At 70.5% G+C, this 56,332-nt stretch carries 52 protein-coding genes (1 of these 52 only partly in view); 21 read left to right on the forward strand and 31 right to left on the reverse strand.

What is annotated here, in order from left to right; translation table 11 throughout:
- The first annotated feature begins 109 nt into the window (after positions 1-109).
- Both ACIBQX_RS10080 and ACIBQX_RS10085 read left to right on the forward strand, forming a co-directional pair.
- Positions 110-946, forward strand: a complete 837-nt coding sequence (locus tag ACIBQX_RS10080) for a neutral zinc metallopeptidase (protein ID WP_397002660.1) — start codon at positions 110-112, stop codon at positions 944-946.
- 127 nt (positions 947-1,073) lie between these two features.
- A complete protein-coding gene (locus tag ACIBQX_RS10085) occupies positions 1,074-1,811 on the forward strand; it encodes a neutral zinc metallopeptidase (RefSeq protein WP_397002662.1) in 738 nt (245 codons plus the stop codon).
- A gap of 3 nt (positions 1,812-1,814) precedes the next feature.
- On the opposite strand, the gene ACIBQX_RS10090 is transcribed toward ACIBQX_RS10085, so the two are convergent.
- The 5 genes from ACIBQX_RS10090 to ACIBQX_RS10110 form a co-directional block, all read right to left on the reverse strand.
- Entirely contained in the window at positions 1,815-3,020 is a 1,206-nt protein-coding gene (locus tag ACIBQX_RS10090; protein ID WP_397002663.1) for an ROK family protein, read from the reverse strand.
- Positions 3,021-3,055: 35 nt separating this feature from the next.
- On the reverse strand, positions 3,056-4,318 hold the full coding sequence (locus ACIBQX_RS10095; protein ID WP_397002665.1) for a sugar ABC transporter permease: 1,263 nt from the start codon (positions 4,316-4,318) through the stop codon (positions 3,056-3,058).
- Positions 4,315-5,070: an ATP-binding cassette domain-containing protein gene (locus tag ACIBQX_RS10100; protein ID WP_327105374.1), complete on the reverse strand. Its 756-nt coding sequence runs from the start codon at positions 5,068-5,070 to the stop codon at positions 4,315-4,317. Before ACIBQX_RS10100 ends, ACIBQX_RS10095 begins: the two co-directional genes overlap by 4 nt.
- A 67-nt stretch (positions 5,071-5,137) precedes the next feature.
- The gene (locus ACIBQX_RS10105; RefSeq protein WP_397002667.1) at positions 5,138-6,259 is read right to left on the reverse strand and encodes a sugar ABC transporter substrate-binding protein; all 1,122 of its coding nucleotides are present in this window, start codon (positions 6,257-6,259) and stop codon (positions 5,138-5,140) included.
- 212 nt (positions 6,260-6,471) lie between these two features.
- Positions 6,472-7,197: a sulfite exporter TauE/SafE family protein gene (locus tag ACIBQX_RS10110; RefSeq protein ID WP_397002669.1), complete on the reverse strand. Its 726-nt coding sequence runs from the start codon at positions 7,195-7,197 to the stop codon at positions 6,472-6,474.
- Positions 7,198-7,303: 106 nt separating this feature from the next.
- On the opposite strand from ACIBQX_RS10110, the gene ACIBQX_RS10115 reads away from it, so the two are divergent.
- The 3 genes from ACIBQX_RS10115 to ACIBQX_RS10125 all read left to right on the forward strand — a co-directional run bounded on the left by ACIBQX_RS10115 (position 7,304) and on the right by ACIBQX_RS10125 (position 9,137).
- Positions 7,304-7,618: a hypothetical protein gene (locus ACIBQX_RS10115; RefSeq protein WP_397002670.1), complete on the forward strand. Its 315-nt coding sequence runs from the start codon at positions 7,304-7,306 to the stop codon at positions 7,616-7,618.
- On the forward strand, positions 7,599-7,931 hold the full coding sequence (locus ACIBQX_RS10120) for a type II toxin-antitoxin system PemK/MazF family toxin (RefSeq protein ID WP_397002672.1): 333 nt from the start codon (positions 7,599-7,601) through the stop codon (positions 7,929-7,931). The genes ACIBQX_RS10115 and ACIBQX_RS10120 overlap by 20 nt, the downstream gene beginning before the upstream one ends.
- A gap of 351 nt (positions 7,932-8,282) precedes the next feature.
- A complete protein-coding gene (locus tag ACIBQX_RS10125) occupies positions 8,283-9,137 on the forward strand; it encodes a neutral zinc metallopeptidase (protein ID WP_397003855.1) in 855 nt (284 codons plus the stop codon).
- Positions 9,138-9,387: 250 nt separating this feature from the next.
- On the opposite strand, the gene acnA is transcribed toward ACIBQX_RS10125, so the two are convergent.
- Together acnA and ACIBQX_RS10135 are read right to left on the reverse strand one after the other, a co-directional pair.
- Positions 9,388-12,159, reverse strand: a complete 2,772-nt coding sequence (acnA, locus tag ACIBQX_RS10130; RefSeq protein WP_397002674.1) for an aconitate hydratase AcnA — start codon at positions 12,157-12,159, stop codon at positions 9,388-9,390.
- Positions 12,160-12,301: 142 nt separating this feature from the next.
- Entirely contained in the window at positions 12,302-13,030 is a 729-nt protein-coding gene (locus tag ACIBQX_RS10135; protein WP_397002676.1) for a metal-dependent hydrolase, read from the reverse strand.
- Between the two features lie 244 nt (positions 13,031-13,274).
- On the opposite strand from ACIBQX_RS10135, the gene ACIBQX_RS10140 reads away from it, so the two are divergent.
- Positions 13,275-13,979, forward strand: a complete 705-nt coding sequence (locus ACIBQX_RS10140) for a PadR family transcriptional regulator (RefSeq protein WP_397002678.1) — start codon at positions 13,275-13,277, stop codon at positions 13,977-13,979.
- A gap of 56 nt (positions 13,980-14,035) precedes the next feature.
- Positions 14,036-14,554: a DUF1707 domain-containing protein gene (locus ACIBQX_RS10145; protein WP_397002680.1), complete on the forward strand. Its 519-nt coding sequence runs from the start codon at positions 14,036-14,038 to the stop codon at positions 14,552-14,554.
- A 3-nt stretch (positions 14,555-14,557) separates the two neighbouring features.
- On the opposite strand, the gene ACIBQX_RS10150 is transcribed toward ACIBQX_RS10145, so the two are convergent.
- The 5 genes from ACIBQX_RS10150 to ACIBQX_RS10170 form a co-directional block, all read right to left on the reverse strand.
- Complete coding sequence (locus tag ACIBQX_RS10150; RefSeq protein WP_397002682.1) at positions 14,558-15,958, reverse strand: sugar porter family MFS transporter; 1,401 nt, start codon at positions 15,956-15,958, stop codon at positions 14,558-14,560.
- 69 nt (positions 15,959-16,027) lie between these two features.
- Positions 16,028-16,150, reverse strand: a complete 123-nt coding sequence (locus ACIBQX_RS10155) for a hypothetical protein (protein WP_397002684.1) — start codon at positions 16,148-16,150, stop codon at positions 16,028-16,030.
- Positions 16,147-18,600 (reverse strand): polynucleotide kinase-phosphatase, encoded by a 2,454-nt coding sequence (locus ACIBQX_RS10160; RefSeq protein WP_397002686.1) that lies wholly within the window; start codon positions 18,598-18,600, stop codon positions 16,147-16,149. Before ACIBQX_RS10160 ends, ACIBQX_RS10155 begins: the two co-directional genes overlap by 4 nt.
- Positions 18,593-20,110: a 3' terminal RNA ribose 2'-O-methyltransferase Hen1 gene (locus ACIBQX_RS10165; RefSeq protein WP_397002688.1), complete on the reverse strand. Its 1,518-nt coding sequence runs from the start codon at positions 20,108-20,110 to the stop codon at positions 18,593-18,595. The genes ACIBQX_RS10160 and ACIBQX_RS10165 overlap by 8 nt, the downstream gene beginning before the upstream one ends.
- 48 nt (positions 20,111-20,158) lie before the next feature.
- Positions 20,159-21,073, reverse strand: a complete 915-nt coding sequence (locus tag ACIBQX_RS10170; RefSeq protein WP_397002690.1) for an LLM class F420-dependent oxidoreductase — start codon at positions 21,071-21,073, stop codon at positions 20,159-20,161.
- 118 nt (positions 21,074-21,191) lie between these two features.
- Between ACIBQX_RS10170 and ACIBQX_RS10175 the strand changes: the two genes are divergently transcribed.
- From ACIBQX_RS10175 to ACIBQX_RS10190, 4 genes are read left to right on the forward strand one after another with little or no spacing between them, the layout of a single operon-like run.
- Positions 21,192-22,247: a hypothetical protein gene (locus ACIBQX_RS10175; protein ID WP_397002692.1), complete on the forward strand. Its 1,056-nt coding sequence runs from the start codon at positions 21,192-21,194 to the stop codon at positions 22,245-22,247.
- Positions 22,248-22,259: 12 nt separating this feature from the next.
- Positions 22,260-23,402, forward strand: coding sequence for a sensor histidine kinase (locus ACIBQX_RS10180; protein ID WP_397002694.1), 1,143 nt, complete (start codon positions 22,260-22,262; stop codon positions 23,400-23,402).
- The gene (locus ACIBQX_RS10185; RefSeq protein WP_397002696.1) at positions 23,399-24,502 is read left to right on the forward strand and encodes a sensor histidine kinase; all 1,104 of its coding nucleotides are present in this window, start codon (positions 23,399-23,401) and stop codon (positions 24,500-24,502) included. The genes ACIBQX_RS10180 and ACIBQX_RS10185 overlap by 4 nt, the downstream gene beginning before the upstream one ends.
- Positions 24,499-25,098, forward strand: coding sequence for a DNA-binding response regulator (locus tag ACIBQX_RS10190; RefSeq protein WP_397002698.1), 600 nt, complete (start codon positions 24,499-24,501; stop codon positions 25,096-25,098). The genes ACIBQX_RS10185 and ACIBQX_RS10190 overlap by 4 nt, the downstream gene beginning before the upstream one ends.
- Positions 25,099-25,117: 19 nt before the next feature.
- Here ACIBQX_RS10190 and ACIBQX_RS10195 read toward each other — a convergent pair whose 3' ends face one another.
- Positions 25,118-26,368, reverse strand: coding sequence for a class I SAM-dependent RNA methyltransferase (locus ACIBQX_RS10195; RefSeq protein WP_397002700.1), 1,251 nt, complete (start codon positions 26,366-26,368; stop codon positions 25,118-25,120).
- A gap of 65 nt (positions 26,369-26,433) precedes the next feature.
- On the opposite strand from ACIBQX_RS10195, the gene ACIBQX_RS10200 reads away from it, so the two are divergent.
- Complete coding sequence (locus tag ACIBQX_RS10200; RefSeq protein WP_397002702.1) at positions 26,434-28,074, forward strand: alpha/beta hydrolase; 1,641 nt, start codon at positions 26,434-26,436, stop codon at positions 28,072-28,074.
- Here the strand turns inward: ACIBQX_RS10200 and ACIBQX_RS10205 are convergent.
- Entirely contained in the window at positions 28,061-30,106 is a 2,046-nt protein-coding gene (locus ACIBQX_RS10205; protein ID WP_397002704.1) for an APC family permease, read from the reverse strand. The two genes, ACIBQX_RS10200 and ACIBQX_RS10205, sit on opposite strands and share 14 nt — an antisense overlap.
- Before the next feature lie 103 nt (positions 30,107-30,209).
- On the opposite strand from ACIBQX_RS10205, the gene ACIBQX_RS10210 reads away from it, so the two are divergent.
- Both ACIBQX_RS10210 and ACIBQX_RS10215 read left to right on the forward strand, forming a co-directional pair.
- Positions 30,210-30,875 carry a potassium channel family protein gene (locus ACIBQX_RS10210; RefSeq protein ID WP_397002706.1) on the forward strand — a complete coding sequence of 222 codons (666 nt, stop codon included), beginning with the start codon at positions 30,210-30,212 and terminating at the stop codon, positions 30,873-30,875.
- The gene (locus tag ACIBQX_RS10215) at positions 30,875-31,534 is read left to right on the forward strand and encodes a potassium channel family protein (protein ID WP_397002707.1); all 660 of its coding nucleotides are present in this window, start codon (positions 30,875-30,877) and stop codon (positions 31,532-31,534) included. The genes ACIBQX_RS10210 and ACIBQX_RS10215 overlap by 1 nt, the downstream gene beginning before the upstream one ends.
- Before the next feature lie 88 nt (positions 31,535-31,622).
- On the opposite strand, the gene ACIBQX_RS10220 is transcribed toward ACIBQX_RS10215, so the two are convergent.
- The 6 genes from ACIBQX_RS10220 to valS all read right to left on the reverse strand — a co-directional run bounded on the left by ACIBQX_RS10220 (position 31,623) and on the right by valS (position 37,891).
- Entirely contained in the window at positions 31,623-32,291 is a 669-nt protein-coding gene (locus ACIBQX_RS10220) for a DUF3159 domain-containing protein (protein ID WP_397002709.1), read from the reverse strand.
- A gap of 4 nt (positions 32,292-32,295) precedes the next feature.
- Positions 32,296-32,682 (reverse strand): OB-fold nucleic acid binding domain-containing protein, encoded by a 387-nt coding sequence (locus tag ACIBQX_RS10225; protein ID WP_189140792.1) that lies wholly within the window; start codon positions 32,680-32,682, stop codon positions 32,296-32,298.
- A gap of 29 nt (positions 32,683-32,711) precedes the next feature.
- Positions 32,712-33,344 (reverse strand): DUF3710 domain-containing protein, encoded by a 633-nt coding sequence (locus ACIBQX_RS10230; protein WP_397002711.1) that lies wholly within the window; start codon positions 33,342-33,344, stop codon positions 32,712-32,714.
- A 21-nt stretch (positions 33,345-33,365) separates the two neighbouring features.
- The gene (dut, locus tag ACIBQX_RS10235; protein WP_397002713.1) at positions 33,366-33,845 is read right to left on the reverse strand and encodes a dUTP diphosphatase; all 480 of its coding nucleotides are present in this window, start codon (positions 33,843-33,845) and stop codon (positions 33,366-33,368) included.
- Between the two features lie 174 nt (positions 33,846-34,019).
- On the reverse strand, positions 34,020-35,285 hold the full coding sequence (locus tag ACIBQX_RS10240) for an AI-2E family transporter (RefSeq protein WP_397002715.1): 1,266 nt from the start codon (positions 35,283-35,285) through the stop codon (positions 34,020-34,022).
- Between the two features lie 92 nt (positions 35,286-35,377).
- Positions 35,378-37,891 carry a valine--tRNA ligase gene (gene valS, locus ACIBQX_RS10245; RefSeq protein WP_397002717.1) on the reverse strand — a complete coding sequence of 838 codons (2,514 nt, stop codon included), beginning with the start codon at positions 37,889-37,891 and terminating at the stop codon, positions 35,378-35,380.
- Positions 37,892-37,971: 80 nt separating this feature from the next.
- Between valS and ACIBQX_RS10250 the strand changes: the two genes are divergently transcribed.
- Complete coding sequence (locus ACIBQX_RS10250) at positions 37,972-38,256, forward strand: DUF4235 domain-containing protein (protein WP_397002719.1); 285 nt, start codon at positions 37,972-37,974, stop codon at positions 38,254-38,256.
- Here ACIBQX_RS10250 and ACIBQX_RS10255 read toward each other — a convergent pair.
- The 4 genes from ACIBQX_RS10255 to paaN are packed head-to-tail and all read right to left on the reverse strand — an operon-like array spanning position 38,189 to position 43,812.
- The gene (locus ACIBQX_RS10255) at positions 38,189-39,622 is read right to left on the reverse strand and encodes a trehalose-6-phosphate synthase (RefSeq protein WP_397002721.1); all 1,434 of its coding nucleotides are present in this window, start codon (positions 39,620-39,622) and stop codon (positions 38,189-38,191) included. The genes ACIBQX_RS10250 and ACIBQX_RS10255 overlap by 68 nt on opposite strands.
- A gap of 16 nt (positions 39,623-39,638) precedes the next feature.
- Positions 39,639-41,192: an FAD-dependent monooxygenase gene (locus tag ACIBQX_RS10260; protein ID WP_397002723.1), complete on the reverse strand. Its 1,554-nt coding sequence runs from the start codon at positions 41,190-41,192 to the stop codon at positions 39,639-39,641.
- Entirely contained in the window at positions 41,189-42,148 is a 960-nt protein-coding gene (locus ACIBQX_RS10265) for an MBL fold metallo-hydrolase (RefSeq protein ID WP_397002725.1), read from the reverse strand. The genes ACIBQX_RS10260 and ACIBQX_RS10265 overlap by 4 nt, the downstream gene beginning before the upstream one ends.
- Before the next feature lie 17 nt (positions 42,149-42,165).
- The gene (gene paaN, locus ACIBQX_RS10270) at positions 42,166-43,812 is read right to left on the reverse strand and encodes a phenylacetic acid degradation protein PaaN (protein ID WP_397002727.1); all 1,647 of its coding nucleotides are present in this window, start codon (positions 43,810-43,812) and stop codon (positions 42,166-42,168) included.
- Positions 43,813-43,940: 128 nt separating this feature from the next.
- On the opposite strand from paaN, the gene ACIBQX_RS10275 reads away from it, so the two are divergent.
- Positions 43,941-44,531: a TetR/AcrR family transcriptional regulator gene (locus ACIBQX_RS10275; protein WP_397002729.1), complete on the forward strand. Its 591-nt coding sequence runs from the start codon at positions 43,941-43,943 to the stop codon at positions 44,529-44,531.
- A 19-nt stretch (positions 44,532-44,550) separates the two neighbouring features.
- Here ACIBQX_RS10275 and ACIBQX_RS10280 read toward each other — a convergent pair whose 3' ends face one another.
- The 4 genes from ACIBQX_RS10280 to ACIBQX_RS10295 all read right to left on the reverse strand — a co-directional run bounded on the left by ACIBQX_RS10280 (position 44,551) and on the right by ACIBQX_RS10295 (position 47,933).
- Positions 44,551-45,354, reverse strand: a complete 804-nt coding sequence (locus tag ACIBQX_RS10280; RefSeq protein ID WP_397002731.1) for a hypothetical protein — start codon at positions 45,352-45,354, stop codon at positions 44,551-44,553.
- A gap of 15 nt (positions 45,355-45,369) precedes the next feature.
- Positions 45,370-45,669: a DUF4193 domain-containing protein gene (locus tag ACIBQX_RS10285; protein ID WP_090929286.1), complete on the reverse strand. Its 300-nt coding sequence runs from the start codon at positions 45,667-45,669 to the stop codon at positions 45,370-45,372.
- Positions 45,670-45,966: 297 nt separating this feature from the next.
- Positions 45,967-47,283, reverse strand: coding sequence for a sensor histidine kinase (locus ACIBQX_RS10290; RefSeq protein ID WP_397002733.1), 1,317 nt, complete (start codon positions 47,281-47,283; stop codon positions 45,967-45,969).
- Positions 47,280-47,933, reverse strand: a complete 654-nt coding sequence (locus ACIBQX_RS10295) for a response regulator transcription factor (protein ID WP_397002735.1) — start codon at positions 47,931-47,933, stop codon at positions 47,280-47,282. The genes ACIBQX_RS10290 and ACIBQX_RS10295 overlap by 4 nt, the downstream gene beginning before the upstream one ends.
- A 247-nt stretch (positions 47,934-48,180) precedes the next feature.
- On the opposite strand from ACIBQX_RS10295, the gene ACIBQX_RS10300 reads away from it, so the two are divergent.
- Complete coding sequence (locus ACIBQX_RS10300; protein WP_397002737.1) at positions 48,181-48,345, forward strand: hypothetical protein; 165 nt, start codon at positions 48,181-48,183, stop codon at positions 48,343-48,345.
- A gap of 59 nt (positions 48,346-48,404) precedes the next feature.
- On the opposite strand, the gene ACIBQX_RS10305 is transcribed toward ACIBQX_RS10300, so the two are convergent.
- Together ACIBQX_RS10305 and ACIBQX_RS10310 are read right to left on the reverse strand one after the other, a co-directional pair.
- Positions 48,405-49,214, reverse strand: a complete 810-nt coding sequence (locus tag ACIBQX_RS10305; RefSeq protein WP_397002739.1) for an inositol monophosphatase family protein — start codon at positions 49,212-49,214, stop codon at positions 48,405-48,407.
- A complete protein-coding gene (locus ACIBQX_RS10310) occupies positions 49,211-51,187 on the reverse strand; it encodes an alpha/beta fold hydrolase (RefSeq protein WP_397002741.1) in 1,977 nt (658 codons plus the stop codon). Before ACIBQX_RS10310 ends, ACIBQX_RS10305 begins: the two co-directional genes overlap by 4 nt.
- A gap of 55 nt (positions 51,188-51,242) precedes the next feature.
- On the opposite strand from ACIBQX_RS10310, the gene ACIBQX_RS10315 reads away from it, so the two are divergent.
- Positions 51,243-52,190 carry a ferrochelatase gene (locus ACIBQX_RS10315; RefSeq protein WP_397002743.1) on the forward strand — a complete coding sequence of 316 codons (948 nt, stop codon included), beginning with the start codon at positions 51,243-51,245 and terminating at the stop codon, positions 52,188-52,190.
- Between the two features lie 12 nt (positions 52,191-52,202).
- On the opposite strand, the gene ACIBQX_RS10320 is transcribed toward ACIBQX_RS10315, so the two are convergent.
- Positions 52,203-53,366, reverse strand: coding sequence for a lytic transglycosylase domain-containing protein (locus ACIBQX_RS10320; protein WP_397002745.1), 1,164 nt, complete (start codon positions 53,364-53,366; stop codon positions 52,203-52,205).
- Between the two features lie 91 nt (positions 53,367-53,457).
- Here ACIBQX_RS10320 and ACIBQX_RS10325 point away from each other — a divergent pair, with 91 nt between their 5' ends.
- The 3 genes in view from ACIBQX_RS10325 to ACIBQX_RS10335 are tightly spaced (at most 54 nt apart) and all read left to right on the forward strand, a layout consistent with a single transcriptional unit that may run on beyond the window.
- Positions 53,458-54,660, forward strand: coding sequence for an MFS transporter (locus tag ACIBQX_RS10325; RefSeq protein WP_397002747.1), 1,203 nt, complete (start codon positions 53,458-53,460; stop codon positions 54,658-54,660).
- A gap of 54 nt (positions 54,661-54,714) precedes the next feature.
- Positions 54,715-55,434: a polysaccharide deacetylase family protein gene (locus ACIBQX_RS10330; RefSeq protein ID WP_397002749.1), complete on the forward strand. Its 720-nt coding sequence runs from the start codon at positions 54,715-54,717 to the stop codon at positions 55,432-55,434.
- A gap of 44 nt (positions 55,435-55,478) precedes the next feature.
- Positions 55,479-56,332: the 5' portion of a D-arabinono-1,4-lactone oxidase gene (locus ACIBQX_RS10335; RefSeq protein ID WP_397002751.1), read on the forward strand. It continues 433 nt past the right edge of the window; only the first 854 of its 1,287 coding nucleotides appear in the window; it begins with the start codon at positions 55,479-55,481; its stop codon lies off the right edge, out of view.

The raw sequence follows: 56,332 nt of genomic DNA on the forward strand, positions 1-56,332 counted from the left end.
GACGGGGACGAGTCTAGTTCGCGGACGCCCCGCTGGCCCCATCAAGGTAAATCCGCCCACCTTTGTCCGCTCTTGGCCTAGTCTTTCCCTCACTATGAACACTCTCCCCATGAAGAAACTGTCGTCACTCCTGGCCGCCGGCGTGGTGCTCGCGCTGGCAGGCGCGGGGACGGCAGTGGCAGAGGCGGCGCCCGCCAAAGCCGAACAGCAGATCATCCAGCAGGCTCAGCAGCAGGTCGCGCCGCCGCGCGGCAAGGCCGCGGCGACGGCCAACCCGCTCTACCGCACCGGACGGCTGGCCGGCTCCCGGTGTTCCACAGGCAGCCTGCCCAGGGGCAGCACGGCCGCGTACAAGCGTTTCCTCTCGCGCGTGACCGACTGTCTGAACCGGTCCTGGGCCTCCCAGTTCCGCAAGGCCGGGCTGAGCTTCAGCAAGCCCAGGCTGCGGATCATCACCAAGAAGGTCCGGACCCCCTGCGGCAACTGGAGCTCGGGCGCCGACGGCATCTACTGCTCCGCCAACCGCACCATGTACATGCTGATCACCAAGCAGAACCTGCGTAACCCGTTCGCGCTGGGCATCACCCGCCTGATGGCCCATGAGTACGGCCACCACGTGCAGCAGGTCTCCGGCATCTGGAACTACTACTGGACCGCCAGGAGCCGTGCCAGCAGGTCCTCTCAGCTCCTGCTCTCGCGCCGGTCCGAGCTGCAGGCCGAGTGCTTCTCCGCGGTCTTCATGAACAGCGTCCGCAACACCCTCCCGGTGACCTCGGAGGAGTGGAACCACACCGTGAACTGGTTCCACGAGAACGGCCACAAGGGCTGGGCGCAGAACGACCACGGCAAGGGCCCGACCCAGGCCTACTGGATGACGCGCGGCTTCAACTCCGGCTCCGTCGGCTCCTGCAACACCTGGTCCGCCTCCTCCCGGCGGGTCGCCTAACGCTCACCGCGGCCGCCCCTCACCGGGGCGGCCGCGCGGTGAATGCCAAGGTTACGCAAACAAATCACCATAAAGTGGTCTAAGATCCGCGATCGTGCGAACTCCCCTTATCGCAGCGTCTATCTGCATGGTCACGGGTCTGGCGCTCTCCGGTACGGCCGGCGCCGAGACGACTTCCGCGACCACGGGGCTGCCCGCCGTACTGACCAAGAACAAGATCTACCGGTCGGGCACCCCCTCCCCCCAGTCATGCGCGATCCCGGAGATCCGCGCCGGCAGCGTCGCCTCGGTGAAGGTCTTCCACCGGGCCATGGCCAGGTGCGCCGACCGGTTCTGGGCCACCCGGTTCAGGGCGATCGGCCTCCGCTACACGCCGCCGAAGCTGGCGATCACGACCGGCAGCAACTCGGTGTGCGGCAAGATCACCTCGAACGGCGCCCAGTACTGCCCGGTGCAGCGCACCATCGCCATCCGCATCATGAAGCGGGACCTGCGCGACCCGTTCAAGATGAACATCGCGCACTCCGTCGCCCACGAGTGGGGCCACCACGTGCAGGAGCTCACCGGCATCCTGGACGCGCAGAACAAGCTCTACTGGCGCGCGGGCAGGACGGCGCGCACCACGCTGAGCCACCGCCTGGAGATGCAGGCCGAGTGCTTCGCCGGCGTCTTCTACCGGGCCACGCTCGACTCCGTCGACCCCGGCATCACCTGGAGCCAGTGGGTCAACGCGGTTCGCCAGGCCGGCGAGAGCAAGATCCACGGCAAGCCGCGCAACCTCGCCTACTGGCAGGACCGCGGCTACGACGGCGCGTCCGCCCGCTACTGCAACACCTGGACCGCTCCCGGCGCCAGGGTGGCCTAGGGCCTAGGTGCCGGCCCTGGACAGCACCTCCAGCGGATCGGCGAGGACGTGGGCGAAGGCCAGCTCGGCCGCGCCCACGAGCGTCGCGTCGTCCGCCAGCGCGGAGGTGCGCAGCCGCAGCCGCTCCCGCTGGGGGGCCATGGCGTGCATCGCCAGCCGGCTGCGCACCTGGGCCGCCGAGCCGAGATAGATCTCCCGCAGGATGCCCCCGAAGATCACCATCTCCGGGTTGAAGATGTTGATCAGGTTGGCGACGCCCAGGCCGAGCCAGTCGCCGACCCTCTTGAGCGCCTCCTGCGCCACGATGTCACCCCGGTCGGCCGCCTCCACCACGGCCCGGACCGCGTCGCGGCCGCGCTGGTCGGCGGGGAAGCGGCCGGCGGACTCCAGCAGCGCCCGCTCCCCCACCTCGGCCTCCAGGCAGCCGCGGGACCCGCAGCCGCAGGCCCGGCCACCGGGGTTGATCACCATGTGGCCCACCTCACCGCCATAGCCGTCGTGGCCGCCCAGCAGATGGTTGCCGGCGATGATGCCGCCGCCGATGCCGACGTCGCCGTGCAGATAGATGAGGTCCTTGACGGCCGCGCCGACGCCCCGGCTGTGCTCGGCGAGCGCGGCCAGGTTGGCGTCGTTGCCGACGCTCACCGGCAGGCCGAGACCGAGCCTGCGGCTCAGCTCCTCGCCGAACGGCACATCCTCCGTCAGCAGGTTGGGGCCGAACCTGATCACGCCGTCGCCCTTGCGCACCCCGCCGGAGACGGCCGCCGCGACGCCCACGCAGACGGTGTCGTCCCTGGTCTTGCGCCGCATCTGCCGGGCGAACCCGGCCAGCATGCCGGCCAGCTCGCCCAGCACGAACGGGCCGCGCCGGCGCACCGTCTCCTTGCGGTCCAGGATCACGCCGCCCAGCCCGACCCGCGCCACCGCGAGCCGGTCCGGGCCCACGTCGAACGCGAAGACGTACACGCGCGAGGACTCCGGCCGCACCACGAGCGACGGCCGCCCGGCGCGGCCGGTCTCCCGCGGCAGCTCCTCCCGCACCAGACCGGCCGCCGTGAGGTCGGAGGTGAGCGCCATGATGGTGCTGCGGTTCAGGCCCATCTTGGAGGTGAGCTCGGCACGCGAGATCGGCCCGCCCAGGTGGACATGGCGCAGCAGCGCGCCGAGGTTGTGGCGCCTGATGTCCTCCTGGGAAGGCCCGGCACGCATGGTCTGAGGTTCCTTGAACGGTTGGAAGTCGCTGATCACCTTAGACCAGCGGCGGCCGCCCGCTTGCGCGCCAGCGCGTCCACGCCCGCTGCCAGCAGCAGCACGCTGCCGGTGACCAGGTACTTCACGCTCGCGCCGTACCCCATCAGGGCCATGCCGTTCTCGATCACCGCGACGACCGCACCGCCGAGGATCGCGTCCAGCACCCGCCCCTTGCCGCCGAACAGGCTCGTGCCGCCGATCACGGCCGCGCCCACCGCGTACAGCAGCACCGAACTGCCGCCCGTGTTCGGGTCGACGGAGGCGGCTCTGGAAGCCGCGACGATGCCGCCGACCGCCGCCATCGAGGAGCAGATGACGAAGGCGCTGACCTTGATCCTGTCGACCGCGATGCCGGCCCGGCGGGCCGCCTCCGCGTTCCCGCCGACCGCGTAGAGGTGCCGTCCGAAAGCGGTACGGCGCAGCACGAACGTCCAGATGATCAGCAGCACCAGGATCACCGGGACCACGATCGGCACGCCGGTCAGCGAGGTGATCAGCGCGTTACGGCTGCGCTCCAGGTTCAGCACGTACACCGCGGCGCCCGCGATGACCGCCAGTGAGCCCACCCGGGCGAGAATCAGCGACATCGGATCGGCGGCCAGGCCGCGCTGCGCGCGCTTCCTGGCCCGCAAGAACTGCACGGCCGCGTAGATGCCCACGCCCGCCGCGTACGTCGCCCAGCCGAGCCACGGCGGCAGGTTCCGGGTCGCGATCGCGACGATCACGTCGTCCCTGATCGAGATGTTCGTGCCCTCGTCCACCAACACCAGGACGAGCCCCTGGAAGGCGAGGAAGGCGGCCAGCGTCACCACGAACGACGGAATGCCCACCTTGGCCACCAGGCCGCCGAGCATCAGGCCGATGAGCACACCGGTGATGATCGCCGCCACCACGCCGACGTACCACGGCAGGCCCATGTTGGTGAGCGTCACCGCCAGCACCGCCGCGCACACACCGCTGGCGAACCCGGCCGACAGGTCGATCTCGCCGAGCAGCAGCACGAACACCAGGCCCATCGCGATCAGCGTGACCGCGGCGCCCTGCGTGAACAGGTTGGCGAAGTTGATCGCCGTGAGGAACGAGGGCCGCGCGATGGCGAAGACCGTACAGAGCACGACCAGGCCCAGCACGGAGGGCAGCGCGCCCATGTCGCCGCCGCGCACCCGCTCCACGTACGCGCGCACGCTGTGCCCGATCGACGGCGAGTTGGCGGCGGTGGCGACCACCTCGCCGGGCAGTTCTTTGACCTTGTTCATGGCATGATCCCCAGGTCTCCGCTACGGCCGGACGTGATCAGTTCGACGACCTGCGCGTGGGTCACATCGGCGGTCTTGACCTGGGCGGCCATTCTGCCGAGATAGAGCGCCGCGATCCGGTCGGAGACGGCGAAAACATCGTTCATGTTGTGTGAGATGAGCACGACGGCCAGGCCCTTGTCGGCCAGCCTGCGCACCAGTTCGAGGACCTGGGCGGTCTGGGCGACGCCGAGCGCGGCGGTCGGCTCGTCGAGGATGACGACCTTGCTGTTCCACAGCACGGCCTTGGCGATGGCGACGGTCTGCCGCTGCCCACCGGACAGGCTCGAGACCTGCTGCCTGATGGACTTCACGGTGCGCACGGACAGGCCGCTGAGCGTCTCCTGGGCCATCTCCTCCATCGAGGCCTCGTCGAGAACCAGGCCCCTGCGGCGCTCTCTGCCGAGGAACATGTTCTGGACGATGTCCAGGTTGTCGCAGAGCGCGAGGTCCTGGTAGACGATCTCGATGCCGAGCGTGCCCGCGTCGCGGGGGCCGTGCACCTGGACGGGTTTCCCGTCGAAGAGGATGTCGCCGGAGTCGATCGGATAGATACCGCCGACGCACTTGACCAGCGTCGACTTGCCGGCGCCGTTGTCGCCGACCAGCGCTGTCACCTCGCCCGCGTGGGCGGAGAAGGCGACGTCGTGCAGGACCTGCACGGGGCCGAAGCTCTTGTCGATCCCGCGCACTTCGAGCAGGGGGGTCGTCATGGGTCTCCCTCGGGAGGGGTACGGCCCGCGCCCGAGCGCGGACCGTACCCTGTGCCGGTTGATCTACTTACTGGATTCCTGCTTCTGTGCACTTCTCGGCGAAGTCTTCGGTGCACAGCTCTTCCTTGGTGACGAAACCGTCAGCCACTACGTCCTTGACGTTCTCGAAGTAGATGGCCTGCGGGTCCAGCAGTTCCGCCGGGACGTCCTGACCGGTCTCCGTGTCCTTGACGCTTCCGCCGGCCGTCGGCTTCTCGCCCTTGGCCAGGGCGACCGCCAGCGCGGCGGCCGCGTCCGCCTCCTTCTTGACCGCCTTGTACACGGTCATGCACTGGTCGCCCGCGAGGATGTTCTGCAGGCCCTGCACGGTGGCGTCCTGGCCGGTCACCGGCACCTTGCCGTTGAGCTTGTTCTTCTTCAGCACGGTGATGGCGGCGTTGCCGAGACCGTCGTTGGCCGCCAGCACGCCGGCGATCTTCGACTCCTTGGTCAGCATCTGCTCGAAGAGCGTGCCTGCCTGGGCGTTGTCCCAGTCGGGCACGGACTGCTCCGGACCCTTGACGTACTCGCCCGAGTCGAACTTGGGCTTGAGCACGCCGTCATAGCCGGCCTTGAACAGGGTCGCGTTGTTGTCGGTCGGCGAGCCGTTCAGGTAGGCCACGATGGGCTTGTCGGCCTTCTTGTCCGTCAGGCACTTGCTCAGGCCCTCACCCTGCAGGGTGCCGACCTTGGTGTTGTCGAAGCTGACGTAGTAGGCGGCGCCGCCGCCCAGGGTCAGCCGGTCGTAGTCGATCGTGGCCACGCCCTGCGACTTGGCCTTCTCGATGACCGTCTTGCCGGTGCCGCTGTCCAGGTTGACGATCATCAGCACGGTTGCGCCGTTGGTGATCATCTGGTCGGCGATGGTCTGGAACGCCGTCTTGTCGTTCTGCGCGTTCTGGATGTCGTATTCCACACCCGCGGCCTTGAACGCCTCTCCCAGGTACTTGCGGTCCGCCGTCTCCCACCGAGCGGAGGACTTGCTGTCGGGCAGGATGACGCCGATCTTGCCCGCTTTCTGGGAGGCCTCGGCCGCAGGGGCCGAGCTTGAGGTCGAGGTGGTGGTCGAGCCGCCGTCGCCCCCGCAGGCGGTAAGACCGAGTGCGAGCGCGGCCGCCGAAGCGGTCAGGCTGAGGATCCCCTTGCGCATATGCAGGGTCCTTTCTTCCGGAGGGGCCCGGATGAATGTTGTTTGCGGCAACGTATTCCGGCGACCGCCTGCTTTGGAAGACCTTCGGAGGGGGGAGTTTGTTGTTCCCGGTAACAATCCTGAAACGCCGCCTCCATCTCCCCGACACCGGGACGACTCCGTTTCGCCCCCTGGCCTTGGCGGTATGCGCTTTCCGGCTTCGCGTTTCCACGTCAGACCGTGAGGCTCTGGACGATCAGGATGACGGCCGAGAGGGAGGCCACCGCGAGAACGGCCACCCGCACCTTGCCGCCGTCCAGATAGCGGCGCAGCGGCCCGGAGACCAGGAAGCCGGCGATCATCGGCACGATGAGGGTCGCGCCGACGGTGAGCGCCCGAGCCGGCAGATGGTCGACCAGGGCCAGGATGACGAGCGACTGGGCGGCGCTCAGGCAGAAGTACATCGCCAGCGTCGCCCGGATCTCCGGCCCCTTGGCCGTCTGGTAGATCAACGCGATGGGCGGCCCGCCGATGCCGGTCGCGGTGCCGGTGATCCCCGAGACGAACCCGGCCGTGGTGATCGTGAACCCGTTACGCGGCAGGCTCACCGCACGGGCCGTGAGCCCTACCGCCACGAGCACCATGACACCGGCGAGTACGCCTAACGTGTAGACGGAAATGTAGACAACGATGAGTCCGCCGATGACACTTCCGGGAAGCCTGCCTAGGATCGCGAAACCCACCCCGCGCCAGCCCACCCGCCGCCACTCCACAGCCAGGGTGAACAACGGCAACGTCAGGTTCACCACCTGGATCGCACCCGGCATCACGGCCGGATCCAGCAGGACGAGCACGGGAACCGCGACCAGCCCGAGCCCGAACCCCACGCCTCCCTGCACGACCGCCCCGACGAAGACCGCCGCACCACCGATGATCAGGGTCAATACCTCGTGAGTCACGCGGCAGAGTCAATCATCTTTACGCTCCGTATCATTTCATGTCGCGAGCGTGACCATCGTGGGATAAAGTGGCCTTAGACGCAGGCGTAGCCCCAGGAGTATGAATATGAAGCCGAAAGCGACCACGATACGCGTCAGCGTCACGACCAGAGATCGACTGGCCAACATCGCCCGCAGGGAGGGCCGCACCATGATCGAGGTGCTCAACGAAGCAATCGACGATTACGAGCAGAAGGTCTTCTGGCAGGAGCTCAACGAGCAGATAGACCAGACCCAGCGCACAGACCCCAAGTCCTGGGCCGACTATCTGGCCGAGCGGGAGCTCGTCCTCGGCCCCCCACCGCGTGTCCGGCGCACAGCGCCCGAGTGGGAGGGCCTGATCACATTCCCCGAGGAGAAGGATGAAACTCACCCAAGGTGAGATCTGGTTCACCCGGTTCGGCGACCCCAAAGGCCGCGAGCAGGGCTACGACCGTCCCGCCCTGATCCTCAGCAACGACAGCCTCAACCAGTCGAAGCTGGACCTGGTCTTCGCGGTGCCGCTGACCACCCGAGAACGCGGTTATCTCACCCACGTCCGCGTCGCCCGTGGTGCCAGCGGACTGGCCAAAACCAGCTGGGCCATGGTGGAGCAGTTGCGAGCCATCTCACCGGAGCGGTTCGACTTCTTCGTCGGACACGCGCCCGAGGAGACCGTCGCCACGGCTCTCATGGTGCTCAAGCGGATGATCTGATGTGTTGCCGCCCGGCGAAATTGCGGTTCGCCGGGTGGCGACCTCATCCTGTCACGAGTACCGCTCGGCACGCACTGCGCGGTCCCTCGCACCTAGCCACGTCGCCGTGCGCGCGTAGCTGCGTCACCGTGCGCGCGTAGCTGCGTCACCGTGCGCGGTCCCCTAAGCTGGGTGCCCGTGCGCGTCGCCTTCATCACCCTCCGTGCGCCCAAGCGCGGGCCTGGACTCTTTCCGCCCCCGCCGTCCGGATCCCCCACGACCAGGCCGCTCGGCCCCGCCCAGACCGCGGCGCCCAGTTCGCCTGCGACCGCGTTCGCAAGCTCCGCTCGCACCACCGGATCTGCCGTGGCCATGCCCTCCCGGCCCGCCCGGACCGCGTACCTGGGCAGGTCGGCTCTGACCGCGCCGCCCGAGGATGGGACGACTCTGACCGCGCCACTCAAGGGCAGGTCGGCTCGGGGTGCGGTCCTGGTGGTCGTGTGTCTCGCCGCGCTTCTGCCGGGAGGGTCCGCGTGGGCGGCGCCGTACAGGGATCCGCTGGCGGGAAGCGGCCGGCTGGCGGTGCGTTCGTGTCCGGAGCCGGCGATCGTGCAGGGTGGCATTCCCCGGACGCGCGAGTACGTCACAGCAATCCTGAAATGTCTGGATAAATCGTGGTCGGCGCACTTGGGCCGAGCACGGCTGGACTTCCGTAAGCCCGCCGTGCGCTTCTACGAGGCGCCCGAACCACGGGTGTGCGGCGTCGCGTGGCCGGACGGGGCCGCCGCCTTCTACTGCACGAACCGGGGCAGGCTGGTCTTCCCGCTCACCGGCCACTGGATCGAGGACCGTACGGACCTCTACCCGCTCAAGGTCGCCGCCCACGAGTACGGCCACCACGTGCAGAGTCTGACCGGCATCAGACGTCACTACGAGTCCGCCGTGCGGGCCGGGAAGGCGCCCCAGGCGGAGCTGAGCCGCCGCTACGAGCTCCAGGCCGACTGCCTGTCCGGCGTGTTCCTGGGCAGCGTCTGGCGGTCACTGGACCGTACGGACCGCGACTGGGCGGCGCTGCTGGAGGCGACCAGGGCGAGCGGCGACGACCCCGACGGCCACCGAGGTCACGGCGGCGGCGCCACCCGCGCCCGCTGGCTCAAGCGCGGCTATCAGACGCTCTCCCCCGGCGCCTGCGACACCTGGTCAGCCCCCTCCGCCAAAGTCTCCTGACCCGGAACACCCCCCGAGGTCTCGGCCGCACTCACAAGCGCCACGAGCTCCCGATGTGCGGACGCGGAAGAGCCGCCAGGCGGTGGTGTCCGTCTGGCGGCTCTCCTTGGCCGGGTGATGGTGTGCCCCCGATGCGGGCGCGTGAGGATCGCGCCCATGCCCTGCCGCCAGGCGGCCGGGCCCCCGGCGCCCTCGCCCCGGCTCATGACCGGAGCGTGGGCGCGGGACGCCTCATGGTCCCGACGCGCGGTCAGGACTTGGCCAGCAGCCCCCGCAGCACGTACTGCATGATGCCGCCGTGCCGGTAGTAGTCGGCCTCGCCGGGCGTGTCGATGCGGAGGACCGCGTCGAACTCCACGTCGCCGGCCTTGACGTGCACGGTCCGCGGGATGCCGCCCTCGTTGAGCGCGGTGACGCCGCTGATCTCGAACGTCTCCTCGCCCGTCAGCCCGAGCGACTCCGCCGTGGCCCCCTCGGGGAACTGCAGCGGGAGCACGCCCATGCCGATCAGGTTGGAGCGGTGGATGCGCTCATAGGACTCGGCGATGACGGCGCGGACGCCGAGCAGCGCGGTGCCCTTGGCCGCCCAGTCACGCGAGGAGCCGGAGCCGTACTCCTTGCCGGCCAGCACGACCAGCGGCGTGCCCGCCGAGATGTAGTTGGCGGAGGCGTCGTAGATGAACGACACGGGCGCGTCGGGCTGGGTGAAGTCGCGGGTGTAGCCGCCCTCGGTGCCCGGCGCGATCTGGTTGCGCAGGCGGATGTTGGCGAAGGTGCCGCGGATCATCACCTCGTGGTTGCCGCGCCGCGACCCGTAGGAGTTGAAGTCCTTGACCTCGACGCCGTGCGCGCGCAGGTATTCGGCGGCGGGGGTGCCGGCCTTGATGGAGCCGGCGGGCGAGATGTGGTCGGTGGTGACCGAGTCGCCGACCTTGACCAGCACGCGGGCGCCGGCGATGTCGGTGACGGGCTCCGGCTCCACCGGCATGCCCTCGAAGTAGGGGGCCTTGCGCACATAGGTGGAGTCGGGGTCCCACTCGAAGGTGTCGCCCGTCGGGATCGGCAGCGAACGCCACAGGTCGTCGCCCTCGAAGACGTCGGCGTAGTCGCGCTCGAACATCTCGCGCCCGATCGAGGAGTGCACCACGTCGGTGATCTCCTCGGGCGACGGCCAGATGTCGCGCAGGAACACCGGCTCGCCGTCGGCGCCCGTGCCGAGCGGCTCGGTGTCGAGGTCGAGGTCCATGGTCCCGGCCAGCGCGTAGGCGACCACGAGCGGCGGCGAGGCCAGGTAGTTCATCTTGACGTCGGGGTTGATCCGGCCCTCGAAGTTGCGGTTGCCGGACAGCACGGCGGTGACCGCGAGGTCGTTGGCCTGGATCGCCTCGGAGATCTCCGGCTCCAGCGGGCCGGAGTTGCCGATGCAGGTGGTGCAGCCGTAGCCGACGAGGTTGAAGCCGATCTTGTCGAGGTACGGCTGGAGGCCGGAGCGCTCGAAGTAGCCGGTGACGACCTGCGAGCCGGGCGCCAACGAGGTCTTGACCCACGGCTTGCGGGTCAGGCCCTTCTCTACGGCGTTGCGGGCCATCAGGGCCGCGCCGAGCATGACGTACGGGTTGGAGGTGTTGGTGCACGAGGTGATCGCGGCGATGGAGACGATGCCGTGGTCGATCTCGAAGGAGGTGCCGTCGGCCAGGGTGACCGGCACCTTCTTGTGCGGCCGGGCGCCGTTGAGGTGGGCGTGGTGCGGCTGGTCGCCGACGCTGTCGTGGCTGATCGCCGGCGAGTCGGAGGCCGGGAAGGACTCGGCGGAGGCCTCGTCACCCGGGCTCAGGTCGGCCGGGGCGTAGTCCTTGACGGCCGCGCGCCAGGCCTGCTTGGCGTCCGACAGCGCGATGCGGTCCTGCGGGCGCTTGGGGCCGGCGATCGACGGCACGACGGTGCCGAGGTCGAGCTCGATGTACTCGGAGAACACCGGCTCGGGGGCCGACTTGTCGAGCCACATGCCCTGGGCCTTGGCGTACGCCTCGACGAGCGCGATCTGCTCCTCGGCGCGGCCGGTCAGGCGGAGGTAGTCGATGGTCTGGCCGTCGACCGGGAAGATGGCGCAGGTGGAGCCGAACTCGGGGCTCATGTTGCCGATCGTGGCCCGGTCGGCCAGCGGCACGGAGGCGACGCCGTCGCCGTAGAACTCGACGAACTTGCCGACCACGCCGTGCTTGCGCAGCATCTCGGTGATCGTCAGCACCAGGTCGGTGGCGGTGGCGCCGGCGGGCAGCTTGCCACTGAGCTTGAAGCCGAGGACGCGCGGGATCAGCATGGAGATCGGCTGGCCGAGCATCGCGGCCTCGGCCTCGATGCCGCCGACGCCCCAGCCGAGGACGCCGATGCCGTTCTCCATCGTGGTGTGGGAGTCGGTGCCCACGCAGGTGTCGGGGTAGGCCTTGCCCTCGCGGGTCATCACGACGCGGGCCAGGTGCTCGATGTTGACCTGGTGGACGATGCCGGTGCCGGGCGGGACGACCTTGAACTCGTCGAAGGCCGTCTGGCCCCAGCGGAGGAACTGGTAGCGCTCGCGGTTGCGCTCGTACTCGCGCTCGACGTTGCGCTGGAAGGCGTCGGGGTGCCCGAAGTAGTCGACGATGACCGAGTGGTCGATGACCATCTCGGCGGGGGCCAGCGGGTTGATGCGGGCCGGGTCGCCGCCCAGGTCGCGGACGGCCTCGCGCATGGTGGCCAGGTCGACCACGCAGGGCACGCCGGTGAAGTCCTGCATGATGACGCGGGCGGGGGTGAACTGGATCTCCACGCTCGGCGCGGCGGCGGGGTCCCAGCCGCCGAGCGCGCGGATGTGGTCGGCGGTGATGTTGGCGCCGTCCTCGGTGCGGAGGAGGTTCTCCAGGAGGATCTTCAGGCTGTACGGGAGGCGGGCAGCGCCCTCGACGGCATCCAGCCGGAAGATCTCATAACTCGCGTCACCGACGCGTAGCGTGTCACGGCTGCCGAAGCTGTTCGCGGACACGGTGGATCGCCTCCTCCATAGACAGTTGCTAGGTAAATCCTGCCGCACCTCGGGAACGATCAACACGTTAGGTGACCCTAAGTCCCAGGTCGCGGCGAGTGTCTCGATGTCAAGATATCTCTAAAAGTATCTCGACCTCAAGTTAAACCGGCGCCAGCCGCCAGAACAGCAGGCCGACGATGGCGACCGACAGCACCGGGGCGAGGATCTTCTGCTCGAACTTCCGGCCCGTCTTGATGCCGATCTTCCACGGCAGCAGGAACTTGACCGACAGCGGCCAGAGGACCGGGCATCCTCGCTCCGTCAGGCAGTCGCCCACCACGTGCGTGAGGCTGCCGATCCCGACGGCCAGCCCCAGCCAGGCGTAGCCCACGCCCTGCGACATGAAGACGGCGTAGAGCCCGGCGGTGAGGCCGATGTTGACCAGCGCGGAGCCGAGCTTCTTGCCCGGGATGCCGATGCCGAGCGCGCGCAGGGCCAGCCCGATGAGCAGCACCACCATGATGTCGCGGCCGATCGGATAGGTGTTGGCCAGCCAGTGCGCGCCGAACCCGATCGCCACCGCGAAGGCCAGCGAATGGGTGGCGCCCCGGTGTCCCCCGCTCACCCAGGAGACCGCCTTGCTGAGCACCCAGGTCACCGGCCCGAATGTCTGCGCGATCGTGGCGCTGGGGTGGTCGAGGTCGGGCAGCATCGCGGCGCCCGCACAGATGATCGCCCCCGCGATGAGCTCGGTCGGGCCCAGGGCGGTGGCCATGATCCCGGTCTCGATGAACCGCGAGGACTCGTTCAGCAGCGGTAACGCGGCCAGCGGAGGCGCCAGGCCCAGCCAGGCGATGGCCCCCGTGAGCGCATGAGTGTGGCCCATCATGATCGGGACTGTACGCCAAACGGTCCGGAAACGCAGACGAGGTCGTCTCCGCGGCGACAGCACCCCCCAGCCCTGCCGACGCGGAACGACCTCGTCTGCTCTGAACAACGAGCCCTCCCCCTCTCCTGTTCCCGGATTTCTGAAGTTTTTGGTGATCTGTCTCACTTGCCGGAGCGCATTGTCAACGACATGCCAAAGATATATCTTTGAAGAGTCGAGAACAGTCGCAGGAAGGAACCCTCACATGACATCCGCACAAGCCGCGGGCCAGCCCTGGCCCGACGCACACGAGTTCAAGAAGGCCGCCCGGGAGGCGTTCAAGGCCGTGGCCGACGCCTTCGAGCAGGGACACCAGCACCATCACGGCGGCCCGCGCGAGCACCGGCACCGCGGCAGGCGCGGGCCCGGCCAGTTCCCGTTCGACTTCGGGCGAGGCCCCTGGGGTCCCGGACCGTTCGGCGGGCACCGCGGCTGGGGCGGCAGGCCCCGCAAGGCCAAGCGGGGCGACGTACGCGCCGCGATCCTGGCGCTGCTGGCCGAGGAGCCGCGCAACGGCTACCAGATCATCCAGGAGATCGCCGAGCGCAGCGAAGGCGGCTGGAAGCCCAGCCCTGGCGCCGTCTACCCGGCGTTGCAGCAGCTCACCGACGAGGGCCTGGTCATCTCCGTCGAGAACGAGGGCCGCAAGACGTTCCGTCTCACCGAGTCCGGCCAGGCCTACATCGACGCGCACGCCGACGAGGTCAGCGCCCCCTGGGACGAGATGCGGCCGGACATCGACGACAACACGGCGGACCTGTGGGACACCGCCAGGCAGTCCGCGTTCGCGATGATGCAGATTCTTCAGACCGGAAGTGACGCACAAATCCGCGAAGCGCGTAAGACTCTGGGAGAGACCCGGCGCAAGCTCTACCAGATCCTGGCCGACGGCGACCCGGGCGAGGAGTGACCACCATGACCGGTGCCGCACCGGCGGGCGGGCTCGCAGAGAGGAATCGATCCGGCATGGACCAACACGATCTCCGCATCGGCGACGCCGAGCGGGAGCAGACCATGGCCGCCCTGCGCGAGCACTTCGCCGCGGGGCGCCTGACCCACGAGGAGCTCGACGAGCGCCTGGACCAGTCCCTGGCCGCGCGCACCGCCCGCGACCTGGCCCAGGTGACGGCCGACCTGCCGGGCAGCCAGGTCCCCGGCTACAGCGCGCCCGGCTACAGCGCGCCTGGTTACCGCGAGCCCGCCACGCGGCACGACGTGGACGACTGGCGGGAGGCGATGCGCGCCCATCGCAAGCAGATGCGGGAGATGCGTCACCATCGCTGGGAGACGCACCACCGCGGCCGGCCGGGTTCCCCCTGGCGCGGCCGCCGCGGCCCCGGCCCGATCCTGCCGTTCCTGCTCATCCTGGCGATGGTGGGGCTGATCTTCGGCGGGGCCGGCATGCTCAAGGTGCTGTTCTTCGTCTGGATCGCCGGCATGATCTTCGCCTTCGCCAGCCGGCGCTTCCACCACCACCGGGACTGAGCCTCACCCCATCTCTTCGAGCCGGCGGCCCTTGGTCTCCTTGAGCCACCTGGCCACGAAGAGGAAGGAGAGCACGGCGAAGAGCGCGTACATGGCGTAGGTGAGCGGGAGGTTCCACTCCGACAGCGCCGGGAAGGTCACCGTGATCAGCCAGTTCGCCACCCACTGAGCCGCCGCCGCGACGCCCAGGGCGGCGGCTCGGATCCGGTTCGGGAACATCTCCCCCAGCAGCACCCAGACCACCACGCCCCAGGACAACGCGAAGAACAGCACGAACGTGTTGGCGGCGATCAGCGCGGCCGCGCCCTGCGCACCGGGCAGCGAGACCTGCCCGTCGACGGTCCTGGCGAAGCTGAAGGCGAAGGCGGCGGTGGCCAGCGAGATCGCCATCCCGGCGGAGCCGATGAGCAGCAGGGGCTTCCGGCCGATCTTGTCGACCAGGGAGATGGCGATGAAGGTGCCGATGATGTTGATGACCGAGCTGGAGAAGCTGATCAGCAGGGAGTCGGCCTGGTTGATGCCCACCGACTGCCACAGCACCGACGAGTAGTAGAAGATCACGTTGATGCCGACGAACTGCTGGAAGACCGACAGGACGATGCCGATCCAGACGATCGGCAGCAATCCCAGCGCGGGGCCGCGCAGGTCCTTCAGCGTCGGCCGGTCCTCGGTCCTGAGCACCTGCTTGATCTCCCGCACCCGGGCGTCGAGGTCGACGTCCGCGTTCTCGACCTCGCCCAGCACCTTACGGGCCTCCTCCTGCTGCCCGGCCATGACGAGGTAGCGGGGCGACTCGGGGATGATCGAGGCCAGCAGGAGGAAGAGCAGGGCCGGTACGACGCACGCGCCCAGCATCCACTGCCACGCCTCCAGCCCCCACAGCACGTTGTTCACGTCACCGTCCGCCACCCTGACGAGCACGTAGTTGACCAACTGGGAGCAGGCGATGCCGAGCACGATCGCCAGCTGCTGGAACGAGCCCAGCCGGCCGCGGTAGGCGGCGGGCGCCACCTCGGCGATGTAGGCGGGACCGAGCACGGACGCCATCCCGATCGCGAACCCGGCCAGGAGCCGCCACAGGGTCAGGTCCCAGACGGCGAACGGGAGCATCTGCCCGATCGAGCTGACGGCGAACAGGATCGCCGCAGCCTGCATCGACCTGGTCCGCCCCCAGCGGTCGGCGAGCCCGCCCCCGGTCCACGCGCCCAGGGCCGAGCCGAGCAGCGCGATGGCGACCACCACGCCGATCTCCACCGGCCCCACCTGGAAATGGCGCTGGATGCCGACCACGGCGCCGTTGATGACCGAACTGTCGTAACCGAACAGGAATCCGCCCATGGCCGCCGCGCCCGCGATGAAGACGACGTGGCGCAGATTCTGCTGGCGCACATGATCAGTAGCCATGCCGATCCCTTCCCCAGAGAAAGGGACCTACCCATCGATACTGTGCGTAGTTCTCCGATTACCCCGATTTCAGCGGGTAAGCCAGAAGACGGCGACGACCACGGCCGCCACCGCCAGCGCCAGTCCGTAAAGGAGCAGGGCCCTGGCGAGGCGGCGGCGGAGGTATCCGGGGCGGTGCCGGCCGGCGGTCACAGGCGCGGGTCCACGGGCTCGGACTCCAGCGCGAGCACCCCGAAGACCGGCTCGTGCACCCGCCAGCCCGCCTCCCCCTCGGCCAGCCGCGACAGCGCCTCCAGCCCGAGCGCGTGCTCGCGCAGCGCCAGCGAGCGCTTCTTGCCGAGGAAACGCCTGCGCAACACGTCCAGCGACTCGGTGTAGTCGGGGCCGTAGATGATGCGCAGATACTCCCGGCCCCTGACCTTGACGCCCGGCTGGACCCGCCCGCCCACGTGCGCGGCGGGCTTGACCACCATGCCCTCGCCGCCCTGCGCGGTCATGGACTCCCACCACGCCACCGCCTCGGCCCGCGACCGCTCGGAGTCCAGGGAGACGACGACGTGCCGGGTCTGCGTGATCATGGGCGAGTCGAGCAGCGCCAGCGTCTCCAGGTGCCAGGCGTGCGGCTCCAGCGCCGTCGCCCTGCCCTCGCACGCCAGGATCTGGAACGGCGCCAGCCGCACCCCGTCCAGGCCGTCGACGGGCCAGCAGTAACGCGCGTACGCGTCCCGGAACAGGGCGGCGTTGCCGGCCCGCTGCCGGGTGCGCGCCAGCAGCCCGCCCACGTCCAGCCCACGACCGGCCGCCGCCTCCAGCGCTGACACCGCCTCGGGCAGCGCGGCCCGCGCGGCGGCCCCGACGGAGGCGTACTGGCTCTTGATCAGCTCGCCCGCCTTGGCCGACCAGGGCAGCAGCTCGCAGTCGAGCACCACCCAGTCGGAGTCGAGCGCCTCCCACAGCGGCTCGCACGCCTCCCGCAGCCGCTCGACGAGCGGCCGCATGTCGGTGAAGAACGGCCGGCCGGTGCGCGTGTAGACCGCGCCGCCGCCGGCGACGCCGAAGCGCTTCACCGCCGCCTGGGGAGTCCTGGCGAGTACGGCCACCGCCCGCGAGCCCATGTGCTTCTCCTCGCACACCACCTCGGTGACCCCGGCGGCAGCGAACTCCGCGAACGCCTCGTCCGGGTGCTCCAGGTAGCCGTCGAGCGTGGACGTCTGGGCCGGGGCCATGGTCGGCGGCAGGTACACCAGCCAGCGCGGGTCCACCGCGAACCGGCTCATGACCTCCAGCGCGGCGGCCGCGTTCTCCTCGCGCACCTTGATCCGCCCGGCGAACCTGGTCTCGATGTGCCGGGTGCCGCGTACGTCGCCGATGTCCAGGAGGGCCGGATCACGGCTCGGACCGGCCAACGGCTTGACGGACTCGTACCAGACCTTCTCCGCTGGCACCTGGACGAGCTCCCGCTCGGGGTAGCGCAGCGCGGTCAGGCTGCCGCCGAAGACGCAGCCGGTGTCGAGGCAGATCGTGTTGTTGACCCACTCGGGCCGGGTGGTGGGCGTGTGGCCGTAGACGACCATGGCCCGGCCGCGGTACTCCTCGGCCCACGGGTAGCGGACCGGCAGGCCGTACTCGTCGGTCTCGCCGGTGGTGTCGCCGTACAGCGCGAACGCGCGGACCCTGCCGGACGCGCGGCCGTGGTAGGCCTCCTTGAGCCCGGCGTGCGCGACCACGAGCCGCCCGCCGTCGAGCACGTAGTGGCTGATCAGGCCGTCCATGAAGGCGTGGGCCCGGGCGACGAACTCCGGCGGCTCGGCGGCGAGCTGGTCGAGCGACTCGCGCAGGCCGTGCGCGACCGTGACCTTGCGGCCCTGCAGGGCACGGGCCAGCTTGGCCTCGTGGTTGCCCGCCACGCAGATCGCCGTGCCGGCCGCCACCATGCTCATGACCAGCCGCAGCACGCCGGGCGAGTCGGGGCCGCGGTCGACCAGGTCGCCGACGAACACGGCCGTGCGGCCCTCGGGGTGGGAGATGCCCTCCCAGCCGAGCCGGGCGAGCAGCGTCTCCAGCTCCGCGCGGCAGCCGTGGACGTCGCCGATGATGTCGAACGGGCCGGTGAGCTCGCGCTTGTCCGTCCACCCCTTCTCGTACGTGATCTCCGCGCCGTCGATCTCCTCCACGCCGCGCAGGACGTGCACCTTCCTGAAGCCGTCGCGGGAGATCTTGCCGAGCGAGCGGCGCAGCTCCTTGCGCTGGCGGATCACCACCCGGGCGCCGAAGTCGCGGTCGGGGCGGGTCGAGTTGCGCTCGACGGCCACCTCCTCCGGCACGTCCAGGACGATCGCCTCGGCCAGCACGTCGTGCTTCTTGGCCAGGTCGATGAGGCTCTTGCGGGCGGCGTACTGCACGTTGGTGGCGTCGACCACGGTGAGCAGGCCCCGGGACAGGCGCACGCCGACGATGTGGTGGAGCAGGTCGAACGCCGCCGGGGTGGCCGCCTGGTCGTTCTCGTCGTCGGCGACCAGGCCGCGGCAGAAGTCCGACGAGATGATCTGCGTCGGCTTGAAGTGCCTGGCGGCGAACGTCGACTTGCCGCTGCCGGAGACGCCGACGAGGACCACGAGGGAGAGCTCGGGGATGCTAATCACGGGCGAACACTCCCATCTGGGTGGGCGGGCCGAGGTCGGGATCGGGTTCGCCCACGGGCTTGACGGTGACACGGTAGCCGTACCGACCGGCCACCCGGGCGGCCCAGGCCTCGAACTCGGCGCGGGTCCACTCGAACCGGTGGTCGGGGTGGCGCAGTCCCGTCAGGAACTCGTAGCGGACGTTGTACTCGATGTTCGGTGTGGTCACCAGCACGTGTCCGGGCCTGGCGTGCCCGAACACGACCTGCTCGAGCGCGGCCAGCCGGGGCGGGTCGACGTGCTCGACTACCTCCATGAGCACGGCCGCGTCGTAGCCGGACAGGCGCTTGTCGGTGTAGGTGAGCGCGCCCTGGAAGAGGGTGAGCCTGTCCCGCTTGCTGTCGGGCATCCGGTCCAGCTTGAGCTTGCGGGCGGCGATGGTGAGCGCCATCGACGAGACGTCCATCCCGGCCACGCGGGCGAACCTCGGCCTGGCCAGCAGCGCGCCGACCAGCTCGCCCTGCCCGCAGCCCAGGTCGATCACGCTGGTCGCGCCGAGCTCCTCCAGGGTCTCCAGTACGGCGATCCGCCGCTGCAGGTTGAGCGACTTCCGCTTCCCCACCCCAGCACCCTCGCCCCCAGCGGCCTCCGCCTCGGCGGTCTCCGCCTCGGCGGTCTCCGGCTCGGCGGTCTCCGCGTGGGCTTCGGCCTCGGCCGCCGCAGCCTCGTCGGCGGCCGTCTCCTCCGCCGCGGCCTCCTCCGACACCGCGGGCGCCAGCCGCTCGTCGGGCTCGTCGCCCAGCTCGGCCAGCCGGGCCAGCGCGGTGCGCGCCATCGCCCAGCGGCGGCCGAGGTAACGCCGGGTGATCATGGTGCGCTCCGGGTGGTCGCGCAACCAGCCCCCACCGGCCCGGATCAGCTTGTCGATCTCGTCGGAGGCGATCCAGTAGTGCTTGCCGTCGTCGAGCACCGGCAGCAGCACGTACAGGTGGTTGAGCGCGTCGGCGAGCCGTACGGTGCCGCTCAGCGCAAGCCGGACATAGCGCGACTCGCCCCATTCGGGAAAGCCCTCGTCGAGCAGCACCGGCTGCGCCTCGACCCGCCAGCCGAGCGGCGCGAACAGCCGCTCGGCCAGCTCGGGCCCGCCCCGGCAGGGCAGCGCGGGCAGCCGGATCTCCAGCGGCAGCGGCGTGTCGGCCAGCTCCTGCCGGGAGGCGCACCGCCCGGCCCGCGCGGTCCTGAACACGTCGGCCAGCGCCACCGCCAGCAGGGAGGAGGCGGCGTAGGGCCGGTCGTTCACGTACTGCGAGAGGCTGAAGTCGGGCGAGCCCTTGCCCCGCGACCTGGCCAGCGCGACCGGGTCGATGTCCAGCAGCAGCGCCGCTGTGCAGCGCTCTTCGCCGGCTTCGGGATAGAAGACGGTGGCCTCGCCGAACGACTGCCCGAACCGCTGCACCTTGTCCGGATGTTTGTGCAGCAGGAAACCCAGGTCGGTGGCGGGCCGGGCAGTCGTGGAGATCGTCAAGAGCACCGCCCAAGTCTGCCCCAGGCGAGCAAAGGGACGCCATCCGATATGTCACTACACGTGCGGGAGCACCTCCGCGGCGATCAGCTCCAGGTGGTCGAGGTCCGACAGGTCCATCACCTGGAGGTAGACGTGCTCGGCGCCCAGCTCGGCGAGCCGGCCGAGCTTCTCCAGCACCTCGGCGGGGCTGCCGGCGAGCCCGTTCTCGCGCAGTTCGGCCAGATCGGTGCCGATGGCGGCCGCGCGCCGGTCGAGTTCCGCCTGGTCACGGCCGACGCAGACGGTCTGCGCCGCCGACAGCCTGACGGCGCGGCCGATCTCCTCGGCCGCCTGCCGTACCCGGCCGAAGGCCTCACCGGTGGTGTCGAGCGTGCGGAACGGCACGTTGTACTCGTCGGCGAAGGCCGCGGCGAGCCGGGGCGTGCGCCTGGCGCCGACGCCGCCGATGATGATCGGCGGATTGGGCCGCTGGACCGGCTTGGGCAGCGCGGGCGAGTCGACGAGCCGGTAGTAGCGGCCGTCGTAGGAGAACGACTTCTCCGCCGTCCAGAGCCCCTTGACGATCTCGATCTGCTCCTCGAAGCGGCCGAACCGCTCCCCGGACGGCGGGAAGGGGATGCCGTAGGCGGCGTGCTCGCCGTCGAACCAGCCCGCGCCGATGCCCAGCTCGACCCGGCCGCCGCTCATCTGGTCCACCTGGGCGACGCTGATCGCCAACGGGCCCGGCAGCCGGAAGGTGGCCGGGCTCACCAGGGTGCCCAGCCTGATCGTGGACGTCTCCCTGGCCAGCCCGGCCAGGGTGATCCAGGCGTCGGTGGAGCCGGGACCCGGGTCGCCCTCCCCGATGCGCTGGTAGTGATCGGACCGGAAGAACGCGTCGAACCCCAGGCGCTCGGCGGCCTTGGCCACGACGAGGAGATCGTCGTAGGTGGCCCCCTGCTGGGGCTCGGTGAAGAGCCTCAATTTCATGACGCCATTATCCGCTCATAACGGACGCCATCCGGAGATTGCCCCCGCGACACCGCGAACGCTTGCTAACGTCCTCTTCAAGCGCACTCTGTAGCCGTTCGAACACTCGGAGTGATTCATGTCGGCATCACGGCGCAAGGGCCGTCCGGGCACGCTCCCGCGCCCTTTCGCGGTCCTGTTCGCGCTGGCCCTCGCCGGGGCGACCGCGGTGGCGATCACCCTGCTGCCCGCGCGGGCCACGCTCCAGCTCACCGTCCCCAGCCCGGCGCCGCCGTCGCCCGCGCCGTCACCGGCCCCGGCCCCGCTGCTGGGCCGGTCCACGTACGTCGGCTTCGTCGACACGGCGGCGGATCCGGGCTTCGACCTGCCGGCCGACGCGCGCCGCACCGGCGTGCGCTGGTACGCCCTCGGCCACCTGGTGGCGGGCCCGGACGGCTGCACCTCGCGGTGGGCCGGGCGGCTCGACTTCGGCCACGACCCGGTGGCCAACCGGATCGGCCGCCTGCGCGCCGCGGGCGCCGACGCCGGACTGATCTTCGGCGGTCCCGACGGCGGGGAGCCCGCGGCCACCTGCACCAGGCCGGGCGCCCTCGCCGCCGCCTACCGCCGCGTCGTGGGCGCCTTCGACGCCGGCTACATCGACTTCGACCTGCGTACCAAGAGTGCGGATCACACGGCGACGGCGGTCCGGCGGGCGCGGGCCATCAGGGCGATGCAGCAGGAGCGGCGGCTCCGGGTCAGTTTCACCCTGCCGCTGCGGCCGTACGGGCTCGCCACCCGCGACCTGGACACGCTGCGCCTCACCCGCGAGGCGGGAGCCGACATCGGGGCCGTCAACCTGCTGGCCGACATCGAGCCGCACGGCGCTCCCGAGGGGAGGATGCAGCGGATCGCGGTGGCCCTGCACGCGGCGCGCACCCAGCTCGCGCGGGTGCACGACCTGGCCGATCCCAACCACGCCTGGGGGCGGCTGGCGCTGACCTGCGTACTGAAGGATCGGGACGACCTGAGCGAGACCGACGCCCGCAAGCTGGCGGCCTTCGCCGACCGTTACGGGCTGGCCTGGCTGTCCGCGCGGGGGGCGGACCCCGAGCCCGGCGTCACGCGGATTCTGTGGCGCATGCCCGACCGAACTATAGGATTTCCTGAGGAAGGGCGGCTTTTGATCCGTTAGGGGGATGCCGGGGTGGCCACGAGGCCGGAGACGGCGAAGAAGATCCTTCTGCGCTGGATGTACGGCTCGATGGCCTTGTTCGGATTCTTCCTTGCGGGATTCGTCATCACCGCCACCATGCAGGGCCTCGTCTCCCCGCCCGTCATGCTCACCGTCCTGGTCTGCCTGGCGAGCGTGCTGGTGCTCTACTGCCTCATCCTCAGAGACGCCTTCGACGACCGGCCGCTCCCTGTGCTGAAGCTGACCACGGGCGCCCTGCTCGCGGCGGCCCTGCTGCCGCTGCAGGCGCTGCACCCGCCCACCGACACCGGGAACTGGGAGACGATCGTCTTCGCCTGGCTCGCCTCGGCCGCGCTGTACCTGCCGCTCTGGTCGATCCTCGCCATCGGCGCCGCCCTCACCGCCGCGCTCACCGTCTATGTCTCGGCCGCGACCGACTTATCGTGGCAGGGCGCGCTGACGACCTACGCCCTCAGCGCCCTGCTGTGGCCCGGGGCGACGTGGGTCTGGTGCTGGCTGTGGCGGACCATCAGAGACGCGCATGACAGCCAGGCGGCCAAGGCCAGGCTCGCCGTGTCGGAGGAGCGGCTGCGCTTCGCCCGCGACCTGCACGACCTGCTCGGCCACAGCCTCTCGGTCATCACCCTCAAGAGCGAGCTGTCGGCCAAGATGGCCACCAAGGACGCCGCCAGGGCCGCGGCCGAGATGTCGGAGGTGCGGCGCCTGGCCGGGGAGTCACTGGCGGAGGTGCAGGTGGCCGTGGACGGCTATCGCTCGCTCGACCTGGACGAGGAGCTGACCGGGGTGCGCGCCGCGCTGGAGGCGGCCGGCGCCCGCTGCACGATCGAGGCCAGGACCGACAAGCTGTCACCCCCCGCCCGTACGCTGCTCGCCTGGGCGGTCCGGGAGGGGGCGACCAACGTGCTGAAGCACAGCCGGGCGACGCGGTGCTCGATCACGATCGACGGCGGGGTGCTGGAGATGCGCAACGACGGCGTGCAGGCGCCGGCCGCCGACACAGGCAATGAACCAAGCAGCGACACGGGCAGCGGCCTGCGCGGGCTCGCCGAGCGGATGGCCACCGCGGGTGGCTCGTTCTCCGCCGCGTCCACGCCGGCCGGGGAGTTCGTGCTGCGAGCCGAGGTGCGGGCATGACGAAGGCCGCCAAGCTCAAGGCCACCAAGCTCGACAAGGTCCGTTGGCTCCTCCTGTACACCTCCGACCTGGCGCTTCTGCTGGGCCTGTTCGGCGTCCTCGACGTCTACTACCGCTGGCTGATGGGGCTCCCGGCGCCGGTGGCCGTCATCGCCGTCGCGTTCGTCCTCAGCGTGATCGTGCTGGCCTCCCGATCGATCAGGATCGCCGTCAGAGGCGGGCCCCGGCCCACCGGGATGCTGGCGGTCGCCGGGACGATGGTCCTGCTGCTGGCCGTGTTCCCGATCCTGTTCGTGATGCCGGTGTGGCTGGCGATGGCAACGCCCTTCATCCGCAGGCGCACCCTGCTGCTGCTGGCCCTCGCCTCCGTCGCGTTCGTCACCGCGTACGAAACACTGGTCAACGGCTTCAACCTGCCGGTGCTCCTCCTGCAGGTCGTGTTCACCCTGATCGTCGTCGGTGGCGTGCTGGCCAACCTGTGGCTGTGGCGGATCGCCAGAGAGGCGCACGAAGGGGAGGAGGCCAAGGCGCTGCTGGCCGTGTCGGAGGAGCGGCTGCGCTTCGCCCGCGACCTCAACGACCTGCTCGGGCAGAGCCTGACCGACATCGCGGCCCGGACGGCGGGCGCCGAGCAGGCCCTGCGCGCCGACCCGGAGGCCGCGGCCCGCGAGATGTTCGAGGTCCGCGACCTGGCCAGGCAGACGCTCCGCGAGGTGCGCCAGACCGTGCAGAGCTACCGGGCGCTGGACCTCGGCGAAGTGCTCGCCAGCGTGCGTGCGGTGCTGGAGGCGGCCGACGTGCGCTGCACCGTGGACGCCGAGGCGGGCGAGCTGCCCGCCGAGACCCGTACCCTGCTCGCCACCGTGGTCCGCGAGGGAGCGACGAACGTGCTCAAGCACAGCAAGGCCGAGCACTGCACGATCACCATCAAGGAGGGGATCCTGGAGATGTCCAACGACGGCGTCAGCGGCCCGGCGGGCGAGCACGCCCCCAACGGCCTGGGCGGTCTGGCGCAGCGCGTCATCACCGCGGGCGGCGCGCTCTCCGCGGCGCCCACCCCCGAGGGCGCCTACGTGCTCCGGGTCGAGGTGCCGGCATGACGACCCGCGTGCTGCTGGCCGACGACGAGCACCTCATCCGTGGCGCGATCGCCGCGCTGCTCGACCTGGAGGACGGGATCGAGGTCGTCGCCCAGGTCGGCAGGGGCGACCAGATCCTGGCCGCGGTCGCCGAACACCGGCCGGACGTGGCCGTACTGGACATCGAGATGCCCGGCATGGACGGGCTCAGCGCCGCCGAGCAGATCAGCTCCCTGTGCAAGATCGTGATCCTGACCAGCCTGGGCCGTCCCGGTTATCTGCGCCGGGCGATGGCCGCGGGGGTGAGCGGGTTCCTCGGCAAGGACGCCTCGGCCGAGGAGCTGGCCATGGCGATCCGCAAGGTGCAGTCCGGCGGCCGCTATCTGGACGCCGAGCTGGCCGCCGCCGCCATGGCGGCGGGCGACAGCCCGCTCACCGACCGCGAGCGGGACGCGCTGCGGCTGGCGGGCGACGGCCACACGATCGCCAGGATCGCCGCCGACCTGCACCTCACCGAGGGCACCGTACGCAACTATCTGTCGAGCGCGATGACCAAGCTGAACGCCCAGAACCGCCTGGAGGCCATCCGCACCGCCCAGCGCATGGGCTGGCTCTAGGCACGGGTGAGCCCCATGTCTAGGCGCGGGTGAGCAGCGCCACGCACTCCACGTGGTGGGTCATCGGGAAGGCGTCGAAGGCCCGCAGGTCCGTCAGCGGGTAGCCGCGCTCGGCCAGCCAGGCCAGGTCGCGGGCCAGGGTGGCCGGGTCGCAGGAGACGTACACGATCCGCTGCGGGGTGAGCGAGGCGATCCGGTCCACCACGTCACGGCCGAGCCCTGTCCGGGGCGGGTCCACCACCACGAGGTCGGCGCGTTCGATCTGGAAGCGGTCGAGCGCCTCCTCCACCCGTCCTCGCTCCACCCGCGCCTGCGGCAGGTCGCGCAGGTTGGCGCGGGCGTCGCGGACGGCCGCGGACTCCGACTCCAGCCCGAACACCGCGCCCTCGGGCCCCACGCCCTCGGCCAGCCCGGCGGCGAACAGGCCGACGCCGCAGTAGAGGTCGAGGGCCCACTCCCCCGGCTCGGGCGCGGCGTAGGTCAGCACGGCGTCCAGGAGGGTCTCGGCGGCGCCGGGATGCACCTGCCAGAAGCCGCTGCCGGCCACCCGGAACTCGCGGTCGCCCACCCGCTCGCGCAGCACGCCCGAGCCACGCCTCGGGACGGTACGGCCCTTGCCCTGGTCGAGCAGGATGGAGGCGTCCGCGTCGAGATCGGGGACGGCCACGCTACGGCGGGGCCGCGGCGCGACCACGACGGCCCGGTCGCCGCCGGCCGAGGCGATCACCTCGACCGCGACGGCTCCCGGCCACTCGTGCCCCTCGGCGCCGACGGCCTCCACCTCGGGGTGCGCGATCAGGCAGGCGTCGATCGGCTGGATGTCGTGCGAGCGGTGCTTGCGCAGGCCGAGCCGGCCGTCGGGGAGTGCGGCGAACTGGACGCGGGTGCGCCAGCCGAGCCCGTCCTTGGCGCCCGGCACCTCCTCGACGACGACCTCCCGCTCGACGCGGGCCAGCCGGCGCAGCTGCTCGGCGACCACCTCGCCCTTGAGCCGGCGCTGAGCCTCCAGGGTGGCGTGCTGCCAGTCACAGCCGCCGCACCGCCCCGGGCCCGCGTAGGGGCAGGGCGGGACCACGCGGTCGGGGGACGCTTCGAGGATCTCCACGGCGTCGGCCCTGAGGAAGCGGGTGGTCTCCTCGGTCACCTCGACCCTGACCCGCTCCCCCGGCAGGGCGTGCCGGACGAAGACCACGCGCCCTTCGTGGCGTGCCACACACCAGCCGCCATGGGCGACCGGACCTACTGTCAGCTCGAGAGATACCTGTTCCACAGAGACACCCTATGCCCTGACCTGCCCGGCTACTTTCCCCGATCGATCGACTACCCTGAGTGATCGTGGACAGGGGTCGGGTGGTGCGGCGGGGGCTCGGTTTCGGGGGGACGCTGCTGGCCACACTGTTCTTCTGCGCCTCGCTGACGCCGTCGCTGCTCCCGCGCACCTGGCTCTACCAGGGGCTGATGGGCGGGATCACCGCGCTGCTCGGCTACGCGCTGGGCGCCGTCGCCGGGGCGGGCTGCCGGGCGCTGCTGCGGGGGCGCCTGCCGGCGTCACGGTGGCGGCGGACGGCCTGGCGGGTCATGCTCGCCGGCTGCGCGATCCTGACGGCGGCGGCGCTGTGGTACAGCTTCGACTGGCAGCGCGACCTGCGCTCGCTGATGGGCATGGACCCCGCCATCAGCTGGTCCGCGCCGGTCATCCTCGCCGTGGCCGTCGCGTTCTTCACCGCCTTCCTGCTGGTCGCCCGGCTGATCCGGCTGGGCGCGCGCAAGCTCGTCGCCTGGCTGGGCCTGTTCGTGCCCTCCTATGTCGGCCACGTCATCGGGGTGCTGCTCGTCGCCTTCCTGGTCGCGGTCTTCGCCAGCGACGTGCTGTTCTCCGGGTTCGTCACCACCATCAGCGACGTGTCGTCGGTGGCCAACTCCGGCACCCAGCCCGGTGTGCGGCGCCCGACGTCCGCCACGCTGTCCGGCGGGCCGGGGTCGCTGGTGAGCTGGGAGTCGCTGGGCAGGGAAGGCCGCACGTTCACCGGCACCGCCACCACGCCCGCCAGGCTGGCCGCGTTCTCCGGCGGCGGGGCGGTCGAGCCGATCAGGGTCTACATCGGCCTGGACGCCGCCTCCTCACCGCGTGACCAGGCCGCGCTGGCCGTGCGCGAGCTGGAGCGCACCGGCGCGTTCGAGCGGCCGGTGCTGGCCGTGCTCGGCACGACCGGCACCGGCTGGGTCGACCACGGCATCGCCGACACGCTGGAGTACATGTACAACGGCGACTCGGCCATGGTCGCGGTGCAGTACTCCTACCTGCCGAGCTGGGTGTCGTTCCTGGTCGACAGGGGCAAGGCCGCGAGGGCCGGGGTGGCGTTGTTCGAGGCGGTGCGCGCCAGGTGGGCGGCGCTGCCCGCCGATGACCGGCCCAGGCTGGTGATCTCCGGTGAGAGCCTGGGCTCCTTCGAGCTGGAGAACGCCTTCCGCGGCCTCGCCGACCTGGCGGCCAGGACCGACGGCGCGCTGTTCGTCGGCCCGCCCAACGCCAATCCCATCTGGCGGGCCCTCACCGACGGCCGCGACCCGGGCAGCCCGCTGTGGCGGCCCGTCTACGACTCGGGCCGGACCGTCCGCTTCGCGCAGCGGCCCGCCGACCTGTGGCGACCGCCGGGCCCGTGGCCGCATCCCCGCGTGGTCTATCTGCAGAACTCCTCCGACCCGGTCGTCTGGTGGTCGCCCGCGCTCGTCTACGACCGGCCCGGCTGGCTGGAGCCGCCCCGCGCGCCCGGCGTCAACCCGCAGATGAACTGGTTCCCGCTGGTGACGTTCTGGCAGGTCCTGGTCGACATGATCGCCGCACGGTCCGTCCCGCCCGGCCACGGCCACCGGTACGGCCCCAACATCGTGAACGGCTGGGTCGCGGTCGCCGCGCCGCAGGGCTGGAGCGAGGCCGACACCGCCAGGCTGCGCGCGCACATCAGCGCGTCCTGACGCCCCCGTCGCCGTCGCGCCCGTTGTTGCCCGACCGGCGTCCCCGGCCTGGGACGAGCGGCTCGCGGCGGCCCTGGAGCCGGTCGGAGGAGTGCAGCTGCCACGGCACGCTGGTCACCATCACGCCCGGCTTGAACAGCAGGCGCGCCTTGAGCCTGAACGCGCTCTGGTTGTGCAGCAGGTGCTCCCACCAGTGGCCGACGACGTACTCGGGAATGAAGACGGTCACCACGTCGCGCGGGGAGCGGCGGCGCAGGCTCTTGACGTAGTCGAGGATCGGCTGGGTGATCTCCCGGTACGGCGAGTCCAGCATCTTCAGCGGCACCTGGATGCCGCGCCGCTCCCACTCCTCCTGCAGCGCCCGCGCCTCCTTGCCCTCCACCCCCACGGTGATCGCCTCCAGCGTGGACGGCCGGGTGGCGCGGGCGTAGGCCAGGGCCCGCATCGTCGGCTTGTGGATCTTGGAGACCAGGACGATCGCGTGGTTGCGGGCGGGCAGCATCGACTCGTCGTACTCCTCGGTGAGCTCCAGCTCGGCCGCGACGTTGTCGTAGTGGCCCCGGATGGCCTTCATCATCAGGAACAAGATCGGCATGGCGATGCACACGATCCAGGCGCCGACGACGAACTTGGTGACCAGCACCACGATGAGCACCAGCCCGGTCATGACCGCGCCGAAGAAGTTGATCATGCGGGAGCGGTGCATCTGGTGGCGCGGCTTCAGATCCACCTCGGTCTTCAACCGGCGGGTCCAGTGGATCACCATGCCGGTCTGGCTGAGGGTGAAGGAGACGAAGACGCCGACGATGTAGAGGTTCAGCAGCCGGCTGACGTCCGCCTGGAAGCCCCACAGCAGCAGGCAGGCCGCCAGGGCCAGGATGATGATGCCGTTGGAGAAGGCCAGCCGGTCGCCGCGGGTGTGCAGCTGGCGGGGCAGGAAGCGGTCCTGGGCCAGGATGGAGGCGAGCACCGGGAAGCCGTTGAAGGCGGTGTTGGCCGCCAGGAACAGGATGAGCGCGGTGACCCCCGAGATGATCACGAACGGCATCGACCCGCCGCCGAAGACCGCGTCGGCCACCTGCGAGATGATCGGCTGCTGATGATAGTCGGGGCCGACGGGGGTGCCGTCCGCCCGCAGCAGGGCGGTGGCCGCCACGGAGGGCTCGGCCACCTTCACGCCGGAGGCCAGCCCCAGCGCGATGATGCCGCCGAACATGGTGATCGCGATCAGGCCCATCATGAGCAGCGTCGTGGCGGCGTTGCGGCTCCTGGGCTTGCGGAAGGCCGGCACGCCGTTGCTGATGGCCTCGACGCCGGTCAGCGCGGCGCAGCCGGTGGAGAAGGCGCGCAGGATGAGGAAGGCCGCGGCGAAGGCCGTCAGGTCGGTCTGCTCGGCCACGATGCCGAACTCGGCGCTGGGCGCGTGCAGCTGCTCGCCGAGGGCGACCGTCCGGAAGCCGCCGATGGCGATCATCCCGAGCACCGAGAACATGAACGCGTAGGTCGGGATGGCGAAGGCCCCGCCCGACTCGCGCAGGCCGCGCAGGTTGACCACGGTGAGCAGGATCACGATGCAGATGGCGACCGTGGGCTTGTGCTGGGCGACGAAGGGAATGGTGGCGCCGACGTAGTCGACGCCGTTGGCCACCGACACCGCGACGGTCAGCACGTAGTCGACCATCAGGGCGCTGGCCACGGTGAGGCCGGCGTTCTGCCCGAGGTTGGTGGTGGCGACCTCGTAGTCGCCGCCGCCGCTGGGGTAGGCGTGCACGTTCTGCCGGTAGGAGGCGACGACGGTGAGCATGACCACGACGACGGCGATCGCGATCCACGGGCTGTAGGCGTAGAAGGACACGCCCGCGAGGGACAGGATGACCAGGATCTCCTGCGGCGCGTAGGCCACCGACGAGAGCGCGTCGCTGGCGAAGACCGGCAGGGCGATGCGTTTGGGCAGCAGTTGCTCGTGAAGCTGGGCGCTGCGCAGCGCCCGCCCCACAAGCACACGTTTGAGGAGATCGGTTCCCTTCACCACGTAACGAGATGCTAGCCGTACGAAGTGCGACATCAGACGACGCGCTCCCCCGGCAAGCCATACTGGTGTCGAGCAACCGGCCGACCGCGAAGTGCGGGGGAGTATGCATATTGTGATCATGGGATGTGGCCGGGTCGGATCGACTCTGGCGCACATCCTCGAGGACAACGGCCACTCGGTCGCGATCATCGACCGGGATCCCCAGGCGTTCCGACGCCTGCGTGCCGGCTTCCGGGGCCGCCGGGTGACCGGCGTCGGTTTCGACCGGGGCGTGCTCATCGACGCGGGCATCGAGTCGGCGGCGGCCTACGTGGCCGTCTCCAGCGGCGACAACTCCAACATCATCTCGGCCCGGGTCGCCCGCGAGACGTTCGGCGTGGACAACGTGGTGGCCCGCATCTACGACCCCCGGCGCGCCGAGGTCTACCAGCGGCTGGGCATCCCCACGGTGGCGACCGTGCGGTGGACGGCCGACCAGGTCATGCGCCGCATCCTGCCGGAGGGGGCCGAGCCGCTCTGGCGTGACCCGACCGGCACCGTGGTCCTGGCCGAGGTCACCGTCAACCCCGCCTGGATCGGCACCCGCGTCGTGGACCTGGAGACGCGGGCGCGGGCCCGCGCCGCGTTCCTCAACCGCATGGGCGAGGCCGTGGTCATCACGGGCACCACCATGGTGCAGGAGGGCGACGTGCTGCACGTCATCGCCGCGGAGAACGACATGGACCGGATCAACAAGGTGCTGGCCGCGGCACCGGAAGAGGACGAGTGATGCGCGTCGCCATCGCCGGAGCCGGGGCGGTGGGCCGGTCCATCGCGGCCGAGCTCCTGGAGAACGGCCACGAGATCCTGCTCATCGACTCCGACCCCCGGGCCATCAAGATAGACAGCGTGCCGCGCGCCGAGTGGCTGCTGGCCGACGCCTGCGAGATCGCCTCGCTGGACGAGGCGGGCCTGAACAACTGCCATGTGGTCGTCGCCTCCACCGGCGACGACAAGGTCAACCTCGTGGTGTCGCTGCTGGCCAAGACCGAGTACGGCGTGCCGCGCGTGGTGGCCCGCATCAACCAGCCGAACAACGAGTGGCTGTTCAACGAGTCGTGGGGGGTCGACGTGGCCGTCTCGACCCCGCGCCTGCTGAGCGCGCTGGTCGAGGAGGCGGTGAGCGTCGGCGACCTGGTGCGGCTGATGACGTTCAGGCAGGGCCAGGCCAACCTGGTCGAGCTCACGCTGGCCGAGGACGCGCCCGTGGTGGGTCAACGGGCCGGCTCGGTGCCGTGGCCGACGGACACGGCGCTGGTGGCGATCCTGCGTGAGGGCCGGGTGATGGTGCCGAGCGCCGACGACCCGCTGGAGGCGGGCGACGAGCTGCTGTTCGTCGCCAACCAGGAGATGGAGCAGGAGCTGGCGCACCTGCTCTCCCAACACTGAGAGGTACGGGGCCCGCTCGCGAACTTCGGGCCCCAAGGCGAAGGGTACGGATCCGAGGCGGATCCGTACCCTTTCGCTGTGAGGCGGGTCAGGCCGGGGCGACCGGCGGTTTGATCGGTGTGCGCCCCTTGCCGAGCACCCACACCATCGCGGCCAGCGCCGCCACCTGGAGCGGCCAGCCCATCGCGATCTTGGCGAAGCCGAGCGCCGCCACCGCCTGGTCGCCGCCGTAGAGGTAGACCGGCAGCTGCACGGCCACCCGGACCACGCAGGGGATCATGAGCAGCCAGGTCAGCTTGACGCAGAGCCTGACGATGCCGGGATCCTTGCGCCAGCCGACCGGGTCGTTGGTCACCGAGCCGATCAGGAAACCGACGACGGGCCAGCGGGTCACGATGGAGGCCAGCATGGCGACGGCGTAGGCGCCGTTCCACAGGATGCCGGGCAGGAAGTAGTCCTTCGCGTCGCCGGTGCGGCTGGCGAAGAACGCCCCGATCGCGATGCCGATCAGGCTGTTGATGACGAACTGCGGCGTCGACCGCTGCACGACCCGGAGCAGCAGGAGCGCCACCGCCAGCGTGATGCTGATGATGAGCGACAGGCGCAGCTCTTCGGTGATGATCCAGGTCAGCGTGAACGCGATCGTCGGCACCGCCGCCTCGACGATGCCGCGAAAGCCGCCGAACGCCTTGGCGAGCTGGGCTCGCACCGCCGACTCGACGGTGTCGTGGGCGACCTCTCCGGCCTCGGCACTCACCTGATCAACTCCCTGGGCGCAACTCGTATCGAGGATTGAACATGACCTTGCGCCCGTCCTGGATGCTGACGAGCCCCTCGGCCTTGACCGGACGGCCGGGTTCGATCCCGGCGATCCGGCGGCGGCCGAGCCACACCAGGTCGATCACATCCGACCCGTCGTAAAGCTCTGCTTCGAGAGCGGGCGCGCCGCCACGCGGGCGGAGCGTCACCGTACGCAGCGTACCGGCTACACAGAAGCGGCGGCGGCCGCCACACGAGGCGATAGGGGTCGCGCCGGCCTCGTCGGCGCCCTCCCGCAGCTCCTGTGCCTCGATTTCGGACTGGCTGGAGGCCAGCCGACTGAAGAAGCCGCGCAATCCTCCGCGTTTCGGAGGCTCTGCCGTACTCATGATGAATCAGCCTATGTGATGGCGGCGCGTCAGCGAGTCTCGGTGATCTCAGGTCCTCGTTTGAACGGGTTGACGGGCTCCTCGTCGACCTCGTCGGCCGGATCGCTGGGCCGGCGCAGCGGGATGGACTCCTCGCGGGCCATCGGCTCGTCGCCACGCACGACCACGATGTCCTTGACGAAGTCGAGGAAGGCCTCGGCCACCTGGTCGTCCACCGCGGCCCTGCCGTTGACGACGGCCAGCAGGAACCAGCGCGGCCCGTCGATGCCGATGTAGCGGGCGGGCCTCGTGGCGCCCTCGACCGTCACCTGGCCGGCCAGCTCGACGCCGAACACGCCCTCCCGCTCCTCCAGCGTCTTCGCGCCGGCCTTGATCTTGGTCCTGATCTCCTCCCACAGACCGCCCGACTTGGGCGCGGCCAGTGCCTGGAGCTGCAGCGAGCTCTCCTCCCACAGCACCACGACGCCGACGTGCTGGTCTCCCACGGAGGCCAGCCGGACGTCGAACGCCGAGTTGTGGGGCAGGCGGAGACCGCCCAGGTCGATCCTGTCGTGGTCAGGGTGCGGCTCGTCGGCGTCCCACGGCCCCCGCTCGCGCGTGGGGGTCGCGACGGTTTCCCCGACCGCGTGCTTGGCCTGCTCACGACGGCGTCGTCGGAACACTTCGTTTCACTCTCCCTGGAATCAACGTCCTGTCGAACCGTGCCCGCCGGCGCCGCGCGGGGAGGCCGGCAGGCTCTCCACCTCGCGGAAGGCGGCCCGTTCGACTCGCTGGAAGACGAGTTGGGCCAGCCTGTCGCCACGGCGCAGCCGGAACGACTCCTTGGCATCGGTATTGATCATTGTGACCTTGATCTCGCCGCGGTAGCCGGCGTCGACCGTGCCCGGCGCGTTCACCAGAGTGACGCCGTGCCGCGCGGCCAGGCCGGACCGGGGATGCACCAGGGCCACGTAGCCGTCGGGCAGCGCGATCGCCACACCCGTGCGGATGACCGCCCGCTCCCCCGGCAGCAGCTCGGCGTCCTCGGCCGCGTGCAGGTCCGCGCCGGCGTCGCCCGGGTGGGCGTAGGAGGGCACCGGCAGCTCGGGGTCGAGCCGCTGGATGAGAACCTCCACGTCGCGCACCGGAGCTTCTTCGCCGGTCCCGCCGGTCCGCTCGCTCACAGGCTCACCTCATGGTCCTGGTGTCTGCCTCAAGGTACGCCTTCCCGGCGGGGATCCCGGTGCACCGGTCCGCCGGGTGGAGTGTCGTGCCGACGGGAACAGGACGGTGCGCCTTCGGCCGTGCGGAGTCAGGCGGCGACGTGGTCGCCAAGGAACAGGTCACGGGTGACGAGGTTACTCCGTGTCAGCGCCATCTCGGCCCGCCGCGCGGGATTCGCGGCCGCCGGACTCACCGTCGGCGTGCTCGCCGGCGGGCTGGCCGTCGGGCTCACCCTCGGCGTGCTCGCCGGCGGGCTGGCCGTCGGGCTCACTGCCGGCGGGCTCGTCGCCCGGTGGGCCCGGTGGACCCGATGGCACGGCCAGCACGTCTGACGGCGCCGGCAGGGCCAGGGGATCGGATCTCAGCTCCGGCAGCGCGCGGTAGATCACCGCGGCCACCGGGACGGCGACCACGGCCCCGGCGATGCCCGCCAGGATGCCGCCGACGGCCAGCACCAGGATGATGGCGAGCGGGTGGAAGTGGAGCGCCCTGCCGACGATCAGCGGCTGGAGCACGTGGTTCTCCAGTTGCTGCTCGATGACCAGGATGCCGACGAAGATCAGGGCGTAGACGATCCCCTTGGCACCCAGGGTGACCAGGGTGGCGACCGTGCCGGCGAAGAAGATGCCGACGATCGGGATGAAGCTGGCGAAGAAGATGAGCACGGCGAGCGGCGCCCAGAGCGGCACGCCCATGCCCGCCAGCACGATGCCCATGACCACGCCGTGCACGGCGGCGACGATCACACTGCCCTGCACGTAGTGCGACAGGGTGGTCCAGGCCGCTCGGCCGGCCCGGTCGACCCGCGGCGACATCCGGCCGAATCCCTTGAGGAACCACGCCCAGATCCGGTCGCCGTCCTTGAGCAGGAAGAACGTCACGAACAGCATCAGCACGATGGACGCGAGCACCTCGACGGCGACGGCTCCGGCGCTCAGCACCGTGCCGGTGATGGCCGTCCGCTGGGCGTCGATCATCGACACGACGTTGTTGACGTAGTCGGTGATCTGCGCCTCTTGCAGGTGCAGCGGGCCGGTCGTCAGCCACTCCTGCACCTCGGCGACGGTGACCTGGACCTGCTTGACCAGGTTGGGGAACTCCTCGGTGGCGCGCGCGCCGACGAGCCAGCCGGTGCCCATGATCACCGCCAGCGCGGCGATCATGGTGATCCAGGTGGCCCAGATGGACCGCATGCCCGCCTCGCGCAGACTCCGGGTCAGCGGGAAGAGCAGCGCCGTCAGCAGCAGGGCGATGGCCACCGGCAGCGCCACGAAGCTGAGCCTCGCGACGGCTCCGGCGAAGTAGAACAGGACGATGCCGATGAGGATCAGGCACGCGCTCCATGCGGCCATCCGCGCCAGTACGGGTGGCACGAGTTTGGTTCCGCGGTCGCTCAGCACGGTTCCAGACTGGCACGTCAGAGCCGCGGATGCGCGCGGTTAAATGATCGGGTCTGGCAGGGCACGGCGCCGCCGTGCCCTGCCGCCGGGCGTCAGGTCAGCGACACCTCGACCGTCGTCGTCTCGCCGTACGCCAGCACGAACTCCTCGACGTTGCCCGCGGCGCACAGGTCGTCCTGCGCGAGCCGGACCAGCTCGGCCAGCGGAGAGGTCACCGTGAGGCAGGAGACCTCGGCCCGCATGGACAGCTTGGCCTCGGACTTGGCCCTGCGGACCTGGCGCAGCACCTCGGAGGCCGCCTCCAGCACCGCCGGGTCGCCGGTCCCCGGCTCGGTGGCGGGCCAGCGCGCCTGGTGCACCGAGCCCTCGCGCCACCAGGACCACACCTCTTCGGTGACGAACGGCAGGAACGGCGCGAACAGCCGCAGCAGCACGTCGAGCGCCTGCCGCAACGCCGCGTGCGCCGAGGCCGCCGCCGGGCCGGGTTCGTACGCCCTGGCCTTGACCAGCTCCAGATAGTCGTCGCAGAACGACCAGAAGAACCGCTCGATCGCCTCCAGCGCCCGGGTGTGCTCGTAGCCGTCGAACGCCTCGCCCGCCTCGCGCACCACGCCGGCCAGCGCCGCCAGCATCGACAGGTCGACCGGCTCGGTGACCTCGCCCTCGGACCGGTCGTCGCCCATGCTCAGCACGAACTTGGACGCGTTGAGGATCTTGATCGCCAGCCGCCGCCCGATCTTGAGCTGGCCGGCGTCGAAGGCGGTGTCGACGCCGTACCGGCCGCCCGCCGCCCAGTAGCGGACCGCGTCGGAGCCGTGCTGCTCCAGCAGGTCCATCGGGGTGACCACGTTGCCCTTGGACTTGGACATCTTCTTGCGGTCGGGGTCGAGGATCCAGCCGGAGATGGCGACGTCGCTCCACGGCACGTCGCCGAACTCCAGGTGCGACCTGACCACGGTGGCGAACAGCCAGGTCCGGATGATCTCGTGGGACTGCGGGCGCAGGTCGGCCGGGAAGACCCGCTGGAACAGGTCGTCGTCGGTCTCCCAGCGCCCGGCGATCTGCGGGGTCAGCGACGAGGTGGCCCAGGTGTCCATGACGTCGGGGTCGGCCACGAACCCGCCGGGCACGCCCCGCTGCTCCGGCGTGTAGCCGGGCGGCGTGTCGGAGGACGGGTCGATCGGCAGCAGCTCCTCGGGCGGCACGATCGGCTCGTCGTAGCGCGGCCGGCCGGACTCGTCGAGCCGGTACCACACCGGGAACGGCACGCCGAAGAACCGCTGCCGGGAGATCAGCCAGTCGCCCGCGAGACCCTGCACCCAGTTGTCGTAGCGCACCCGCATGTGCGGCGGGTGCCAGGCCAGCTCGCGGCCCCGCGCCAGCATCCGCTCGCGCAGCGCCTCGTCGCGCCCGCCGTTGCGGATGTACCACTGCCGGGTGGTGACGATCTCCAGCGGCTTGTCGCCGCGCTCGTAGAACTTCACCGTGCGCTGGACCGGGCGCGGGTCGCCGTCCAGGTCGCCGGACTCGCGCAGCAGCTCCACGATCCGCTCGCGGGCGCTGTGCACGGTCTTGCCCGCCAGCTCTTTGTACGGCTCCGGCTCGACGTCGTCGGGCGGCTCGGGCAGCAACCGGCCGTCCCAGCCGATGACGGGCCGGGTGGGCAGGTGGAGCTCGCGCCACCACGTCACGTCGGTGATGTCGCCGAAGGTGCAGATCATCGCGATGCCCGAGCCCTTCTCGGGCTCGGCCAGGTGGTGGGCCAGGATCGGCACCTCGACGCCGAACAGCGGCGTCAGCACCGACGTGCCGAACAGAGCCTGGTAGCGCTCGTCGTCGGGGTGGGCGACCAGGGCCACGCAGGCGGGGATGAGCTCGGGCCGGGTCGTCTCGATCCAGACCGGCCCCTTCTCGCCGTAGAAGGAGATCCGGTGGAAGGCGCCGGGCCACTCCCGGTCCTCCAGCTCGGCCTGGGCGACGGCGGTGCGGAAGGAGACGTCCCACAGCGTCGGCGCCTCGGCGAGGTAGGCCTCGCCGCGGCGCAGGTTGCGCAGGAACGCCCGCTGGGAGACGCGGCGTGAGTCGTCGCCGATCGTGGTGTAGAGCAGCGACCAGTCGACCGACAGGCCGACCCGCCGCCACACCTCCTCGAACGCCTGCTCGTCGATCTCCGTCAGCTTGTGGCAGAGCTCCACGAAGTTACGCCGCGAGATGGAGACATCGCGTTTGCCGGGCTTGTCCGGTGGCACGAAGTCGGGGTCATAGGGCAGCGACGGGTCGCAGCGGACGCCGTACACGTTCTGCACGCGACGCTCGGTCGGCAGGCCGTTGTCGTCCCAGCCGATCGGGTAGAACACCGACTTGCCCAGCATGCGCTGGTAGCGGGCCATGATGTCGGTGTGGGTGAAGGAGAAGACGTGGCCGACGTGCAGGGAGCCGGAGACGGTGGGCGGCGGCGTGTCGATCGAGTAGATCCGCTCACGCGGCTGGGACCGGTCGAACCGGTAGGTGCCCTGCTCCTCCCAGCGGGCTACCCATACCTGCTCCAGGCCGTCGAGAGTCGGTTTCTCGGGCATGAGCGGATGGCGTAGGCGCTGTTCAGTCATGCCTCCTTATGGTACGGCTTGCCGGGCCCGGCAAGCGTTAGAGACTAGGGTTCGTTATCTGAGGGAAGGGAGAAGTTCTCATGGCGGATGAGAGGCCTGACGTCGCCTGGCGAGTGATCGGCGCTGCGGTGGGGCTGGTGACCGCGTGGGGGGCGCGTAAGCTCCTCGGGCTCGCCTGGGTGAAGGCGACCGGCAAGGAGCCGCCCATCGACCCGGACTCGCCCGAGGTCTCCATGGGCGAGGCGATCGGTTACGCCGTGGTGATGGGCGTGGGCATGTCGGTGGCGCAGATCGTGGTCAACCGGACCGCCAAGAAGCGCTATGACTCATGGCGGGCGCTGAAGCAGGTGTCTCCAAGGCAGTGAGAAACTCGCTGGCCCAGCGGTCCACGTCGTAGGTGGCGACCCGGCGGCGCATCGTGCGCATGCGCCGGGCCAGCTCGTGCGGCGTGGCCCGCATCGCGGCCATCATCTGGCGCTTGACGTCCTCCACGTCGTAGGGGTTGACCAGGAACGACTGCCGCAGCTCGTCGGCCGCCCCGGCGAACTCGCTGAGCACCAGCGCGCCGTGCAGGTCGTGGTGGCAGGCGACGTACTCCTTGGCGACCAGGTTCATCCCGTCGCGCAGGGGTGTGACGACCATGACGTCCGCCGCCAGGTAGAGCGCGGCGAGCTCCTGCTTGCCGTAGGACTGGTGGAAGTACTGGATCGGCTGGTTGCCCAGCACGGAGTTCTCGCCGTTGATCCGGCCCACCTGGAGCTCGATGTCGTCGCGCAGCCGCCGGTACTCCTCCACCCGCTCCCGGCTCGGGGTGGCGATCTGCACGAACACCGCCTCGCCGGGGCCGATCCGCCCGTCCTTGAGCAGCTCGCCGAAGGCCTCCAGGCGCTGCCCGATGCCCTTGGTGTAGTCGAGCCGGTCCACGCCGAGCAGCACGTGCTCGGGGTCGCCGAGCTCCATCCTGATCTCCTTGGCCCGGGAGATCACCTGCGGCTCGCGTACCATCGAGTCCAGCTCGCCGAAGTCCACCGAGATCGGGAACGCCTGGGTGGTGACCACCCGGTCCTCCAGGAAGATCTCGTTGCCCTTGTACGGCACGCCCAGCAGCCTGCGGCACAGCCGCCGGAAGTTCGACGCGCCGCCCGGGAGCTGGAAGCCCACCAGGTCGGCGCCGAGCAGCCCTTCGACCAGCTCCCTGCGCCACGGCAGCCGCCAGAACAGCTCCACCGGCGGGAACGGGATGTGCAGGAAGAATCCGATGCGCAGGTCCGGCCGGAGCTTGCGCAGCATCGCGGGCACGAGCTGGAGCTGGTAGTCCTGCACCCAGACGACGGCGCCCTCCTCGGCGGCCTCGGCGGCCGCGATGGCGAAGCGCTCGTTGACGGCCCGGTACGTCTCCCACATGGGCCGTTCGAAGACCGGCGGCGCGACCACGTCGTGGTAGAGCGGCCAGAGCGTGGCGTTGGAGAATCCCTCGTAGTACAGCTCGACCTCGGCGGCCGACAGCGGCACCGGGATCAGGCTCATGCCGTCCTGCTCGAACGGCTCCAGTACTTCGTCAGCCGCGCCGTGCCAGCCGAGCCAGGCTCCGTGACGGCGTTGCATCACAGGCGCGATGGCGGTGACCAGCCCGCCGGGGCTCCTGCGCCATGAGGCCGTTCCGTCTTGCTCGACGTTCCGGTCCACCGGCAACCGGTTCGCGACGATCAGAAACGAGCTACGGCCAACCACCCAAGTCCTCCTCGCCTCATACTTCCGAAAGACGCGACGCGCGTCTCACAGCGGCTATCACCTGTTCCGGCCCCGCATGGGGAATGATCGCGGCGATATGGGCATCCGGCCTGATGAGCCATGCCTCATCGGGTCCTGCGCCGAGCCTCTCAGCGAGCGTGCCGGTCCCGTCCATCTCCGCGAGCCCGCGAACGGCGAGCGGCGCCGTAGTGACTTTGCCCAAGACCTGGGCAAACAAACCCGAATCGCACATTCCACCCAGAAGCAGCAGGAATCCATCACGGCACAGCTCGCGCAGCCGTCCCCTGGGCAGCGGCACGTCGGGCACGATCACGCCGGGCGCCGGATCGCACAACGCGCCCTTCGGCGGCCTGCCCCGGAACGGCCGTGCCGGCTCCGGTGTGGTGAGCGGCGAGTCCACGTACCAGAACGGCTCGGCGAAGCGGCCGGAGTCGACCTCGGCGGCGTCGCCGCCCGCCCGGCAGGCCTCCAGCGCGGCCCGCCTGCGGGCCCGCTCGCCCTCGGTCCTCGGCGCGAGGAAGCGCATGGTGGCGGCCGTGACCTCCAGGTTCTCCCGCGCCGCCGCGTGACGCTCGTCGTGGTAGCTCTCCAGGAGCTCCGCCGGCGCCCAGCCGTTCAGCACGAACGCCAGCTTCCAGGCGGCGTTCTCGGCGTCGGGCACGCCCGAGTTGAGGCCGCGGGCGCCGAACGGGGCCACCAGGTGGGCGCAGTCCCCGGCCAGCAGCACCCGGCCCACCCGCATGCGGGAGGCGATCCGCGAGTGGAAGCGGTAGGTCGTCTGCCAGAGCAGGTCGTAGTCGCGATCCCCGATGATCTGCCGGATTCTGCGCGCCACGTCCTGACGTGTCGGGATGAAATGCGGGGGGATCTGCCAGTCGATCCTGAACGTGCCCTCGGGGCAGGGATGGATGAGCACCTGCCTGCCCGGATTCCACTCCGGGTCGAAGTGGAAGCGGCGCTCGTGCTCCCAGCCGGGCAGGTCGGCCCGGATGTCGCAGATGAGGAACTGGTCGTCGAACGACTCACCGTCGAAGCGCACCCCGAGCGCCTGCCGAAGCCCCTGGGCGCGCGCACCGGCGCACACGACGGCGTACGGCGCCCGCAGCGTCCGGTCCCGGCAGCGCACGGTGACACCCGCGTCGTCCTGCTCCAGGCCGGTCACCCGGTGGTCCCAGCGGACCTCCACCAGCGGCTGCGCGGCGATGGCCGCGTCGAGGATCTGCTCGGTGCGCGTCTGGGAGATGTTCACGCACGGCGGCAGCGGCCCCTGGGTGTCGAAGGTCCACGACAGCAGCTCCTCGCCCCGGTAGTAGGTGCGGGCCGTGGTCCAGGCCAGCCCCTCCTCGGCGATCCGGCCCGCGCCGGCGGCCGACCAGATGTCGAGCACGTCACGCTGCTGGCAGATCGACTTGGACCCGGCGGGCCGGCGGCCGGGTCGCTCGTCGAGGACCAGCACCGGCACGCCCCAGCGGGCCAGCAGCAGGGCCGCGCTCTGTCCGACCGGTCCCGCGCCCACCACGATGACCTGCTCACCGACGGCTGCCGTCATGTCTGCAGCAACTCCCACACCTCGCGATCGCGCTCCGCCGTCCACACCCGTGGCCGCTCCACCCCGTCCAGCTCGTCCCACAGCCGCGAGACGTTGAACGGCAGGCAGTGCTCGAAGATCGGCCAGGCGCCGTAGCGAGGCGCGAGCGCCCGGTGGGCGCCCTCGAACGCCTCCTTCAGCGTGCCGCCCCTGCCGTGCGCCGCGCCGACCTCGGTGAGCATGACGCGCAGGAAGTCACGGGTCTGCGCGACCGCCGCCGCCACCTCCCGCTCGCCGCGCGCCACCGCACCCCTGCCGCCGACCAGGACCCGCGCCCCGAACGACGCGACCCGGTCGAGCGTGGCCCCGGCCCAGTCGCGGTGGAAGGCGTCACCGGTGTAGAGGGCCGCCTGGGACTCCACCAGGTCCCCGGCGAACAGCACGCCCTGCCTCGGCAGCCACGCCACCAGATCGCCCTCGGTGTGGCCGCGCCCGCAGTGCGCCAGCACCACCTCGCCCCGGTCGCCGCCGAGCTGGATGGTGAACGTGTCGCTGAACGTCGCCGTCGGCCAGGTCAGCCCGGGGATGGAGGAGGGCTCCTTGAACAGCCGGGGCATCCGGCCGTACTCGCTCGCCCAGTCCTGCTCCCCACGCTCGGCGATCAGCTCGCGGGTCTTGTCGTGCGCCACGATCACCTCGGCGCCGAACGCCGAGGCGCCCAGCACCCTGACCGCGTGATAGTGCGACAGGACCAGGTATCTGACCGGCTTGGCGGTGCGCTGCCGCAGCGTCGCGAGCCACTCGCGGGCCGCCACCGGTGTCGCCATGGCCTCGAAGCAGACCAGGAAGTCCTCTCCCTCGACGGCCCCCACGTTCGGGTCGCCCTCGGCCGTGAGCGCGTACACGCCCTCGGCGAGCTCCTCGAAGGAGCGCTGCTTGTCGCCCAGATCCGCGGACGAGGCGAACGGTTTGGGCATGGCCCCTCCTCGGGGGATCAGGCGTGACGGCGGGACTGGACCACGTGGAAGCGGCCGGCGACGAAGCCGGGGTCGGTCAGCGAGGCCGTGGCGGCCGGGTTGGCGCCGGTGCCGTGATAGTCGGAGAACGCGGCCGCCTGGTTGACGTACACGCCGCCGGTGAGGTTGCACGACAGGTTGACGCCCGACTCCAGCGCCGCCTGTTCGGCCTCCGCCAGCACCGCGGGCGAGGTGGAGTAGACGGAGGCGGTCAGCGCGCCGCGCTCGGCGGTCGTACGGCGCAGCACGTCGAGGCTCTCGGCCGTCGAGCTGGTCGGGATGACGAACGAGATCGGGCCGAAGTGCTCGCGACCGTAGACGTCGGTCCGCGAGGGGGACACGCGGAGGATCGCGGGGGTGCGGATCACCGCCTCGGGGAAGTCCGGATGCCGCGGCGAGCGCGACGCGAGCACGGTCTTGCCGAGCTTGTGAGCGCTTTCCAGGCGGGACAGGACGTCCGGGCCGACGATCGCGCCGGTCAGCTCGACCGCCCGCGCGTCGTCGCCGAGCAGCTCGCCGACCGCCGCGGCGAGCCCCTCCGCGACCTCGTCGAAGCTCTTGTTCCCCTCGTCGGTGTCGATCCCGCCGAGGGGGATGAGGATGTTCTGCGGGGCGGTGCACATCTGGCCGCTGTAGAGCGACAGCGAGAACGCCAGGTTGCCGAGCATCCCGCGCCAGGAGTCGGTGGAGTCGACGACGACCGAGTTGACCCCGGCCTTCTCGGTGTGGACGAGGGCCTGGACGGCGTTGCGCTCCAGCCAGTCGCCGAACTCGGTGGAGCCGGTGAAGTCGACGACGCGCACGGCCGGGTCGGTGGCGAGCTCGACCGCCAGCCCCCTGCCCTCCTCCGCGGCCAGCTGCACCAGCGCCGGATGGAAGCCCGCCTCGGCGAGGACCTCCCGGGCGATCCGCACGGTGATCGCCAGCGGCAGGATGGCGCGCGCGTGCGGCTTGACGATCACCGGGTTGCCGGTGACCAGAGAGGCGAACAGGCCGGGGTAGGCGTTGAAGGTCGGGAAGGTGCTGCAGCCGATGACCAGCGCGACGCCGCGCGGCACCACGGTGAAGCGCTTGTCCAGCACCAGGGGTCCGCCCTTGCCCGGCTTCGCCCAGCGGACGGCGGAGGCCGAGGCGGTCATGGCCGCGTAGGCGCAGGCCACGGCCTCCAGCGCCCGCTCCTGCGCGTGCGGCCCGCCGGCCTGGAAGGCCATCACGAACGCCTGCCCGGTGGTGTGCCGCACGGCGTGGGCGAGCTCGAAGCTGTGCTCGTTGAGCCGGTTGACGATCTCGACGCAGGTGAGCGCGCGGACCTCGGGCCCGGCGTCGCGCCAGGCGGGCAGCGCCGCCTTGGCGGCGGCGACCAGGCCCGGCGGGCACGGCTCGGGGTAGGTGACGCCCAGGTCCATCCCGTACGGGGAGCGCTCGGTGCCGATCCAGGCGCCGGTGGCCGGCTGGTCGAGCTCGAACGGCTTGCCGAGATGGTCCTCGAACGCCTGCTCGCCCCGCTCGGCCGAGCCCTCCCCGTAGACGCGCGGGCTGGGCGAATCGGGGTAGGCGCTCCAGTAGCCACGCTGGGCGATCGCGGTCAGGGCCTTGTCCAGGGTCTGGCGATTGCGCTCGAACATCGTTGTTCACCCTCTAGACAGAAGATGGGCCGGACGGTTGCAGTATCTACCGAACATTCGGTCAGTTGGCAAGGGGCCCCTCTGCCGAAGCCTGCGGCCTGACAGCCACAGGCGAGATACTTACCTATATGTCCACCCCAACCCGTCAACGGAAACGCGGACACGACCCGGAGTCCGTGCTGGCCATCGCCGTCGGCGTCTTCAACGAGCGCGGCTACGACGGGACGAGCATGGAGGATCTGGCCAGGGCGCTCGGCGTCACCAAATCCGCCATCTACTACCACGTACCCGGCAAGGAGCAGCTGCTCGCGCGAGCCCTGGATCGGGCGCTCGATGGCCTGTTCACCCTGATCGGCGACGAGCGCGCCACCTCAGGTCCGGCGATCGACCGCCTGGAGTGGGTCGTACGGCAGTGCGTGCGCACCTTGGTGGACCGCCTGCCGTACGTGACGTTGCTGCTGCGGGTGCGCGGCAACAGCGCGACCGAGCAGGGCGCGCTGGATCGGCGGCGGGAGTTCGACGCGTTCGTCCATCACCTGGTCGGGCAGGCGGCGGCCGAGGGCGGGATCCGGCCGGACCTCGATCCGGCGCTGGTGACCAAGCTGCTGTTCGGCGCCGTCAGCTCGATCGCCGAGTGGGATCGCCCGGCGTCCGGCGGGTCGGCGGACGACCTGGCCGACATGCTGGTCACGATGATGTTCGACGGGTTGCGGGGCTAGCGACGGGTCGCGGGGCTAGCTAGGCATCCAGCTCCGGGGCGCGCCGGCCGGGCGGCAGCGGGGCCTTGACGCGCAGGTCGTTGCGGATGGCCTCGCCGAGTCTCTTGGTGGCCATCCGGTTGAGCGCGCCGCCGGCCACGGCCCCGGTGAGGAACGGGCCGAGCGTGGTCAGGTGGCGGCCGAGCGTCCGCATCAGCCGGTTGCGCAGCGCGGTCTTGGCGGCCGCGCCGAGGGCGAGGGTCACGGAGGCGGGGGCGAGCGGATCCACGCCGCGCTGCTTGGCCCAGGCGGCGGTGAAGACAACGGCGCGCTGGGAGCCGGTGCCCTGGACGTGCACGCCGTAGACCTCGTGCAACTCGGCCAGGAGCTTGACCTCGATGGCGGCCACCACGATGGTCTCGGCGACGAGCTGGGCGGGGGCCGACAGGAGGAGGGGTGGGGCGGCGAACTCGGCCGCCGCCAGGGCGCCGCCGATGGCCCCGACGGTCATCGTGGCCTTCTGCGCGGTGCGGACGAGGTCGTCGGCGAGCTCCTCGCCGGTCAGTCCCTGGTGATGGTCGGAGAGCGTGCGCAGGTCCCTGATCGGGATGCGGGGCGCGATGTTCAGGAAGACGTCCGCCAGCCAGCGGCCGCGACCGGCGCCGTTCTTCCTGGCCTTGCTCGCGCCCGTCGCCAGGGCGCGGGCTAGACGGCCGAGCAGCCTGCGCCGCTCGGCCGGCTCCAGCTCGGCGGGCTCGGTGAGCCTGCCTACGAGCTCGCCGACCTCCGACTCGGAGGTGGCGACCTCGTCACCCGGTTGAGGATCCTTGTCAGGTGTGGCCACGCGTCTGCCTCCTTGTCAGGCGGCGCACTCCCGGCAGACCTGCTGACCGTTCCTCTCGGAGGCCAACTGGCTACGGTGGTGCACGAGGAAGCAGCGTGAACAGGTGAACTCGTCAGCCTGGCGCGGGATGACCCGCAGGCTGAGCTCTTCGTTCGACAGATCCGCACCGGGCAGTTCGAGCGATTCGGCGAGATCGGTCTCGTCGATGTCGATGCTGCCTGACGATTTGTCGGTGCGCCGCGCCTGGAGCTCCTGGAGGCTGTCTTCCCCCAGATCGTCGTCTGTCTTGCGCGGGCTGTCGTAGTCGGTAGCCATGGTGATTACTCCATCCCCCTCATCAATATGTCTTCGCGCTCGTCGCGCGTCTTCTAACGTCCGGGAGGTCCGTCTTGTGCCCGTTCCGCCGGGGAGATTTCCCATCGGTACCCCGAGGAAACGGACCACGAACCTCCCAACACGTCAGGGCCTGCTGCCGTCGGCAATGGTTAGCCAAATATGGCGAAACCCACAGCCTTGGCGTCATGCGCCACCGTGTTCGACGGCACATCCAACCACATGTGCGACGAGAACGAGACGCCCCCCGTTGGACAACACGCCGGGACAACACGCCGATCAGCGTCTCGGAAGCCTAATGGTCACCACGAGTCCTCCGCCCTCCCGGGGCACCGCGTTCACGGTGCCGCCGTGAGCCTGCACCACGGCACGGACGATGGACAGCCCCAGACCCGATCCCTTGGCCGAATCAACGCGGTCCGCATTGAGCCTCCTGAACGGTTCGAACAGGCTGTTCACCTCGTACGCCGGCACATGCTGCCCGGTGTTGGCCACCTGAACAACCAAGGCACCGTCCACCATTCCCGTTCGGATCCATACTTTTCCGTTTTCGGGAATGTTGTACTTCACGGCGTTCTCAAGGAGGTTGCTGACGGAGCGCTCCAGGAGCACGGGATCGCCGACGGTAGGCGCGCTGACCAGTTCGGTGGTCAGCGTGACGCCGTGCTCTTCCGCGAAAGGCGTAACCTGCTCGACCGCCGTCTGCGTCACGTCCATGACGTCCACCGGCTTGCGCACCGCGAGCTCGCGCTCGCTCCTGGCGAGCAGCAGCAGCCCCTCGATGAGCTTCTCGTTGCGCGCGTTGACCTCCAGGAGGGTACGGCCCAGCGCCTTGAGGTCCTGGGACGCCTCAGGGTCGGACAGGGCGATCTCCAGGACCGTCCGGTTGATGGTGAGCGGGGTGCGCAGCTCGTGCGAGGCGTTGGCGACGAAGCGGCGCTGGGCGTCGAAGGCGACGTTGAGCCGGATCAGCATGTCGTCGAAGGTGTCGGCCAGTTCCTTGAGCTCGTCGTTCGGCCCCTGGAGGTCGATGCGCTGGTGGGCCAGGGTGCTCTCGGAGAGCTTGCGGGCCGTGGAGGTCATCTGGCTGACGGGCCGCAGCGCCCGGTCGGCCACGAAGTAGCCGAAGATGACGGCGAGGATGCCGACGCCCATCAATCCCAGGATCGACTGCCTGACCAGGGTGTCCAGCACCTCGTTGATGCCGTTGACCCGGAGCAGTTTGACCTGTGTCTCCAGGTAGGCGGCGAGATCCGACGGCGTGCCCTCCGGCAGCTTCAGTTCGTACACGAACCCCGTGTAGAGCACCGAGCGCACGATGAAGTGGATCACTACCAGCAGCAGCGCCCCGGCCAGGAAGAACATGCCGCTGTAGGTCAGGGCGAGCCGCCAGCGGATGCTCACCTTGCCGGGCAGGTCCCGCACACGCTCCATCGTGCTACGCACATCCGGCGGGTGCGACGGCGGGGGTGGCCCGTCCCAGACGGGCGGCCCGCTGGGCGGCGGCGCCTGCCCGGCCCGCGCCGCCTTCCGCGCCGAGTGCGGGCTGATCATCGGGTGGGTGGGCACCGCCTCACGGTCCGGCCGTTCCGTCACAACTTGTACCCAACTCCGGGCACGGTCTCGATCACCTGAGGCTCGCCCAGCTTCTTCCGCAAGGTCATCATGGTCACCCGCACCACGTTGGTGAACGGGTCGATGTTCTCGTCCCAGGCCTTGTCCAGCAGGTCCTCCTGGCTGACCACGGCGCCCTCGGCCCGCATGAGCTCCTCCAGGACGGCGAACTCCTTCTTGGTCAGCACGACCTCCTTGCCGTCGCGCTGGACCAGACGCTTGCCCGGGTCGAGCCGGACGCCGGCGCGTTCGAGCACGGGCGGCAGGGCGGGAGCCGAGCGGCGGCCCAGCGCGCGCACCCGCGCGACCAGTTCGACGAAGACGAACGGCTTGGCGAGGTAGTCGTCGGCGCCCAGGCCGAGCCCCTCCACCTTGTCGTCCACGTCGCCGGAGGCGGTCAGCATCAGGATCCGCGACGAGGTGCGCTGCTCGACGAGGCGGCGGCAGACCTCGTCGCCGTGCACCACCGGCAGGTCCCGGTCCAGGACGATCACGTCATAGTCGATGTAGGAGGTGCGCTCCAGCGCGCCGCCGCCGTCGTAGGCCACGTCCACGGCCATGGCCTCGCGCCGCAGCCCGGTCGCGATCGCGTCCGCGAGCACCCGCTCATCCTCGACCACCAGCACTCGCACTCTGGTACACCTCTCTCCGATTCTGGCTGAGTAATTCTGCCCACAGCAGCGATAAGCGCACGGTAAGGCATGTTCGGACGTGCCCGGACGCGGGTGACGCAAGGCACAACGGATTTCATGTTTCGGGAGCGGAACAGTCTGGGTACACCTGCGAAACACCCAAAATCCGTGCGCCGGTTTCGGCGTTCGCGGGCGATGGGTCACACTTCGCCCCGCATCAGCACGAACCCCTGAGAGAGTAGGTGAGATGGGCGAGTTCACGACCACGATCGAAAGCCGCCTCGACCAGGCTTACAAGGGCCTCCGGGAGGCCAGGAGCGCCGGTGACGATTACCTCGCCGACACCCTCACCGCCGAGATCGAGGATCTCCGCCGCCTGGCGGACGATCACGGCGTTCCCCTGCCCCGCTGAGCGTGACACGGCCGGAGCCCCTGAGGAGGGGCTCCGGCCGTTCTCTCATCAGATCCTGATCAGTCGCGCTCGGGATCGAGCGGCGCCAGCAGGTCGTGCAGGTCCGCGAACAGGCCGGGAGCCGCGCAGAGCATGAACTCGCTGTTGGACGGCCTGCCGCCCAGGCCGCCGATCCTGGCCCCGGCCTCGCTCGCCACCAAGCCCCCCGCAGCGTAGTCCCAGTAGTTGACGCCCCGCTCGTAGTAGGCGTCCACCCGGCCGGAGGCCACCGAGCACAGGTCGGCGGCGCAGGAGCCGCCCCGCCTGATGTCACGCACCCTCGGCAGCACCGAGGCGAGCACCTGCGCCTGAACGGCACGCCGGGCCGAGTCGTACCCGAAGCCGGTCGCCACCAGCGCCTGCCCCAGCGGCACGGCCGGGTTGCAGCGCAGCCGCTCACCGTCGAGCCAGGCGCCCTCGCCGAGCGCCGCGGTGAACATCTCGCCGCGCGGCGCCACGTTCACCGCTCCCGCCACGACGCGGCCGTTCACCTCGACGGCGATCGACACCGCCCAGTCGGGCAGGCCGTACAGGAAGTTGACGGTCCCGTCGATCGGGTCGACGACCCAGCGCACGTCGGAGTCGCCCGGCGCCTCGCCGCCCTCCTCGCCGAGGACGCGGTCGTCCGGCCGGACGGCCGCGATCCGCTGCCTGATGAGCTCCTCGGACGCCTTGTCCAGCAGCGTGACCACGTCGGTGGGACTGGACTTGGTCAGCACGTCGGCGGACGCCACGGACATCGTGGGCCGCTTGGCGAGCAGCATGTCGCCGGCCTCGCGGGCGATGTCCTCGGCCAGTCGCGCGAAGTCGGTCATGGTGTCGGTCATCATGCCACCGAGTCCGGGCGCTTCCACTCCTGGCCGAGGACGTGCCGGCCGAGGAAGGCCAGGACGGTCTCGTACCAGGCGACGACGTTGCCGGGCTTGAGGATCCAGTGGTTCTCGTCGGGGAAGTAGAGGAACTTCGACTCGACGTCGGAGCGGCGCAGGTCCCACCACAGGCGCAGGGCCTCACCGATCGGCACCCGGTAGTCCTTGTCGCCGTGGATGACGAGCATCGGGGTGCTGATCCGGTCCAGGCCGTGGTGCGGGGAGAGCGCGGTGTAGCGCTCGGAGCCGGGGGCGCCGAACTCCCGCTGCCAGTACATGGCCATGTCGGTGGTGCCGGCGAACTGGTCGAGGTTCCACAGCGAGGCGTGGGTGACGATCGCCTTGTAGCGGTCGCTGTGCCCGGCGACCCAGTTGGCCATGTAGCCGCCGTACGAGCCGCCCATCGCGGCGATCCGCTCGCCGTCGAGGTCGTCCCTGGCCAGCGCCACGTCCACGATCGCGTCGAGGTCGGCCATGGTGCGCGGGCCCCAGTCGCCCCAGCCCCGGTCGATCATGTCCTGACCGTAACCGGTGGACAGACACGGGTCCGGCATCAACACGGCGTAACCGTGCTGGGCCATGATCCACGCCTGCCAGCGCCACTGCCAGTCGTTCCACGAGGCCACCGGGCCGCCGTGGATCCAGAGCAGGAACGGCGCGGGCTCGGCGGCGGAGGCGGTCTCGGGCAGGATGAGCCAGCCGCGGACGGTGGCGCCGTCGTCGGCCGTCGCGGAGATCTCCGTCAGCGTGCCGGGCACCTCCGGGCGCGGCGCGGGCGAGGGCAGGTCGGTGATCTCGCCGGTGACGACGTCGATCCTGGCAGGCCCGGGGGCCAGGGCGACGCCGCTGCGCAGCGCGTGCACGAAGCGGCCGTCGGCGGAGGCGTTGAGCCCGAGGTAGGCGGCGTCGTCCCCGGTGAGCCTGGTGTGCTCACCGGTCAACGGGACGCGGAAGACCGGGCGGCGGCCCTGGTGGTCGGCGGTGATGTAGACGGCCGAGGAGTCGGGCGCCCACGCGACGTCCGACGGGAACAGGTCGGGCGCGTAGGCGCGGCCCTGCCTGGTGGCCAGGTCGCCCACCCAGAGCTCGACCCTGGCGGAGACGTCCAGGCCGGTGACCCGATCGCGGGTGCAGGCGATCCGCGCGCCGTCCGGGGAGACGGCCAGCGGGCCGCCGAAATCCCAGCCTTCCTGGCTGAACAGGGCGCGCCGATCCCCGCTCGCCACGTCGATCGCCACCAGGTCGGTCCGATGCTCGCCGGCGGGCAGTGAGACCCGCCAGGTGGCGAGCACGGTGGCGCCGTCGGGGGTGAGCGCGATGGAACAGTCGCGCAGCGCCTCGCCGGGGTCGGGGGTGAGCTCGCGCACGTCCTCCAGGCGGTCGTCGCCGAGCCGGCCCGCGAACAGCCTGACGTGGCCGGGGCCGAGGTCGTGGTCCCAGTAGCGGACCGGGTAGCCCTCGTGCAGGATCGCGCTGCTCCCCGCGTCCTTGCGGGCCTTACGCCGCTCCTCCTCCGTCACCTCCTCGCCGTCCAGCACCTCGGAGGCGAACACCACCACGTCGCCGGCCGTACGGAAGACGCCGATGCCGCCGGGCCTGGTGGCCACCTGGCGGGCCTCACCGCCGGCGCGGGGCAGCAGCCAGAGCGCGGGCGCCTCGTCGGCGGCGTCCTTGACGGTGGGGTCCGGGCGGGCGGAGGTGAAGAGCAGGTCGCCGGCGTCGGTGAACTCCGCCGCCGTCTCCCCCTTGGCCGACCTGGTCAGCCGGTACGGCTCGCCGTCCACGGGGATGGACCACAGCGCGGTGCCGTACGACTTGCCGTCCGGGTTGAGTGCCTGCACCGCCGACACCAGACGGGAGCCGTCGGGCGCGAGTTTCAAGGAGAGAACTCGGGGGATGGCGACATAGTCACGGATATCGTCAAATGCGCTCACTCGATCGAACCTACCTCGTGGAAGGACCACTGGCACTGCGGCATAGGGTTGAGCCGTGGGAGATTACGACGCGCTGCTGGTGTTGTCGTTCGGCGGTCCCGAGGGGCCCGGCGACGTGCTGCCGTTCCTGGAGAACGTCGTGCGCGGCCGGGGAGTCCCCCGTGAGCGGCTGATGGAGGTCGCCGAGCACTACCAGGGCTTCGGCGGCGTCAGCCCGATCAACGGCCAGAACCGCGAGCTCGTCGAGGCGCTGCGCCCGCTGGCGGGCGTGCCGGTCTACTGGGGCAACCGCAACTGGCACCCCTTCGGCGAGGACACCGTGCGGCAGATGGCGGCCGACGGCGTGCGCAGGGCGGCGGTCTTCGCCACCTCCGCCTACGCCGGCTACTCCAGCTGCCGTCAGTACTACGAGGACATCGCCAGGATCTCCGTCGACGGCGGCCCCGAGCTGGTCAAGCTGCGCCACTACGGCGACCATCCGGGCTTCGTCGAGGCCATGACCGACCACACCCGGCAGGCGCTGGAGCGGCTCGGGCGCGACGACGCGCGCCTGGTGTTCACCGCGCACAGCATCCCGGTCTCGATGGCCGAGACGGCCGGCCCCTCGGGCGGCCTGTACGAAGCGCAGCTGCGCCGCACCGCCGAGCTGGTCTCCCGGTCGCTGGGCCGCACCGAGCCCTGGGACCTGGTGTGGCAGTCGCGCAGCGGCCCGCCCCAGGTGCCGTGGCTGGAGCCGGACGTCTGCGACCACCTGCGGGCGGTCGACGCCAAGTCCGTGGTGCTGGTGCCCATCGGGTTCGTCTCCGACCACATGGAGGTCGTCTACGACCTCGACACCGAGGCCCGGCAGGTGGCCGACGAGCTGGGGCTGCCCATGGAGCGGGCGGCGACCGCCGGCACCCACCCGGCGTTCGTCCGGATGGTGCGCGAGCTCATGGACGAGCCGGAGCCCGTCGCCTGCGCGCTGACCTGCTGCCCGCCGCCCCGGCGACGTCCGGCCTGATCAGGCGCCTGATCAGGCATAGGTGCGGGCGTACGCCTCGGCGATGCCCAGCACCTTGTTGACGTAGTCCCACGAGTGGTTGTAGTGCCAGATCGCCTTGCGCAGCCTCTCGCCGCCCTGGCCGGCGCCGGTCGCGCAGAGGTAGTTGGCCGCGCCCGGCACCGCGTCGTACGGGCTCCAGATGTCGGCCTTGCCATCGCCGTCGCCGTCCACGCCGTAGGCCTTCCAGGTGGCGGGCATGAACTGCATCGGGCCGAGCGCGCCCGCGCTGGAGGGGCCGTTGTTGCGCCCGTGGCCGGTCTCCACCTGCCCGATCGCGGCCAGCACGGTCCATGACAGCCCGGGGCAGCGGGTGGCCGAGAGCTTGTAGAGGTCCAGATAGCTGCCGGGCCGCCCGGTGGTGGCGACCGGCTGCTCGCGCTGCTTCTTCTTACGCTTCCCGGCGTCCAGCAGGACCACCTGGGCGCCCTTGCCGAGCAGCTTGCGCACGCCCGCCTCGCCGATCCGCCCCTCCTTGCCGTGCAGCAGCACCGCGACGCCCTGCGCCAGCCCGAGCCTCCTGCCCTGCTCGGCGCTCACCAGGCCGTCGACCCCGGACAGGCCCAGCGGGGCCGAGGCCGCGACGCGCAGCCTGGGCCCGCCGTCCACCTGGTAGTGGGCGCCCAGCACCAGGCCGAACTCGCGCGTGGCGGCGGCGTCGGCGACGAGCTCGCCCCGGGTCAGGGCGCTCCAGACGGCGGGCTGGTCGGCGACCGGCTGCGGCGTCCAGGAGCGGAAGTCGGCGGGGTCGACGGCGAGCAGGTTGAGCCCGGTGCCCGAGATCTTGACCGCCCCCGCGTCGACCACGACGGCCTTGGTCACGTGCGTCAGCTTGGACAGCTCGAAGCGGGTCCCCTTGGGAACCGTGGCCGGCGCGACGGCGAGCACGCGGGGCGGGGTGGGTGTCACACCGGCGCCGCCCGCGCCGAAGTCCTTGACGGGAGCCGTCGTGGGGACGAGCTTGTCGAGCGCGGGGGTCTCCTGCTGGGGCGTCGTCGACCGCCGGGGCGGTGCTTCGTGCGCGGTCTCAGTCGGGTCTCCGCCCAGGACCAGGACGACGCCACCGGCCGCGAGCGTGACGGCGAGTACGGCCACGACCATGAACACAACACCACGGAAGGAGGGAAGACCGGACACCCGGCACACGTTAACCCACTCGCCGAGAAATGAGTTGCATCACGGACAGACGCCACGCAAAGGTAGGCGGGCACAGTAAGGGGAGTCAGCCATGGTCGGGCCTTACCGGGGGTTGTTCAAGGGGCCCGGCGTCAAAGCTTTCGTGCTCGCCGGATTCATCGGGCGGATGCCGATGTCCATGCTCGGCATCGGGATCGTGCTGCTGGTCGAGGGGCTCACCGGGTCGTACGCGATCGCCGGGGCCGTCGCCGCCGCCTCCAACATCTCCTTCGCCGTGGCCGCGCCCCTGTCCGGCCGCCTGGTGGATCGGTTCGGCCAGAGCCGGGTGATCATCCCCTTCGCCGCCGTCAACGCGCTCGCGCTCGTGACGCTCATGCTCAGCGCCCGCCTGGACCTGCCCCAGTGGACCCTGTACGTCTCCGGCCTCCTGGTCGGCGCCACCTCGCTCTCCCTGGGCTCGATGGTGCGGGCGCGCTGGTCCCAGCTGTACGCCGGCTCGCCGAAACTGAACACGGCCTTCGCCTTCGAGTCCGTCGCCGACGAGGTGATCTTCGTGACCGGGCCCGCCCTGGTCACGGTGCTGGCCACCACGATCAACCCGTACGCGGGCCTGATCGTGGCGCTGGCGTGCATGTTCAGCGGGTCCATCGCGCTGGCGCTGCAGCGGCGCACCCAGCCCGTCGTCCAGCCGGTCCGGGCGGCCGGCGGCACGCCCATCCTCATCCCCGGGATCGCCCTGCTGTCCTGTGTCTATCTGGGGCTGGGCGCGGTCTTCGGCTCGGTGGACCTGATCACCGTCGCGTACGCCGAGGACCACGGGGTGAAATGGGCCGCCGGGTTCCTGCTGGCCGCCTTCGCGGGCGGCTCGATGGTGTCGGGGCTGTGGTTCGGCTCGCGGAGGTGGCGCATGTCACTGCGCGGCCGGTTCGTGCGGGCGCTGGGCGTCTTCGTGGTCGGGCTGCTGCCGATCATGTTCATCGGCGACGTGCGGATCATGGCGGCGGGGCTCTTCGTGGCCGGGCTGGCCATCTCGCCGACGCTCATCACCGGCTTCTCGCTGACCGAGCGGCTGGTGCCGTCGTCGCTGCTCACCGAGGGCATGGCGTGGATCTCCACCTCGATCGGGCTGGGCGTGGCGATGGGCGCGTGGGCGGGCGGCAGGCTCACCGAGGCGTTCGGCGCCTCCAACGCCTACGGCTTCTCCCTCGCCTGCGCGGTCGTCGCGGGAATCGTGGGATTGGCAGGTTCGGGTTTGCTGAGACTTCCCGAAGCGCCTTCACCGGCCGAGAGCTGATCCGCTACCGTCGAGACATCCCTCGCATCACCCTTCACACTGGAAGCTTTATTTATGTCCCGACAATTCAGTTCACTTCTGGCCATTGCCGCAGTTGCCGTCACCCTCACCCCGGCACCCGCGCTCGCCCAGTCCACCGCCAAGGAGGTCGACTGCACGCAGGTGAAATGCGTCGCGCTGACCTTCGACGACGGCCCTGGCAAGTACGCGGGGACACTGCTCGACACCCTCAAGAAGTACGACGCGAAGGCGACGTTCTTCCTGGAGGGGCAGTACGTGAAAAGCCGGCCTTCCTATGTCAAGCGCATGGTGAAGGAAGGGCACGAGATCGGCAATCACAGCTACAAACACCCCGACTTCACCAAGATGACCGCCACGGCCATCAGGTCCGAGATTCAGAAGACCAACGACGAGATCAAGAAGGCCGCGGGCGTCGAGCCCAAGCTGCTGCGCCCCCCGTACGGTCTGTCAGGCGTGCTGACCTCGGAGGTCGCGGCCGAGTACGACATGCCGATCATCCTGTGGACCGGCGGTTCCCGTGACTGGGAGTCCAAGAACGAGGAGGCGATCAAGAAGCAGACGCTCACGGTCGCCAAGGGCAACAGCATCGTGCTCATGCACGACTGGGTGAAGCAGACGGTGGACGCGATGCCGTCGATCATCAAGACGCTGCAGAAGAACGGCTACCACCTCGTCAAGGTCACCGACATCATCAAGCACGAGAACCTCAAGCCCGGCGACACCTTCCCCCTTCCCGAAGGCTGGGATAAATGAGTAGCGTTCACGTTTAACACGTAGCTCTAGGCAGGGACGCGCTCATGGTCTTCACCAATTGGGCAGGCAACCAGACCGGCGTCCCCGCCGAGGTACGCACCCCGGCCTCCACCGAGGAGGTCGTCGACGCCGTGCGGGCCGCCGCCGCGAGCGGGCGGCGGCTGCGCATGGCCGGCACGGGCCACTCCTTCACCGGAGTGGCCCTCACCGACGGGATCCTGCTGCTCCCCGGCGGCCTCACCGGCGTCAGGTCCTGGCACGACGACCGCGTCACCGTCCTGGCCGGCACCCCGCTCAAGGCGCTGAACGAGCTGCTCGACGAGCGCGGCCTGGCCCTGGCCAACATGGGCGACATCACCGAGCAGACCGTCGCCGGCGCCATCCAGACCGGCACCCACGGCACCGGCCGCGACACCGGCGGCCTGGCCGACCAGGTGACCGAGCTGGAGCTGGTGCTCGCCGACGGCCGCGTGGTGACGGCCGGACCGGGCAGCGTCCAACAGGACCTGTTCGACGCCGCCCGGGTGGGCCTCGGCGCGCTCGGCGTGCTGACGGCGGTGACGTTCCGGGTGGAGCCCGCGTTCCTGCTGCACAACCGGCGGCGGCGGATGACGCTGAGCGCCATCCTCGGCGCACTCGACGCCACGACCTCGGGCAACGATCACCTGGACTTCTTCTGGCTGCCGCACACCGACGCCTGCCTGGTCAAGACCAACAACCGGCACCCCGGCCCGGCCCGGCCGCCCAGCGCCTTCAAGCACTGGCTGGACAACGTGTTCCTGGAGAACACCCTCTTCGGCGCCACCTGCGCCACCGGCGCCCGCTTCCCCGCGCTGATCCCCCGGATCAACGCCGCCAGCGCCGCCGCGCTGGGCGACTCCGAGTCCGTCGACACCTC

The organism is Nonomuraea sp. NPDC049714 (assembly GCF_044465295.1).
Lineage (GTDB): Bacteria > Actinomycetota > Actinomycetes > Streptosporangiales > Streptosporangiaceae > Nonomuraea.

What these genes read in the sequence shown, in the direction of transcription:
- ACIBQX_RS10260 (WP_397002723.1), bottom strand. Translation starts at nt 41,192, where the DNA reads ATGACGGCAGCCGTCGGTGAGCAGGTCATCGTGGTGGGCGCGGGACCG.
- ACIBQX_RS10300 (WP_397002737.1), top strand. Translation starts at nt 48,181, where the DNA reads ATGGGCGAGTTCACGACCACGATCGAAAGCCGCCTCGACCAGGCTTAC.
- ACIBQX_RS10135 (WP_397002676.1), bottom strand. Translation starts at nt 13,030, where the DNA reads ATGATGGGCCACACTCATGCGCTCACGGGGGCCATCGCCTGGCTGGGC.
- ACIBQX_RS10150 (WP_397002682.1), bottom strand. Translation starts at nt 15,958, where the DNA reads ATGGCTACTGATCATGTGCGCCAGCAGAATCTGCGCCACGTCGTCTTC.
- ACIBQX_RS10080 (WP_397002660.1), top strand. Translation starts at nt 110, where the DNA reads ATGAAGAAACTGTCGTCACTCCTGGCCGCCGGCGTGGTGCTCGCGCTG.
- ACIBQX_RS10185 (WP_397002696.1), top strand. Translation starts at nt 23,399, where the DNA reads ATGACGAAGGCCGCCAAGCTCAAGGCCACCAAGCTCGACAAGGTCCGT.
- paaN (WP_397002727.1), bottom strand. Translation starts at nt 43,812, where the DNA reads ATGTTCGAGCGCAATCGCCAGACCCTGGACAAGGCCCTGACCGCGATC.
- ACIBQX_RS10085 (WP_397002662.1), top strand. Translation starts at nt 1,074, where the DNA reads ATGGTCACGGGTCTGGCGCTCTCCGGTACGGCCGGCGCCGAGACGACT.
- ACIBQX_RS10105 (WP_397002667.1), bottom strand. Translation starts at nt 6,259, where the DNA reads ATGCGCAAGGGGATCCTCAGCCTGACCGCTTCGGCGGCCGCGCTCGCA.
- ACIBQX_RS10090 (WP_397002663.1), bottom strand. Translation starts at nt 3,020, where the DNA reads ATGCGTGCCGGGCCTTCCCAGGAGGACATCAGGCGCCACAACCTCGGC.
- ACIBQX_RS10265 (WP_397002725.1), bottom strand. Translation starts at nt 42,148, where the DNA reads ATGCCCAAACCGTTCGCCTCGTCCGCGGATCTGGGCGACAAGCAGCGC.
- ACIBQX_RS10275 (WP_397002729.1), top strand. Translation starts at nt 43,941, where the DNA reads ATGTCCACCCCAACCCGTCAACGGAAACGCGGACACGACCCGGAGTCC.
- ACIBQX_RS10305 (WP_397002739.1), bottom strand. Translation starts at nt 49,214, where the DNA reads ATGATGACCGACACCATGACCGACTTCGCGCGACTGGCCGAGGACATC.
- ACIBQX_RS10215 (WP_397002707.1), top strand. Translation starts at nt 30,875, where the DNA reads ATGCGCGTCGCCATCGCCGGAGCCGGGGCGGTGGGCCGGTCCATCGCG.
- ACIBQX_RS10330 (WP_397002749.1), top strand. Translation starts at nt 54,715, where the DNA reads ATGTCCCGACAATTCAGTTCACTTCTGGCCATTGCCGCAGTTGCCGTC.
- ACIBQX_RS10170 (WP_397002690.1), bottom strand. Translation starts at nt 21,073, where the DNA reads ATGAAATTGAGGCTCTTCACCGAGCCCCAGCAGGGGGCCACCTACGAC.
- ACIBQX_RS10250 (WP_397002719.1), top strand. Translation starts at nt 37,972, where the DNA reads ATGGCGGATGAGAGGCCTGACGTCGCCTGGCGAGTGATCGGCGCTGCG.
- ACIBQX_RS10100 (WP_327105374.1), bottom strand. Translation starts at nt 5,070, where the DNA reads ATGACGACCCCCCTGCTCGAAGTGCGCGGGATCGACAAGAGCTTCGGC.
- ACIBQX_RS10145 (WP_397002680.1), top strand. Translation starts at nt 14,036, where the DNA reads ATGGACCAACACGATCTCCGCATCGGCGACGCCGAGCGGGAGCAGACC.
- ACIBQX_RS10285 (WP_090929286.1), bottom strand. Translation starts at nt 45,669, where the DNA reads ATGGCTACCGACTACGACAGCCCGCGCAAGACAGACGACGATCTGGGG.
- ACIBQX_RS10120 (WP_397002672.1), top strand. Translation starts at nt 7,599, where the DNA reads ATGAAACTCACCCAAGGTGAGATCTGGTTCACCCGGTTCGGCGACCCC.
- ACIBQX_RS10140 (WP_397002678.1), top strand. Translation starts at nt 13,275, where the DNA reads ATGACATCCGCACAAGCCGCGGGCCAGCCCTGGCCCGACGCACACGAG.
- ACIBQX_RS10210 (WP_397002706.1), top strand. Translation starts at nt 30,210, where the DNA reads ATGCATATTGTGATCATGGGATGTGGCCGGGTCGGATCGACTCTGGCG.
- ACIBQX_RS10190 (WP_397002698.1), top strand. Translation starts at nt 24,499, where the DNA reads ATGACGACCCGCGTGCTGCTGGCCGACGACGAGCACCTCATCCGTGGC.
- ACIBQX_RS10325 (WP_397002747.1), top strand. Translation starts at nt 53,458, where the DNA reads ATGGTCGGGCCTTACCGGGGGTTGTTCAAGGGGCCCGGCGTCAAAGCT.
- ACIBQX_RS10175 (WP_397002692.1), top strand. Translation starts at nt 21,192, where the DNA reads ATGTCGGCATCACGGCGCAAGGGCCGTCCGGGCACGCTCCCGCGCCCT.
- valS (WP_397002717.1), bottom strand. Translation starts at nt 37,891, where the DNA reads ATGACTGAACAGCGCCTACGCCATCCGCTCATGCCCGAGAAACCGACT.
- ACIBQX_RS10115 (WP_397002670.1), top strand. Translation starts at nt 7,304, where the DNA reads ATGAAGCCGAAAGCGACCACGATACGCGTCAGCGTCACGACCAGAGAT.
- ACIBQX_RS10095 (WP_397002665.1), bottom strand. Translation starts at nt 4,318, where the DNA reads ATGAACAAGGTCAAAGAACTGCCCGGCGAGGTGGTCGCCACCGCCGCC.
- ACIBQX_RS10125 (WP_397003855.1), top strand. Translation starts at nt 8,283, where the DNA reads ATGCCCTCCCGGCCCGCCCGGACCGCGTACCTGGGCAGGTCGGCTCTG.
- ACIBQX_RS10225 (WP_189140792.1), bottom strand. Translation starts at nt 32,682, where the DNA reads ATGAGTACGGCAGAGCCTCCGAAACGCGGAGGATTGCGCGGCTTCTTC.